Origin of the sequence: Streptomyces sp. NPDC088246 (genome assembly GCF_044741025.1) — a bacterium.
GTDB lineage: Bacteria > Actinomycetota > Actinomycetes > Streptomycetales > Streptomycetaceae > Streptomyces.
Genome location: NZ_JBIURV010000014.1, coordinates 113,054 through 170,561 on the forward strand (window position 1 = coordinate 113,054; position 57,508 = coordinate 170,561).

The following is a 57,508-nucleotide window of genomic DNA, read 5'->3' on the forward strand; positions in this document are numbered from 1 at the left end:
TGGGCAACCGGGTACAGCACGCGCTGCGCGCCTTCACTCCCGACGATGCGAAGGCGCTGCGGTCGACGGTGAGGACGTTTCCGAACTCGCCCTACGACCTTGAGGAGTTGCTGACCCGACTGGGCATCGGCGAGGCCGTGATCACGGTGCTGAGCGAGAAGGGCGCGCCGACTCCGGTCGCCGCGACCCGGCTGCGGGCGCCGCAGTCGCTGATGGGGCCGTATCCCGCCGCCGAGTTGGAAGCGGCGGTGAAGGGCTCGTCGCTGTACGGGCGTTACGCGCAGGCGGTGGACCGGGAATCGGCGTACGAGAAGCTGAGCGCCGAACAGGAGGCGAAGCAGCGGGCCGAGGCGGAGGCTGCGGACAGGGCGGCGGTGGAGGAGGCGGTGAGGGGCGGGGAACGGGCCGGGGGCAGGGCTTCCTCGGGCGGGGCCGGGAAGGCGCCCAAGGAGGATGCATCGCTGGTCGAGCAGGTGGTGGCGAGCGGGATGTTCCGGTCGCTGGCACGGTCCGTCGGGACGCAGCTGGGGCGGGAGATCTCGCGGTCGCTCTTCGGTACGGCCCGCCGCAGGCGGTAGCTCTCGGCGGCGGGCGGCGCTGTTGTTCGTCGGCTACTTGTCGGCTGCGCGTTTGGCCGCCCTGTCCGCCTGCTTGGCCTGCTGCTTGAACGCGCGGACCTCGGCGAGTGATTCCGGGCCGGTGATGTCGGCGACCGACCTGCGCGAACCCGCCTCGCCGTACGGACCGGCCGCCTCCCGCCAGCCCGCCGGCCGGACCCCGAACTGCTTGCCCAGCAGCGCCAGGAAGATCTGCGCCTTCTGGGTGCCGAACCCCGGCAGGGCGTTCAGCCGCTTCCGCAGCTCGGCCCCGCTGGAGACATCGCTCCACACCGCGCTCGCGTCGCCGTCGTACTCCGCCACCAGGTACTGGCACAACTGCTGTACCCGCTTGGCCATGGAGCCCGGATAGCGGTGCAGGGCCGGTTTGGCGGTGAAGAGTTCGGCGAAGGCCTCCGGGGCGTACGCGGCGATCTCATGGGCGTCCAGGTCGTCTCCGCCCATCCGCCCGGCCAGGGTGTACGGGCCGGAGAAGGCCCATTCCATCGGCACCTGCTGGTCCAGCAGCATGCCGACCAGAGCGGCGAGCGGGCTGCGCGCGAGGAGCTCGTCCGCCTCCGGCTGCTGGGCGATCCGCAGGGCGTCCTGGTTCTTGTTGCTCTCGGTCATGTCTTCGATCATCCCGACGGCGGCGCCGCCCGGCCACCCCACTGCCTGCCGATGCAGCCGTTTGCCCGGCGCCGAGGAAGTGTTCGGTGACGCGCCGGTGCAGCCGGGCTCGATCCTCGGTGCCGGCGACGCTGCCCAGCATGTTCTGGACGAGAGAGAACAGCAGCTCACGGTGGCCGACGAACACCTCGGTGGCGTCGTCGGCCGGGTGACCGTGTTCGGTCCCGGGCGATGGTTCGGTCATGAGTGGGGCCTCCTGTCGCGCTCACGGTCACAGAGCGGCCGGCGGACCCGGAGTGTGACATCCGGGGCGGCCGCGGGGCCGACGGGCTTCGCGGGACCGTACGAACGGACCGGATGCCCGAAGGGGCAGCGCCGGCTGCCCCTGACCGGCGGGGTGCGGGCTGGACGAGGCAGTGACACGTCGTGAAGGTGGAGTGGTGGGGCCATCACGAGGCGCCTTCGACCGGGGCGCGGCCAGGGGAGATGACGATGCACGCACAGGAACGGGACCAGGACCACGACCACGAGCGGGATCACGGGCACGGGCAGGAACACGACGAGGCCCTGCACGCGTCGAGGGCGACCGGGGGCCGGGAGACGGCGGACACCTCGCACCTCTACCGTGCGGCGGTCGCCGGGCGGGCCGATGTGGTCGGAGCCGGCGGCATGAGCGTGCTCCAACGGGCGGTCGGCAACAGTGCCGTGGGGTCGATGCTCCAGAGGCGGGAGGAGGAGCGCTCCCCCGTGCACGACGTGGTCTCGTCCGGCGGAGGGCAGCCCCTGGACACCGATACCCGCACCGATCTGGAGGGGCGGATGGGCGCGGACTTCTCCGACGTACGCATCCACACCGGTTCCGCCGCGCACGAGTCGGCGAAGGGCGTGGGCGCCCATGCGTACACGGTCGGCAACAACGTGGTCTTCCAGCGGGACGCGTACGATCCGTCCTCGCCGCAGGGCCGCACCACGCTGGCCCATGAGCTCACCCATGTGATCCAGCAGCGCAACGGCCCGGTGGAGGGTGCGGAGGCGCCGGGCGGTATCCGGGTGAGCGATCCGTCCGACCGGTTCGAGCGGGAGGCCGTGGCGAACGCCGACCGGGTGCTGTCGGCCCCGGCCCCGGCCCCGGCCCCGGCGGCTGTGACAGGGGCGGCCGGTCATGACTCGTCCCCCGCGGCGACGCCTGCTGTGCAAAGGGCGGCGACGGAGGACGAGGACGAGCAACCTGCCGATGTGCAGGGCTCCTTCGTCCAACGGACGGAGGAGGGCGCCGAGGAGGAGGAAGAGGCTCCGCCTGCTTGACGGGCCCGCGGACCGGCCGGCCCGATCCGCACGGCCCGTCCGCGCTGTCAGCCCGCGGTGTCAGCCCGCGGTGTCCGTCCGCATCGTGCCGCCGAGGAACAGCGACTCCGCACACCGCGGAGGCGTCGGCGCGTTCACCGGCTTGCCCACCTTCCGGCAGTCGACGGTCATCGTGACCTTGCCGCCCGCGGGCACCAGGATCGGCGTGACGAAGTGGTAGTCGGAGTCCCGGAAGTTCTCCAGTGCCAGCCGGAGCACGGGCGCGTCCCGGCCGGAGGAGACCACCAGCGTTCCCGCGTCGCCCTGCGGGTTCTGGACCACGATGTCCGTCAGCTGGAAAGTGTGTCCGCTGGGCACCTGAAGGGCCGTCGAGGTGTTCGACCCGCCGCCCACCGAGTCCCTGACCTGTACCTGCGCACTGGTCGGGGCCGCGGCGGCCGCGCCGTCGGATGAGCCGGGGCTCGGTGAGGGGCTGGGCTTCGGCGAGCCCCCGTTCGCACCGGAGGAGTCGCCACCACCCGATCCCGTTCCGGCCGTCGAGCCGTTGTCCGGGGCCTTGCTCTTGTCGGCCGCGGCGGCGGACCGGACCGCTTCCGGCGTGATCGCCTCCCGGGCCGCCGACTTCACGGCCGGCCGCAGCAGCGCGTACCAGAGCCCGACCAGCGCGATCAGCAGGACAGCCGCAGTGATGAGCGCCCTGGGAAGCCAGCGCGGCAGGATCGGCTCCTGCTGGTACGAGCCGTCCAGGACCACCGGTGCGACCGGGTCCTGACCCTCCGCCACCACCGGCGTCGCGACCACCTGGAAGGGGTGCGTGACCGGCGTACCGCGCCACACGCGCTTGGCCGGCCGGATCCGCAGCTTCCCGAATTCCGCCCGGCCGGGCGCGATCTGCAGGGCGTCCGCCGCGAACGTGACCCGGGCCCGCTCCGTACCGGACCGGGCGCCCAGTCGTACGGTCGTCGGGGTGTTTCCCCGGTTGTCGACGGCGAGTTGGTGCCGGCCGCGCCAGGCGCCGTGCGAGCTGCGCGGTACCAGCTCGGCGGTCGTCTCGGTGAAGGGGAGTACGGTCACCCGCCCTTCGGGCACCACCGTGTCGCCCTGCTCGCTGGTGGGCACCACCCGAATCCCGAAGGGCGTCTCCCCTGCGAGTACGGTCGAGTCGCGGGGCGGACGCAGTACGAGGGAGACCGTCTGCGAGTCGCCCGGATACAGGGACAGGGTCGCCGGCTCCACCGTCGACCAGGCGGCACACGCGCCGACCACCTCGAAGCGGTATTCCTCGACAGTGCTGCCGGAGTTGAGGATCCGCAGAGGGAGGGCCGTCTCCTCGCCCGGTGCGGCAGTGACGGACGAATCGTCGAGGCTTGCCGTGAGACTCATAGGGCGCACCGTAGGGTCGGTACCGAACGCCGACATCGACCGTGAAGGAACACTTCCGGGCAGATTCTGTGCCCGGATCGGCTTTTCTGTTTCCCTGTAGGTATACGCGGGAATCGTCTGACCGCCTCAAGACGAGTGAGGCACACGTAAGCAGCCGTGATGGTTGTGTTAGGTGTGATGCCAGGCGGCTGCCGCTCAGGGGGAGCTTTGCCATGGAGCGCATCACTGTCGCATTACGGGCCCAGGATCCGATCTCGCAGGCGGGCGTGGCCAGTCAGTTACGAGCCCGGCCCGAGGTCAGCGTGACGGAGTGGGGAGAGGGAGACGCCTCACCTCGGATCGTGGTCGTCGTCGTGGACGCAGTCGACGAGGAGGTGCTGACGATGCTGCGTCACATTCAGCGCACCAGCACCTCACGCGCCGTCCTCGTCACCACGGACATCGACGAGCAGAAGCTGGTGAGCGCCGCGGAGTGCGGTGTCGCCGGTGTGGTCAGGCGCTCCGAGGCGACCCCGGAGCATCTGGTGCAGGTCATCAGGACGGTGGCGCGGGGCGAGGGCCATCTGCCTTCCGACCTGCTGGGAAGGCTGCTTGAGGAGGTGGGTCGCCTGCAGGGACAGGTGCTCGGTCCGCGCGGCCTGCACTTCACCGGTCTCGCGGCGCGCGAGGTGGATGTGCTGCGCCTGGTCGCGGAGGGGTACGACACCGCGGACATCGCGACGAAGCTGGCCTATTCCGAGCGCACGATCAAGAACGTGCTGCATTCGGTGATGACCAGGCTGCAGCTGCGGAACCGGTCGCACGCGGTGGCGTACGCGATGCGGCAGGGGCTCATCTGAGCCGTCCTGTACGGACGTGAACCGTCCGGCACGGACGCATACGGCAGCTCTGACAGCTACGGCAGGTCCGGCAGGTCCGGCAGGCAGGGTCCGGCAGCTGCGACAGCTGCGAAAGCTACGGCAGTTCGGTGGTTCCCTCGGATGCCCGAAAGGGCAGCGGGGGCTTCCCGAGGGTGTGACTCCTGTACCGCTGCGGGCCGGCTGCGCGCACGGGACCGTGGCCTCCGGTATGCCGATCGGCCGAGGGTGGGGAGACTTCCGTGCGCTGGTTCCAGCCGCTTCAGCGGGCGCCGCGGTCGCGGACGGGGCCGATGGCCCGGCCCCGGTCCTCCGCCTCGCGCAGGACCCTCGCCGTGCTCCGTGTCCCGGCGCTGGCCCTTCTCCTCGTGGCCACCGGCATCGCCCCCGGCTCGGCCGTCACCTCCGGGGCGCCGGCAGTGACGGTACCCGAGCCCTGGGTCACCCCTGCCGAGTTCACCGACGCGGTCGACCCCGGCGGCTCCACGGGCGTGGCCAAACAGGTGCGTACGCCCGCGATTCCGCCGAAACCGGATGTGATCCTGCTGGTGGACGGCACCGCCAGCATGGCCGACCCGATCAAGAGCGTGCAGGACAACCTGCCCAAGATCACCGACAAGATCCTCGCCGAGCAGCCCGACTCCCGGTTCGCCGTGGCCACGTTCGGCGATCAGGAGGGCGACGTCAATGCCGGTTTCAGTGTGCTCCAGGGGCTGACGGACGACCTCGAAGCGGTGCAGGCGGGCGTCGACAAACTGGACACCGCGCTGGGCGGCAAGAGCCGCGGCCCTTCCGAGGACTGGATCAACGGGCTGTGGCAGATCGCGAACGGGGCCGGTGGCCAGACCGTCTTCCGCGACGGGGCGAGTCCGGTCATCGTGCTGGTCGGCGATGCGTCCAGCCACGCCCCCAGCAACGGTCACAGCATCGACGACACGATCTTCGATCTCCAGGACCGGAGCGTTCGTGTGATCGGTGTCGATGTAGCGAGCAGAATCGGCGACGGCCTGAACGGCAACGGCGATGCCGGCGACCCCGAATATGTCGAGGACCCGCCCACCACGCCCGGCCAGGCCACCCGCATCATCAACGCCACCAACGGCCGTCTGCTGGAGGGGATCGACGGGGACAAGGTCGCGGAGGCGATAGCCGAAGGCTTCAACAACCTCCCCACCACGGTCGGTTACCGGCTCGACAACTGCGACCCGTCCCTGACCGTCGCCCTCGACCCCCCTACCCGAAACGTGACCAGCGGCGACACCGCATCGTTCGCGGAGAACATCGACGTCGCCGCGGACGCGCCGCAAGGCACCACCCTGACCTGCACCGTCCAGTTCCTGCTGGGCACCCAGGTTCCTGGCACGGACGCCATCGGACCCGCGGCGGCCGCCGACCCGGAGTTCCAGGAGCAGATCAGCATCGCGGTGAACGACATCGACGCGCCCGTCGTCACCGTGGACGATCTGACCGTCCGGGCCAAGGACAAGAAGGGCGCGCGCGTGACGTACGACGCGACTGCCCGGGACGCCACCGACGGCGCGCTGCCGGTGACCTGCACCCCGCTCTCCGGCTCGCTCTTCCCGGTCGGCAGCACCACGGTGACCTGCACGGCCACCGACTCGGCGGGCAATACAGGCACGGACACGGCACAGATCGAGGTCCTTGAGGCCCCGGTGCCGCCCTCGGCGGATGTGGCGATGAAGGTCGACGTCAGCCCGGACCGTACGTACACCGGCCGGCCGGCCCGTGCCCGTTTCACTGTCACCAATGCCGGACCGGACGCGGCGACGGGCGTCGTCATCGGCTCGGCCTGGCCGAAACCGTCCGAGGCGAAGGACCGCAGCCTGCCCGCACTGACCCGCTGTACGGCGGCCGACCCGTGCACCATCCCTGCTGGTGGCCGCATCGAAGTGACCCAGACGGCGACGTACCGCGCGGCGGTCACCGGGGACGTACGGGCCACCGTGCGCGGCACGCTGCCGGACCGTCGGAAGGCCGACAACCAGGACACCGACCGGCTGCGCGTCCTGAAGCCCTCTATGACCGTCACACCGCAGGTTGCCAAGCCGGGCCAGCCGGTGCTGGCCCGCGGCAAGGACTACCCGCCGGGCGCGACCGTACGTTTCACGTGGAACACCGGGATCACCCCCGAGGGGTCGGTCACCACGGTGGGCCGCGACGGCACCTTCGAGGTGCAGATCCTGGTCCTGCGCAAGGACAAGCTCGGCCCGCGCAAACTGCGGGCCGACTCGCGCGACCTCGACCGACTGCAGAAACCGGTCCTGGTGGTCCAGCGGAATCTCCAGCCACCGGACTTCGCGGGCCGCGCATGAGCGCCGACGACCGTACGGGAGTGATCGGGTGATTCACGAGGTCGACGACGTACTGCGGGCCCTGATCAGGGCGGAGGTGCTCGAAGGCGGTCAGATCGCGGTGGTCTTCGACGCTCCGACCCGTGAGTGGGCGGCGAAGGTCAACGCACCCATGGTCAACCTCTACCTCTACGACATCCGCGAGGACATGCGAAGGCGTGAGCGGGGTCTGCACAACGAGTACGACGAGCGCGGCACGATCATCGCGCGCCGCCGCCCGCCCCGCTTCTTCAAGTTGTCGTACCTGATCACGGCATGGACGAAGCGTCCGGAGGACGAGCACCGGCTTCTCTCGTCGCTGCTCGGCTGCCTGCTGTGTTATGAGGCGCTGCCTCCGGAGCGGCTGACGGGCACCTTGGCGGAGATCGGGGCGGCCGTACCGATGTCGATCGCGCTGCCGCCGCCGGAGGACCGTTCGTTCGCCGACGTATGGAGCGCGCTGGGCGGCGAGTTGAAACCCTCGCTGGACCTGGTCATCAGCGTGCCGGTGACGGCGTCGCCGAGCTATGTGGCCGGCCCGCCGGTGGGGGACGAGGGGTTGCAGGCCCGCTTCGGGGACGTACCCGAGGAGGCCGAGCCGTTGTCGGAACCGATGCCGGGCCGAGGAGGGCTTCCGGTGTACGGAGGCCGTCCGGGCCGCCCTGGTCGACCGGGCAGTCCTGGCAGTCCGGGCGGTCCGGGCGGGGGCGTCCCGCGTACCCCTGACACGGAACGGCGGCGAGGCCTGTCCCTCCGTATCACCGAGAACCGCAAGGCCGCTGCGGCGGACGCAACGCGGGGCAGCGGAGCCGACCACGCGGCGGACGCAACGCGGGGCAGCGGAGCCGACTACACGGAGGACGGCGCCGAATGACAACCGCGGGCGACCCGAACCTGCGCCATCTCCTTGCCCGCGCGGTAGCGGTGGAGCAGCGCATCCGACGAGCGGTCGAGGCCCGGCAGCTCACCGACCCGGACCCGGACGACGCCTTCCGCGGTCTCTACCTCACGGACGAGAACATCGCCCGTCTGCTGGACGCGGACGAGGCCCGAGCCTTCCCGTCCTCCATCCCGGACCACGTCGAGACACCGGCCGAACCATCCCGACTGACCTCCCTGGCCGGTGAGTTCGGCCTCACCACCCTCGACATCGAGATCCTCCTCATCACGCTCGTACCGGATCTCGACGACCGCTTCGAGGCGTTCTACGGCTACCTGAACGACGACGTCACCCGCCGCCGCCCGTCCATCGGGCTGGCACTGGGTCTCTGTGGCCTGTCCCCCGCCGGCCAGGTGGCGCGCGGCCGGCTGGCGGCCCTTGCGCCACTGCGTGAAGGCCGCCTCCTCCTGGTCGAGGACCTGGACCGGCCGTTCCTGAGCCGTGCGCTCCGCGTCCCCGACCGGGTCACCGCGCACCTCCTGGGCGACGACACCCCCGACCCGCGTCTGGCCGATCTCCTCGCCCCCTGGCACGCCGTACCAGGCGTCGGCGACCCGGCCCCGCTGGCCGCGGCCCTCGCCCGAGGTGTTTCGCTCGCTTACCTCCGCGAGGACCAGGGCGGTGCGGGCACGGCCCTCGCGGCCTCCGCGCTGACCCTCGCGGGCCACCGGGTCCTGGGCCTGGATCTGGCGCGACTGGCCGAGGACCCGTCCCCTGCGGAGGCGGTCCGCTCCCTGGTCCGCGAGGCCCGACTGACCGGCGCCGGCCTGGTCTGTGCCCCGCTCGACGCGGTCTCCCGCGAACACCCGGAACTCCTCCGACTGCTCACCGGCACCCCGGTCCCCACGATCCTGGTGGGCCGGGCCCCCTGGGACGCCGCCTGGTCCGCCGCCCCGCCCCTCCTCCTGCACGCCCCACGCGTGGAGCCCTCGACCAGAGCCGCCCTCTGGACCGACGCGTACGAGGCCCCCGTCCCCGAAACCATCGACGTGGACCGCCTGCTCTCGCCGTTCCTCCTCACCCCGGAACAGATCACCCGCGCTGCCCGGGGCGCCGCCCAGACCACTCACCTGGACGGCGGCACCCTCACCCCCGACCACGTACGCCAGGGCGCCCGCGCCCAGAACGCGGCAGGCCTCGACCGCCTGGCCCGCCGCATCGAGCCCACCGTCACCTGGAAGGACCTGGTCCTCCCCCCGGACACCCACGCCCAACTCCGCGAACTGACCGCCCGCGCGCGCCATCGCGACCGGGTCCTGGGGGAGTGGGGCATGCGCCCCGGCGGCGGCAGGGGCCGAGGCGTATCGGCCCTCTTCGCGGGCGACTCCGGCACCGGAAAGACGATGTCCGCGGAGGTCATAGCCGCAGATCTGGGCCTGGACCTCTACACGGTCGATCTGGCGACGGTGATCGACAAATACGTGGGCGAGACGGAGAAGAACCTGGAACGGATCTTCTCCGAGGCCGCAGGAGTGAACGGAGTCCTCCTCTTCGACGAGGCGGACGCGATCTTCGGCAAACGCTCGGACGTGAAGGACGCCCACGACCGCTACGCGAACGTCGAGAGCGCGTACCTGCTCCAGCGCATGGAGTCCTTCGACGGCCTGGCCATCCTCGCCACCAACCTCCGGGCCAACCTGGACGACGCGTTCACCCGCCGCCTGGACCTCGTCATCGACTTCCCGGTCCCGGACCCCGAACAGCGCCTCCTGCTGTGGGAACGCTGCCTGGGCCCCGCACTCCCCCGGGGCAGGGACCTGGACCTCGCCTTCTGCGCGCAGAACTTCGAGCTGGCGGGCGGCAACATCCGCTCGATCGCGGTGACAGCCGCGTACCTGGCCGCGGACACGGGCGAGCCGGTGGCGATGCCGACACTGATCCACGCGATCCAGCGCGAGTACCAGAAGCTGGGCCGCCTGACGCTGGCGTCGGAGTTCGGGCCGTATCTGGGACTGCTGGCGTGAGGTGCGGGCGCCTTTCAGACCTTGATGATCAGACCTTGATGATCCGTACCCGGTCACCGCAGAGCAGCCCCAGATCCTCGGGGTCCGAGGTGAGGATGACCGCAGGCTTCGGCATCAGCAGGGCAGTCGCCCCCACGACGGCGTCGATGGCGTACTTGTGACCGTGCAGCCCGGCGTCGGCCAGCAGCTTCATGGCCGAGCGCCCGATCTCCTCGCTCACGGGCTCAACCGTCAGCCTGGACACCACCCAGTTGAACCGAGCGGTGTTCACCTTCCGGTGGTGGGCCTCGACGAGGGTGAGGACGCTGACGATCACCCTCATGTCCTCCTGCTCCGCTCCACGGAGCAGCGCCATGACCTGCCGGTCATCCGCTACGACCTTGGACAGCCCCTCACTGTCCAGGACGAGCGTTCCGGTCCGAGCCATCATGCGGCGTTCTGCGCATCATCGGCGTCGCCCCGTAGAAGTGCTCGGGCGGCATCGACCTCCACGTCGCTCAACGCACCGTGTTCGGCTTCGTGCCCTTCGGTCAGCTCGGCAAGGTTGTCCCGTTCGATCTGCCGCTGAACGGCGGCGTCCACGTAGGCGGAGAAACCCCGCTTCCCCACACGCGCACGGACGGCCGCGATATTGCCTGAGTGCAGGCTGACGGAGACGTTGGCGGTGGGGCCCTCGCCCACCCCGTAAGCAGTGTCGTCGCTCATGACACCAATCTAATACATGAACTAGGAGAAGACTTCGCTTCGTGGCAACAGGGCAGTGGCAGCAGGGCTGTGGACACTTTGCACGGTCCCTCGCATGGGCCCTTGCGCGGACCCGGAGTTGCCGCCACCGTGGGCGGGGTCGGGCCGGTGACCGACCGGTCCGCTCCGTACGGTGACGGGAGTCAGCGTGACCTCATTGCCCCTGCCCCACGGACTGCACGGCGACGGCTCGCACAAGGTGATCGCGGTACACGGCTGGTTCGCCGACCGTTCGGCGTACGACCCGGTGCTGCCGGATCTCGACCTCGGTTCGTTCCAGTACGCCGTGGTGGATCTACGAGGATACGGCGAGGCCAGGGACGTGAGCGGCACGTACACGACGGCCGAGGGCGCCGCGGACGTGCTCGCGCTGGCCGACCGGCTCGGCTGGGAGCGGTTCTCGCTGATCGGCCACTCGATGGGCGGCTGCGTCGCTCAGCGGACGCTGGCCATCGCACCGCAACGGGTGCGCAGAATCGTCGGAGTGTCGCCCGTGCCCGCGTCCGGCCTGCCACTCCCGCCCGACCAGTGGGAACTCTTCTCCGGGGCGGCGCACACCCCTCAGAACCGTCGGACCATCCTCGACATCACGACCGGAGGACGACGCCCGGCAGTCTGGCTGGACCGTATGGTGCGTCGCTCGCTCGAACGCAGCGATGCCAAGGCGTTCCGTGCCTGGCTGGACTCCTGGGCGGGCGAGGACTTCCACGACCGGATCGAAGGGTCGCCCGTGCCGGCTCTGGCCGTGGTGGGCGCGCTGGACCCGGCACTGTCGGCAGAGTTGCAGCACGCCACGTGGATGCGCTGGTTTCGGCGGGCCGAACTGGTGGAGCTGCCGTCGTGCGGCCACTACGCGATGGACGAGGCCCCGCTCGACCTGATCCGTGTGGTGGAGGACTTTCTGCGGGCCGATGCGGAGGACAGCGGGGCGAAGGCATGAGCGGGCCCGCCCCCGAAGCACCGGACCAAGCGGCTGTACCGGACGTCTTCGACCCCAGGCAGTACGCGCAGGGCATCCCCCACGACCGCTACCGTCACCTGCGCGATCACCACCCCGTGGCGTGGCAGGAGGAGCCGGAGGTGCTCGGCTGGCCGGCGGGCCCCGGCTTCTGGGCGGTCACCAGGCACGAGGACGCAGTCCGGGTCCTGAAGGACTCCTCGACGTACTCCTCGTACCTGGGCGCCACCCAGATCCGCGACCCGGACCCCGCCGACCTGCCGTTCATCCGCCGCATGATGCTCAACCAGGACCCACCGCACCACCGGCGACTGCGCGTACTCGTAAGCCGTGCCTTCACACCGAAGCGCGTGGACCGCTTCGAGACGGTCGTCCGCCACCGGGCCCGGACTCTCCTTACCCGCGCAGTGGCCGAGGCACGGGCCACCGACGGCACCTGCGACCTCGTCACCCAGGTCACCGACGACTACGCCCTGCTCAACCTCACCGACCTGCTGGGCGTACCGGACAGCGACCGTGGACTCCTCCTGCACTGGACCCGACGCATCATCGGCTACCAGGACCCCGACGAAGCCGGAACTCCGGTCCTGGGCCAGGACGGCAAGCCGGTCAACCCGCGATCCCCGGCGTCACTGCGCGACATGTTCGACTACGCGCACGCACTGGCGGCGCACAAGCGTCGACGCCCCGGCGACGACGTGATGACAGCCCTGGCCGCGGACCCCGAACTCACCGCGCCCGAACTGGAGATGTTCTTCTTCCTGCTGGTGGTGGCAGGAAACGACACGGTACGCAGCGCAGCCCCAGGCGGCCTGCACCTACTGGCCCAGCACCCCGACGCGTACCGCCGGTTGCGCAACGGCGAGGTGGAACTCATCACCGCCATCGACGAACTGCTCCGCCGCCACCCACCGGTCCTGACCTTCCGCCGCACCGCCGCCCGGGACACGGACCTGTCGGGCACACGGATCCGCACCGGCGACAAGGTGGTCGTCTTCCACGCCTCGGCCAATCACGACGAACGCGTCTTCCCCGACCCGTTCGCCCTGGACCTCTCCCGCTCCCCGAACCCCCACATCTCCTTCGGCGACGGCCCCCACGTCTGCCTGGGCGCCCACTTCGCCCGCTTGCAACTACGGGCCCTGTACGACGAGGCCTGCCACACCCTGCCGCCCGGCCCACTCCATCCGGTGGCCCCACCGAGCCACTTGGTATCGAACTTCATCAATGGTCTGAAGTCGCTACCTGTGCGGCTGGCCAGTGGCTGACAACTGCTCGGCCGTCAGGTGAAGTCGACAGGGACGTCGGCGGACCGGCATCCTCGCCCACCTGCGACTTGGTGGACGCCGGTAAAACTCAGAGGCCGGTGGCGGTGTTCCGGAGCGCGTCCCAGTCCTGCCGATGCGCAGCTCGCCCCGTTGGCGCTTCGAGGGCGCGGACGGACACCGGAGTGTCCGGAGAGCTGATCTCCGCGCCTTGTGAGTGACGCCAGTGCATGGGCGGAGGCAGCTTGTCGATGTCTTCCCGGTACGACGCGATGATCTTGAGTTGGCCCTTGATCTCGGTCGCATACAGCAGTCCGCCGTACGACTGAGCTGTTCTTGCCCTGTCGCCGCCGATGTATCCGGCGTAAAGAGTTCCCCAGGTGGGGTCGCTGTATTCGGCGACCAGGAACAATGTGCGGCGCGCCAGGTTTACGTTCGCGGCCAGCTGAGCCAATTGTTCGGAAGGCATTCCCATGGGCCTGCCGAATCCAGGTGACAGCTGCGCGCCCGGGACTGCATGCCAAAATTTCATGCTCGCTTCTCGGCGCTCGTTCACCACCTCGTCCGGTTCCGAATAGACAGCCGTATTTCCGGCGTAATCGATATCCAGGTAGGAGTCGAAGAATTTCACGACGTCTTCCATGTTGGTCACTGACTTGCACTCCTTCTTATGAAGAGGTGATCATCGGACTGAATCAGGCGTGAATCTTTCTCGGTCGGGACATCTGAGACTGTAGACGTAAGTGTGAACGCGTACAAGACACCCATGACGCGTCTCACCGGGGGGTTCAACAGTATGCTCGTAAGCTTCTTCAGCTGGGCTTCTGATTCCGGGTCGCCGGCCGTGTACCACTCCTGATTCTGAATGTTCCTCATGAAGGTGTCTTTGAGTAGTTCTCCGAATGTCACGGTCACTTTGAGGTCCATGGACACTTGCCCTCGTGCCAGATTATGCTTCTCGGCGAATGCCAGGATTTCGGTCGCTATTTCCGACTCTGCGTCGCCCATGACCGTTTTGTTGTAGTGATCGCTGGCGGTCACCAGGTTGAGCGCATCTCGATAGCCCGAGCCGCCGAACCAGTCGGCAATCACATGAGAGCGGTTGAGGTTCTGGTTGGCTATGAACCCTGGAGAGTCCTGTGTCACGCCTCGCGGGTCGCCGGGTTCCTTGAGCCGCAGGTTCACCCCCTCCACCTGCAGTTCCATACCGTTCTTCAAATCCTGGGTGATCGTGAACGTCTTTCCCGCGGCCGTCCGCACTGTGGTCACCCTCTTGTCGGGGGTGCTTCTCGCCTCGTCCAGGACGATGGAGACGGGGCGGAAGTCGGTATGTTCGCGTTCGTCCGGAGACGGCGGGAAAGGTTCATAAAGCCCGTAGGTTTCCCGACTCGGAAGGAACTTCATCGATCTGAGGATCGTGCGAGTTTCGGGAATGTCGCGAGCTGCCTGTCGACCTTGTTTCTTCAGCTCTTTCAGGGCTGCATCTCCAAGCAGCTTGACAACGTTCTTTCGTATGCCGCTTTTCACTCCGAATACGTGACCTTCGAATGCGGCCGCGTTTATGTCGCGATTGTTGCCTTCATAGAATTTCTTTTTCACATCATGTGCAGTGCTGTCTTGTTTCAGATAGTCCGCCGCCTTGGTTTCGGTCTGATCGAGGACGTCCCTTCCCCATAGCTGGCCCGACTCGATCTTCGGTCGCTTGATTTGATGGTCCCACCAATGGGCGTGGACCTTTTTGATGAAACCGGGGCCGAAGTTGTCAAGCTGATCCTTTATGTTGTCGATATCACTGTATGATCCCAGCGGGTGATTGCTCGCCTTCATGGCCAGGGAGAATCCGACGCCCTTCTTTGTTGCGTCGAATCCCTTTATCCAGGGGAACTTTCCCCGTAGTGTGAGCAATTCTGTGGTTACCGCGTTCACTGGTGAGTCATTTTTTTCGTGCTTGGATATGATGGCTCTTGCCTGGCGCATTGCCTCAGGGAGCTCTTGTTGTTTCTTCTTTTGTGTCGCCTTGTCGTCGCCCGGCTCCTTCGTGTTCTTGTCCTTGCCTTTGAGCTTCGCCCAGAGCTTCTTGCCCGCCTTGACGATGAAGCCCACGATTTTGTCGATCGCTCGGTTCACCGGGCGGGCCACCGCGTGGAAGACGCTCTTGACCTTGTTGGCCAGGCCGCCGATGCCCAGCAGTGAGGCGAGGAAGCCGATGAGGAGGGGCACGCTGGCGGCGAGGGCAGCCTCGACCATCTTGGGGACGCCTGCGGTGCCGCCGTTGGCGATGGCTATGACTGCGTCCAGGACGGCGTTGACGAATTCAACGATCTGGGCGCCTTGGTTCACGATGAACGTGACGATGTCGATGATTCCCTTGACCGCGCGGACGAACGCGGAGGCGGGGTTGAGGAGGGAGATGATCCAGGTGATCCCGGCGACGATGACGGTGGGGATCAGGTAGCTGGTCAGTTTCTCCAGGATGGTGGCCTTGAGGTCGCCGGCCTCCGCGGTGATTTCCTTGACGGCGCCCGCCGGGCCCTCGCGGGCGAGGGTCTGGGCGACCGGGACGGACTGTTCGACCGCGGTCATCGCCTGGTCGGGGATGCCCTTGCGGGTGATGCGGGCGCGGATGTTGGCCCAGGTCAGGCCGAGGAGGGAGGCGATGAGCTGGATGATGCCCTTGAGGTCGAACTTCTGGGGGAGTTCGAGGCCGGCCTTGACCGCGGTGCCGAGCAGCCAGGACACGACGCCGGTCTTGAGGTGGTCGGCGATGTTGGTGATGAAGAGGTTGAGGCCCGCGCCTACCGCCTTGACCAGGTTGCCCAGGAAGCCGATCGGGTCCTTGATGATCTTCATGATCGCGGAGGCGGCCTTGGCGAGGATGCCGAGGAGGAGGTTCTTCAGTTCGTTGATCGTCTTGATCGCGCCGACGATCGCGTCCTTCGCCTTGTCGATCAGGCCCTTGTTGGCCTCCTGGAGCTTCTTGATCTCCTCGTCGATCTTGTTGAGGGCCGCCGTGTACTTCGTCGCGAGGTCCTGGACGAGCTGTTCGGACTTCTCGTTGACGGTGGCTTCCAGGTCGTCGAACTTTCCTGCGAAGTCCTTTGCCGCGTCCTCGCCGAACTGGCGCAGGTCGGCGGGGAGCCGGTCCACCTCCGCCTTCAGCTCCGCACGGCCCTTGGCGATGCGGGCCTTGGCCTTGCCGAGTTCCGCGCCGATGATGTCGGCGACCGAGGAGATGACCGTCTGCATCTGGGCGACGTAGAGCTTGCGGGCCTCCTGGTAGAGGCTGTCGGCCTCTTTCGGCAGGCCGGCGAACTTGTCCTTGACCCAGCGGGCCTTGCCCGTCCAGCCCGAGTACCGCTTGTCCTTGTAGGCCTTCATCCGGCGCTTGTGGTCGGCAGTGAACGCGTCCCGCGCGGCTTTCTCTCCCGCCGTGAACGCGGTGTCGACCTTCTTGTCCAGGCCGGAGAGGGTCTCCTCAACGTCCTTCTTCGTGCCGTCGTAGACCTTCTGCAGTTTCGCCGTGACCTCGGCGCGTTTCTTCTCGTCCTTCGACTTCGTCTCGCCCTTGCCGCCGTCGACCTGCTTCCCGGCAGAGGCACGGGTCGCGGTCAGGGCGTTCATGGCCTGGGCGCCGGAGGCTGCGGCACCTGCTTTCGCGGTGGACAGTTGCTGGGCCTCGGCCGCCTTGCCCTTGGCGGGGGCCTTCGCGGAGTCCGCTTCCGCCGTCTTCTTCGCAGAGAGGGCCTCGTTGAACTCCGGCTCGTTGCCCTTGGCGAGCTGGTCCTCGGTGACCTCGGCGTCCGCCATCGCCTGGTCGTTCTGGGCCGGGCCCTCGGAGAAGTCCGTCACGGAGGCGGGTTGTGGGGCGGGGATCGCGTCCGCTGCGGACGGGGCGCCCGGGTTGGCGGGCGGCTGGTCCGGGGTCATCGGGGTGACCGGTTTGTCCTTGGCCGCCGCCGTGTCCGGCGGGGCCTTGGTTGCCGTGTCGATGTCCTTGGCGGACTTCTCCTTGCCGTCCGAGACCTTGCCGTCGACCTCTGACTTGATCTTGTCCGCCTTGCCGGACTTGGAGAACTTGTCGGCGTCGTCGAGGTTCTTCGGCGCCTGCGCGTCGATCGCCTTGTTCACCGCGTCGATGAACGCCTGCTTGTTGAACTCGCCCGGCTTCGCCGCGTTCATCTTCTCCGCGTTCGCCGCCTTGCCCTGCGCCTCCTTGTCGTCCGGCGGCGCGGCCGCCGCGTCCTGTGCTGATTTGGACTCGGTGGCTGCGGGGGCATGGACCGCGATCCTCGTGCGCTTCGCCGCCACATCCGCCTTGACCTTGCGGAAGCCGGGAGCCTGGGCGGGGGAGGGTTTCACGGGGGCGGTGTAGCGCTGGGCCACCAGGCGGGAGACCGCGCTGTTGCCCGCCGCGCGTTGCAGGCGTTGCAAGCTGCGGGGGTCGGGGGTGGGGCGGTCCCCGGGCGGGCGGCTGTGGGCGGGGCGGTGGGGCGGGGGTGTCTGCGAACGTGACACTTCGGGCGTGGCTGTCACGTTGTCGGGACGGGGGGTACCTCCACGGACGGACGCAGAGGCAGGGTCCTTCTCCGGAACCGCCTTCATCCGCCCTCCCGGCCCACCACTTCCCCGGACAGTCGGCACTCGACGCACATGGCCCTGCCGCCGTCCCAGGGTGCGGGGGCGGTGCATCGCGTACGCAGCGCGTGGGGACGGGGCCGGGGGCAGCGCGCGCTGACACGTACAGCGCGGGAACGTTGCCTGATCGGGCAGCGGCCGGTGCACGGCAGGGCGGCCGTGCGTCCGTTCCCGGTGATCGCTGCTGTCGCGAGAATTGCGGGCGTTCCCCGGCCAAGGAGAGACTCATATGCCGTCGTACCTGTCCCCGGGCGTCTACGTCGAAGAGATCGAGTCCGGATCCCGGCCGATCGAAGGGGTGGGCACCTCGGTCGCCGCCTTCGTCGGCTTCGCGCGGAAGGGCCCGTTCGACGAGCCGACGCTGATCACGAACTGGAGCCAGTTCGCCGGCACCTTCGGTGACTTCGTCGACGGTACGTATCTCGCCTCAGCCGTCTACGGGTTCTTCTCCAACGGCGGCGGTGTCTGTTACGTGGTGCGCATCGGTGACGGTACCGAGCCCCCGGCCGAGGACGAGGGCAACGAGGCCGCCGGACAGCTGCCCGCCGGATCGGAGACGCAGCTCGGGCCGTACGCGGTGAAGCCCCGCCCCGGTGTGGCCGGTGAGATCACCGTCGAAGTGACCGAGGTGGAGGGGGACGATCCGCCTTCCGATGTCTTCCAGCTGATCGTGACGCGGGACGGGCAGGTCGCGGAGACGTATCCGGGCGTCACGACCAAACGCAGCAAGGAGAACGTCGCCACCCGGGTCAACGCCAAGTCGGAGCTCATCGAGATACGGGAGTCCGGGCGTGGCGCCGCTCCCGCCAAACCCGAGCCGCAGACCGTGACCCTGGCCCCCGCAGCGCCCGTGTCACCCGGTGCCGGGGCGCTGGCCCCCGAGGTGTACGTCGGCGATCCCGACCGCCGTACCGGCCTCGGCGGGCTGGAAGCTGTCGAAGAGGTCACCACGATCGCCGTGCCGGACCTGATGAGCGCGTACGAACGCGGGCTGCTGGACCTGGAGTCGGTCATCGCCGTGCAGCAGGGGCTCATCAGCCACTGCGAGCTGATGGGTGACCGCGTCGCCATTCTCGACCCGCCGCCCGGACTCAGCCCGCAGCAGATCCGGGCCTGGCGCACGGACGGCGCCAATTTCGACTCGAAGTACGCCACGCTCTACTACCCCTGGATCCGGGTTGCCGACCCCTCGTCGGGGCGCGCGCAACTGGTCCCGCCGAGCGGCCACATCGCCGGGGTCTGGGCCCGCAACGACGAGTCGCGCGGTGTGCACAAGGCCCCCGCCAACGAGGTCGTACGAGGGGCGATCGCCCTGCAGACCCAGCTGACCAAGGGCGAACACGATCTGCTCAACCCGATCGGGCTGAACTGCATCCGGTCCTTCCCCGGACGCGGCATCCGGGTCTGGGGCGCGCGCACGCTGGCATCGGACCCGGCCTGGCGCTATCTGAACGTGCGGCGTCTCTTCAACTACCTGGAGGAGTCGATCCTCGCCGGTACGCAGTGGGTCGTATTCGAGCCGAACGACGACGCACTGTGGGCCCGTATCCGGCGCACGGTCTCGGCGTTCCTGGTCAACGAGTGGCGCAAGGGGGCGCTGTTCGGGCTCACTCCGGAAGAGGCGTTCTACGTCAAGTGCGACCGTGAGACCAACCCGCCGGAGAGCATCGCCGCAGGTCAGGTCATCTGTGAGATCGGGGTGGCACCGGTCAGGCCGGCCGAGTTCGTCGTCTTCCGCCTCTCCCAGATGACCGGGGGCACCGGCGGCGTCGACGAATGACGCCGCCGGAGCCGGGCCGAGCAGCGCGGCCGTCCTGAGGTCCCCAAGCGGTAAAAGCGGTAAAGGAGCCTGTTGTGCCACTTCCCGATCTCGACAGCACCGTCGGGGCCTCCTTCGGCCTCGAATTCGACAGCGTCGTCATCAAGCAGATCACCGAGGTCAGTGGTCTGAAAATGGAGCAGGACGTCATCGAGCTGAAGCAGAACACCGCCGACGGCCGCTACGCCATCAAGAAGCTCCCGGGCCGGCCGAAGGCCGGTGAGGTGACCGTGACCCGGGGCCTCACCGAGGACAACAGCTTCGAACGGTGGATCAAGGACTCCCGGTTCGGCCGGATGACCGCGGCCCGCCGCAACGGCGCGGTCATCGTGTATGACCACGAGGGCATCGCCATCAAGCGCTACAAACTCATCAACGCCTGGCCGAAGTCGCTGGAGATCGGCACCCTCAAGGCCGGTGACACCTCGGTCCTGACGGAGAAGCTCGCGATCACTTACGAGAGCATGGAACTCGACTGATGCGACGTACGGCACCGGCATCGGATCCGGCCGAGGCTCCCGAACGGACGGACGCGCATCTCCCGGCCGGCGGGAGCGGGCGGTCCGGTCAACGGGAGCCACTGCGAACCGAGTTCACCTTCGAGCTGCCGCGCGGGTACGTCGACGAGACGGGCGCCGTGCACCACACGGGCGTCATGCGGCTCGCGACCGCGCGCGACGAACTCGTGCCGCTGCGGGACGACCGGGTGCGCGAGAACCCCGCGTACCTCTCCGTCGTGCTCATCGCCCGGGTCGTCACCCGGATCGGCACGATCGACGACATCCACCCCGGCATCATCGAGGACCTCTTCGCCTCCGACCTGGCCTTCCTCCAGGACTTCTACCGGCGGATCAACGCCGAGGGCCACACCCGGGCCGCTGTCAGCTGCCCGGCCTGCAAGGAGGAGTTCGCGGTGAATCTCGCCGGTGGCCGCCTGGGGGAATCGTGACGTACGCGGCCGACCTGCTCTACGAGGAGGTCGCGTACCTCGCCTACCACTTCCACTGGCCGCTCGATGAGCTGCTGGACCTGGAACACCCGGAGCGACTGAGGTTCGTCGCACAGATCGCTCGCCTCAACGGGCAGTAGCGAAGAGCGCAGGGAGGGCGGGAGAATCCATGGGCCTGATGTCCTGGCTGCGCGGTGGCGGGCATACGGAGACGGGTGCGGGGACGGCCGCGGGCGCGGAGACCGGCAGCGCTGGTGCCGCTCCGGCGGCCGTGCCGCGCGAGCGGGTCGATCTGGCTGAACTGCCGCCCATCCAGCGGACCCTGGGCGCTCAGGATCTGGTCATCGATCCTTCCGGGTTCCAGGGATCGCTCTCCACCCGGCAGGACACCTCACTCAGTACGCCTCTCGGGCATCTGGTCAGCCCGGACGCGCCCACCGGGCTCGTGCACGGGATCACCACCCCGGCGTCCGTGGGCCGGCCTCCATCGGTGCAGCGGTCCGTGGAGCGTCCGGTGGAACTGCCGGTTCGCGCCAGGTCCGTACCCCTGTCCGTACCCCTGTCCGTACCTGTGCAGTGCGCTGCGGTGGGTGGTGCGCCCGCTATGACGTCGGCCGGGGAGTCCGCCGTGGCGGAGTTGCCGGTACGCCAACTGGTGGGCGAGCAGCCCTTTGCACCGGCCTCGGCTCCGGAACCGGCACCCGAATCGGCCGCGCCCGAGCCCGCGACCCCGCTCCCGCCCGTTCAGCGTTCGGTGACGCCGCCGGTCGTGGACCGGCCCCGGCGTGCGCCCGGTCTCGGCGCGCCCATGTCCGCGCTGCCGCCCACGGCACAGCGACAGGGTGCCCACGCCGGTTCGGGGGCGGAGGGGGCGGCCGGAGTGGTTCCGGTTGCCCGGAGCGTGGCGTACGACGGTGCCGGTGAGGTCCCGGAGGCCCCTGAGGTGCCAGCGGCCCCGGAGCCGGTCTCCGAGTCCGACGGGCCCACTGCTCCGCTGCTCGGTGACGATCCGCTGCTCCCCGCCCCGTCGGAGTCCGCACCCGCGCCTGCTGCCGCCGCCTCGTTCGCCCTGTCGGAGTCCGCACGCGCGCCTGTTGCCGCCTCCTCGTCCGCCCTGTCGGAGTCCGCACGCGCGCCTGTTGCCGCCGCCTCGTTCGCCCTGTCGGAGTCCGCACGCGCGCCTGTTGCCGCCTCCTCGTTCGCCCTGTCGGAGTCCGCACCCGCGCCTGCTCCCGTCTCCTCGTCCACCCCGGCGGTGCAGCGGACTCCCGCCGTGCCCACGCAGGCTCCCCTGTCACCGCCCCCGGCCGCCGCTCCGGTCGCGCCCCTGCTCGCCGACCGGCCCTTGACGCTTCAGTCCGGACAGAGCGGTGGGGCGGGCGTCGTACAGCGTTCCGCCGCGGACGGGGCGGCGGCATCTCCGTCGGGTGGTGCGGGTCCGGTGCCGGGTCCCGGGCTGCCGTCCCTGCCCGATGCCGTTCCGGTGCGTTGGACGTCTGCCGGGGCGGGTGCGCCTTCGGTGGTGCCGGCCGCGTCTCTGCCGGCGGCGCTGCAACGTACCGCCATGACTCCGGGGGAAGCGACGGGTGCGCCCTCTCGGCCGCTTCCCGCCCTACAACGTCAGGCAGTCGGCGGGCCGCCGGTGCCTCGCTCGCTGCCGAGTACCGGCAGCCGTACCGCAGCCTCCACGCCCGCCGCCCCCTCGTTCCCCACGGCCGGTTCGGTCGCCGTGGCCGCGGGGGTGGCTCAGCGGATGGCCGACGGCAGTGTCGTCTTCGGCTCGCCGCCACCTCCGTACTCATCACCCGTTGTACAGCGCGAGACGGAGACCACGGAACCACCGCCTCCGGAGCCTCCCCAGGAGCCCGAACCGGAACCCGAACCGGAACCTGGGCCCATGGCCGAGGACCACGGCGCACCGAGCGCGGCTGCCTCCGCCCCCGGCGCGCCACCCGGTCGGAGCGGTGGTCACGGCGGCGCCGCAGCCCCCGTCGTCACCGACGAGCTGGTACGCGCCCTGTACACACCGCTCAGCAGGCTCTTCAAAGCGGATCTGCGGCTGGAACGCGAACGAGCGGGTTTTCTCATCAACACCCGGCACTGATGAACGGCAGCGACAACACAGCGAATTGAGAGGTACGTGCCATGGCCACCGCCCAGGACAACGATCCCGCCGTCAGCGTCTGCTTCGTCGTCACGATCGACGACATCGAGCTCGGGTCGTTCAACACATGTGACGGGCTGGGCTGTGAAGTGGTGCTCGAAACGCGTGAGGAGGGCGGCAACAACGGGCATCTGTGGCAGCTGCCGACCCGCCTGAAGTACTCGAACGTAAAGCTGTCCAGGCCGCTGACCAAGGAGACCGAGAAGGTGGCCCGCTGGTTCGCCACCATGACGACCGGGTTCAGCCGCAAGACGGCGCACATCGAGGCGCGAACCGGGGACGGGCAGAAGGTGGCCCAGTGGGGGCTGCTGGAAGTCGTGCCCGTCCGCTGGACCGGCCCCTCCTTCACCCCGGAATCGCCCAAGGTCGCGATGGAGACGATCGAGATCGCCCATCACGGCTATGTGATGGAGGGCTGACCGTCGTGAGTGGCGCAGGTCCCATCGCGTTCAGCGCTGCCGGTACGTCCGGGGCGTCGGCGGCGAGGGCGGGCAAGGGAGGTTCGGCCCGGCCCAAGCTGGAGCACGCCTATCTGGAACTGCGGACGCCGCCGACCGGCGGTGGCCTCACGCCCGGTGGTCCGTGCGGTCGGATCGACTTCCAGTTCAACCCCAAGGAGCTGAGCCTCACCAAGGCCGCCTCCTGGAAGCGGAGTCCGGCCAAGGGGGCCAGGAGCTCGGGTCCGCCGGAATATCAGGGCTCGCAGCCCAGCAAGCTCACCGTGGAGATGTTCTTCGACGCCAGCGACACCCAGGACACCCGCGTGGTGACCTCGGTCGAGCAGCTCTTCGCGTGCTGTGTGCCGACGAGCGAGACCCGTCAGCAGCAGCGTTCGTCGCCGCCGTGGGTGGTCTTCCACTGGGGCGGGCTGACCGGTTTCCCCGGCTATGTCAGTCAAGTGCAGGCGAAGTACACCCTGTTCACCACATCGGGCGTGCCGATCCGGGCCGTCTGCCAGGTCACGATGGAGGAGATCAGCGGCGACACCCCGGGGCAGAACCCGACCTCGGGCGCCCTCGCGGCCCGCCGGGTCCACCGGCTGGACGCCGGCGACTCGCTGCCGTCGCTCGCCCAGCGCGAGTACGGCGATCCGGCCGCCTGGCGAGTGATCGCGGAGGCGAACGGGATCGACGACCCGATGCGACTGGCCCCCGGGCAACAGCTGTTGCTCCCCGCGCTCGACGAGCTGAACCGGCTCGAAGAGGAACGGGACGGGGGACGGTCCTGATGGCGCAGCCGGGCGTCGCGACGGCGCTGGTGGTGGAGTTCGGCGGCCGGCCGCTGCCGCCCAAGTTCGTGAACACACTGGTCGAGGGGTACGTCGACGACAGCCGGACGCTCCCCGACCTGTTTCTCCTGCGCTTTCGCGATCCGGACCGGGTACTGCTGGAGCAGACCGGGCTGAAGATCGGCAGCGAGGCCCGGCTGCTGGCCCGCGCGGGCGGGGACACGGCACCGAAGCCGCTGCTGAAAGGGGTGGTCACCGCCCTGGAGGTGGAGCTCGACGAGACCGGCACCTTCACCGTCGTACGCGGGCTCGACGAGTCGCACCGGCTGTTCCGGGGACGCCGGGTGGCCAGCTACCAGAACATGACGCTCGCCGACATCTGCGCCCAGGTGGCCCAGCGCGCCGGGCTGAAGCCCGGGACGGTGGACGTGGCCGGCCCCGTACTCGAACACATCGCCCAGCCCAACGTCACGGACTGGGAGTTCGTGCGCGACCTCGCGGAGGAGGCGGGCGCACAGGCGTACGTACTCGACGGACAGCTGCACATCACCAGACCCGCGGAGGCCGGCGGCGCACCCGACGGTTCGGCACGGGCCGACCGCAATCCGCTGGTCCTGGAGATGGGCAGCAATCTGCTGCGCTGCCGGGCCGGGGTGTCCTCCGCGGAGCAGGTCTCCGAGGTCGAGGTGCGCGGCTGGGACATCAAGACCAAGCAGCCGCTCGTCGGGCGGGCGCCCGCGGGGAAGTCGGCGACGCTGGAGCTGGGGGTGAGCGCGGCCGAGGTGTCCGCGCCCTTCGGCGACGCGCGTTTCGTGGTCACGGACACGGCGTACGGGGCACAGGCGCAGGTGGACCAGGCGGCGAAGGCCCTGGCGGAGCGGATCGCCGGATCGTTCGCGGAGCTGGAGGCGGTGATCCGGGGGAACCCGGAGGTGCGGGCGGGCAGTGCGGTGGCGCTCAACGCGGTGGGGGCGCCTTTCGAGGGGCGGTACACGGTCACCTCGTCGCGGCATGTCTTCGACCCGGTGCGCGGGTACGAGACATGGCTGACGGTCTCCGGGCAGCAGGAGCGTTCGCTGTTCGGGCTGACCGGTGGAGGGCCGGGGGCCGGCGGGTCCGGAGCGGGGGCAGGCGGCGGGTCGCGCTGCGTGGGGCTGGTCAGCGGGACGGTCACGGACACCCATGATCCGGAGGGCTCGGGCCGGGTCAAGGTGCGGTTTCCATGGCTGTCGGACGAGTACGCGAGCGACTGGGCGCGTACGGCGCAGTCGGGCGGGACGAGCGGCGGCGAAGCGTTCATCCCCGAGATCGGGGACGAGGTCCTGGTGGGATTCGAGCACGGTCATCTGGACCGTCCGTACGTCCTCGCCGGTCTGTACAACGGGAAGGACCGGCCGTCGCAGGGCAGCGGCGGCGGGTCGGGCGGGAGTGCCGGTGGCGCGTCCGGGCCGGGTGCCTCCGGGGCGGGTGCCTCCGGACCGGGCGCCGGAGCCGGGCCGTCCACGGGCCCGCCGCCCGCCGCTTCACCCGCAGCAACGCCCGCCGCGCCCCCCGCCCCAGGAGGTGAGCTGGTCGACCCGACCACCGGGGCGGTCAACCGGCGTTCGATCGCCTCCAAGAGCGGAAACCAGCTGGAACTCCTGGACGGCGCCAACGGACCGCAGGGCGTACGCCTGCTCACCGGCGACGGAAAACTGAAGATCGATCTCGACCGCAGGGGCACCGTGATCGTGATCAACAGTGACGGCAGCGTGAACATCGAGGCCAAGCAGAAGGTGTCCATCAAGGCGGCGCGCGGGGTCGCGCTGGACGGCGGGCAGGGAACGCTCGAACTGAGCGGCGACAGCGTCACGTTGACGTCCCGCAGCGGAGTGCGGGTCGACGGCGGAAACGGCGAGGTCAAGCTCTCCACCGGCGGCACGGTGGATGTCCGCGGCGCCCAGGTCGCGGTCAACGGAACACAGCGGACCGACATCAAGGGCGGCGGCTCCCTGGCCATCAACGCACCCCTGGTGAAGATCAATTGACGGCGCGGACGCGCTGAGCGAGAGGAACGGACTTTCATGTCAGCAGCCGCGGCGGCAGCCGCACGGGTCGGCGACCCCACCGGACACCCCGGCACGGTCGGGCCGCCCGGTGTCCCGTCCGTGCTCATCGGAGGCCTCCCCGCCGCCACGGTCGGCACCCCGCACCTGTGCGCGATGCCGCCGCCCGCGGTGCATCCGCCGTCCGCGATCGCGCCGCCCGGCAGTGCCACGGTGCTGATCGGCGGGCAGCCCGCCGCACGCGTCGGGGACCTGGCGGCCTGCGGATCGCCCGTCGTGTCCGGTTGCCCGACGGTGCTGATCGGAGGCTGAGCGTCCATGGGCCAGCAGTTCATCGGCGCGGGCTGGGCCTTCCCACCGCGTACGGACGCCACCGGTTCCATCGCCCTGGTGCGTGGCGAGCACGAGCTGGAGGAGTCGATCCGGCTGATCCTGGCCACGTCGCCGGGCGAGCGGCCCATGCGCCCGGAGTTCGGCTGCGCGGTCAACGACTACGTGTTCGCCCCGGCGGACGCGGGCACGGCCGGGCAGCTCGCGTACGAGGTACGTCTGGCGCTGGACCGGTGGGAGCCCCGGATCGAGGTCACCGAGGTCGTCGTCCGGTTCGACGAGGTCGACCACGGGGTCCTGTACATCGACATCGGCTACACCGTACGGGGTGCCAACGATCCCCGGAACCTGGTCTTTCCGTTCTATGTGATCCCGCAGCACGAGGAGGTGGACGGCGCGTGACGCTGCCCAGTCCGCATCTGGACGACCGCCGCTTCCAGGGCCTGGTCGACGAGGCGAAACGGCTCGTCCAGCAGCGCTGCCCCGAGTGGACCGACCACAATGTGTCGGACCCCGGCGTGACCCTCATCGAGGCCTTCGCGACCATGGTCGACCAGCTCGTCTACCGGGTGAACCGGGTTCCGGAGAAGAGCTATCTGACCTTCCTCGACCTGATCGGGGTCCGGCTCCACCCGCCCACGGCCGCCCACACCGATGTGACGTTCAGACTCTCCGCGCCGCAGCCCGAACCGGTACGGGTGAGGGCCGGTACGGAGGTGGCGACCGTCCGTACGGAGACCGAGGAAGCGGTCGTGTTCACGACCGGCCGTGAACTGTCCGTCGTGCCGTGCGAGTTCGCCCATCTCGCCACCTGGCCGACGTCCGGCGACGCCGTCGACCGTACCGAGGAACTCACGCTCGGCCGGGCCGTCCCCTGCTTCGACACCACGCCGGCGCCCGGCGACGCCCTCTATGTGGGCCTGTCGGCCGCCGTTCCGTCGGGAGTCGTCGTGCTGCGGCTGGACTGCGCGGTCGAGGGCGTCGGCGTGGATCCGCTGCGGCCGCCGCTGCTCTGGGAGGCCTGGGACGGCAGTGCCTGGACGGTCTGCGAGGTCGAGAAGGACGACACCGGCGGCTTCAACCGGTCCGGAGAGCTGATCCTGCATCTTCCCGAGGGACATACCCCGGCCGTCGTCGTGCGCCGGACCGGCGGCTGGCTGCGCTGCCGCCTGGTGGAGGCCACCCCCGGGCAGCCCACCTATATGGCGTCTCCGGTGGTGCGCCGGATCACGGCGTTCACGATCGGCGCGACCGTCGGGGCGATCCACGCCGAGACCGTGACCGACGAGGTGCTCGGCCCGGCCGAAGGCGTGCCCGGACAGACCTTCACGGTGAGCCGCCCGCCGGTGGTGCCCGGCGACTTCGTCGTCGAGGTCGCGGATCCGGCGGGGGGCCCGCAGGGCACGGAGTGGACCCGCGTCGACGACTTCGCGCACTCGGGACCCGACGACCGGCACATCACGCTCGACCCCAACTCGGGCCGGGTCGAATTCGGTCCGGCGGTACGGGAACGGGACGGCTCCATCCGCTACTACGGCGCGGTGCCGCCGAAGGGTGCCACCGTACGCGTGCGTTCGTACCGCACCGGCGGTGGACTGCGCGGCAACGTCGCCCGCTCCACGCTGCGGGTGCTGCGCAGCGCCATCCCGTACGTGGCCCGGGTGGAGAACCGGCGCCCCGCGCTCGGCGGAGTCGACGGCGAGACGGTGGACAGCGCACGGGTACGCGGGCCGATGACCCTGCGGACCCTGCACCGGGCCGTCGTACCGCACGACTACGAACTGCTGGCCCGCGAGGTCGCACCCGACGCGTCCAGAGTGCAGTGCATTCCCGCCGGCGGGGACTCGGACGTCGAGGCGGGCGGGGTGCGGCTGCTCGTCGTACCGGCCGGACGCAGCGACGAGCAGGGCCGGATCCAGTTCGACGAGCTCATCCCGCCGCAGCACACCCTCGCTCTGATCGCGGGCCATCTGGACGAACGGCGGCCCATCGGCGCCCGGTTGGTGGTCGAACCGCCCTACTACCAGGGGGTCACCGTGGTCGCCTCGGTCCAGGCCCGCAGAGGTGCCGTGCTGGAACGGGTACGCGAGGAGGCGCTGGCAGCCCTCTACAGCTACTTCAACCCGCTGAGCGGCGGACCCGGCGGCGAGGGCTGGCCGTTCGGCCGGCCGGTCCAGTCGGGCGAGGCGTTCGCCGTGCTGCAACAGGTACCGGGGGTGGATCTGGTGGAGGACGTACGCCTCTTCCCCGCGGACCCCGTGACCGGGCAGCGCGGCGAACCCACCACCAAGATCGCACTGGACCGGCACGCACTGGTCTTCAGTTTCGAGCACCAGCTCCGGGTACGGGAGGCCTGACCGCCATGCGCACAGCCGTGACCGGCCTGCCGACACCGCACCCGCTGATCGAGCAGCTCCCGGCGGTCTATCTGGAGCAGGACTTCCTGCAACGGTTCCTCGCGGCGCTCGACGACGTACTCGCCCCGGTCCTGCTCTCCGTCGACAATCTGCCCGCCCACCTCGACCCCCGCAGCGCGCCGGAGGACTTCCTGGCCTGGCTTGCCCAGTGGGTGGCCGTCGACACCCGCGCGGACCGCCCGGTCGAGCAGCGGCGCGCGGCGGTAAGGGGCGCGGTCGAACGGCACAGCAGGCGCGGTACCAGGCGTGGGCTGGCGGAGGCGGTGTTCCTGGAGACCGGGATCGAGCCGGACATCGTCGAGAGCGGCGGCACGGCGTGGTCGTCGACGCCGCACACACAGTTCCCGGGCGGTCCGCGGCCGTGGGTGACGGTCCGGGTCCGGGCCTCGCAGCCGTACCAGGTCGACCGGGTGCGGCTGGAGGAGCTGATCCGTACGGAGATACCGGCGCATGTGGGCTTCGACCTGGAGGTCTCGTGATCTGTGAGGCGTGCGGGCAGAGCAACGCGCCGGGGGCGCAGTTCTGTACGTCGTGCCAGGCGTTCCTGGAGTGGGAGGGGGCGGACGGGGGTTCCTCGGCGTCCTCCGTCGGCCCTGCTCCAGCGCCTCGGCCATCACCACAGCCCCAGCCGTCAGCCCAACCCCAGCCGCGGCTGCAACCCCAGCGGCAGTCTCAAGCCCAGTCCGTGCCCCCACCCCCCGTCGCCGCGGCCGCCCCGCGTCGCCCCGGTGACGAGCCGGACGAGTCGGTGCCGGGGCCCGAGGCACTGCCCGACGCACCGCCGGGCCCCACGAACACACCTCCGGGTCCACCCACCGCCCCACCCATCCGCTGCCCCAACTGCCGTACGGAGAACGCCCCGGACCGCACCCTGTGCATCCGCTGCGCCCTGCTCCTGGACCCGGGTCCACCGCCCGAGGTCCGGCCCCCCTGGTGGCGTCGGATCCTCCGAAGGCGACCGCGTCAGGCGCCCACCGCCGGTACCCGGCCGCGGCGTCGGCTGTGGCGCCGCCCCGGTCTGGCGCTTCCGATCGTGCTGATCGTGGTGGCGTGCGGTGTCTGGTTCGCCCTGCCGCACGTGTCCGGCTGGTTCGGCTTCGCCAAGGACGAGACCGGGACGCCGGAGGCGGTGCCGCCCACCCGGTTCCGGGCCTCCAGCAGGGCTCCGGGCCACCCTGCGGGTGCGGCGTTCGACGGTTTCACCAATCGTTACTGGGCACCCTCGGCCGCAGGTCCCGACACCGGTGTGGGCCAGTACCTGGAGTGCGACTTCGAGCAGCCGGTACGCGTGCTGAAGCTGGTCGTCTTCTCCGGTACGTCGGCCAAGCAGGACGAGTTCCTCGCTCAGGCCCGCCCGGCCAGGATCACCGTACTGCTCACCTCCGCCGACGGAAGCCGGGTCAGCAAGGAGATCAGGGTCAAGGACCAGCCGGGTCAGCAGACCTTCGACGTTCACGGTTCGCAGATCGTCCGGGCCCGCCTCACGACGGACACCACGTATGGAGCGGGTCCCGGCCGTCGACTGGCCGTCGCCGAGGTCGAGTTCTTCGGCCGAAGGCCCTGACCCCTCGGATTGATCTCGTCGCCGACCGCGTACCCGGGCACGGAGACGATCAGTCCGCGCGCAGGGCCACCAGTGCGCCCGCCTGCGCGAGGCCGCTCTCCTCGACGACCTCGCGCACGCTCTGCGCCTCGCGTACGAGCGCGAAGTGCACCCGCCCGTCGGTGCCCGTCCGGTAGCCGAACACGGCAGGCCGCGGCAGCGAGTTGTACGAGAAGTGCGACGAGAAGTAGTACGCCCCGGTGTCGTGGAGCGCCACCACGTCGCCGGGCTCGACGACCGGGAGCTCGCGCCCGGTCGCGGTCAGGTCCCCCGCGAAACAGCACGGGCCCGCGATGTCGACGATCTCGGTCGGGCCCTGCTTGGGGCGGCCCGCGGCGTCGAACACCCCGACGCGCAGCGGCCAGGCATCGGGCATGAACACCGTACGGGTGGCCACCTGGGCCCCCGCGTGTGTCACCGCGATCCGCCGCCCCCCGGCGGACTTGGTGTATTCCACGACCGTTGCGACTGTTCCGCTCTTGGCCAGCAGGGAACGGCCGAACTCCGTGATCAGGGTGTAGCGCCCGTCGAACAGACCGGGTACGGCGCCGCGGAGCTCGGTGACGTAGTCGGCGTACGTCGGGCGGTCATCCTCGCTGTCGAAGTTGACGGGCAGGCCGCCGCCGATGTCGAGTCCGGTGATCTGCGCGCGGCCCAGCTGTGCGTTGACGCGCTCGGCCAGTTCGTACGCGACGCGGATGCCCTCGGCGATGAGCGGCAGCGGGCAGCCCTGGGAACCGACGTGTGCGTGCAGGCGGTTGAGCCACGGCCGGCGCGCGAAGGCGTCGATCACCGCGTCGACCGCCCCCGGATCGCGCAGTGCGACGCCGAACTTCGAGGTCGCCGTCGCGGTGCTCATCGCATCGATGGCACCCGCCCCCACCTGGGGGTTCACCCGCAGCCCGATCGGCCCGGCGGCCGGTCGCCCGGCCAGCAGACGGTCGACGCGGGCCATCTCCTGGAAGTTGTCCAGGTTGATCGCGATGCCATGGGTGAGGGCGAACTCCAGCTCCTCGACCGTCTTCGCGGGGCTGTCGAAGACCAGCCGGTCGTACGTGAACCCGGCCGCCAGCGCCTGTTCCAGTTCACCGGGCGAGGCCACCTCGCAGCCCATCCCGGCCTCGGCGAGCAGCCGCAGCACGGGCACCAGTCCGCACGCCTTGGCCGCGAACGTGTGCCGTACCGGGGCGGGCCCTTGGAACGCCTCGTTCAGCGCGTCGACGGCGGCGAGCACACCGTCCACGTCGAGCAGGCCGACCACGGGCGAGCGCGGACCGAGCAGTCCGTCCTCGACGGCACGCGTCAGCGCCGCCGCGCGCCGGGTACCGCGCTGCCCGACTGCCGAGCGGGCTGCCGAACCGGAAGTCATGTGAACCACAACAACCCTCCATCTGTCATGTCGGCTGTACGGACAGCTTCGGCGCGGAGGGGAAGGCGCGTCTTCGACCGACACGACGATGCCTGCCCGATTCCTTTGTCGCACCGGACAGCTCAACGATCAACGGCTGCTCGGCCCGTGCGCTCTGCGAGCCGCGATGCGCAGCCCGATGTCCGCGAGGAGCCGCACGGCCGGGTCGGCCAGATCGACGCCGAACAGCTCCCGGGCCCGGCGCAGCCGGTACCGCAGGGTGTTGGGGTGCACATTCAGGCGCCGCGCGGCCGTGCCCGTATCGCCGAACGCGTCGAGGTGGGCGGCGACCGACGCGCCGTACTCCGTACCGTGTGCGTGGTCGTGCTCCACCATCGCGTGCACGGGCCCCGACAGCGACTTCCACAACGGCTCGACCCGGTCGAGCACCTGGAGCACCGACGTGTCGGCGACCACCTCGCCGAACGCCGCCACCGCCGACTCCACCTCCGCGACCGGCAGCCTCGCAGCCCGCTCCCGCAGCACCCGCACCACCAGCTCCGCGGCCTCCCGCGACGCGGGCAGCCCCGACAGGTCCGCCGCCAACGGCCCGGCGCCCGCGAACACCACACTGCGCGGCACCGAGCGGGCCGTCGCCAGCAGGGTGCGCGCCGGATCGGCCTCACCGTCGCTCGCAGGGACCACGACGTACAGCCGCCGCCCGGACCGCGCGGTCACGCACCCCGGCCGGTACGCGGCGGCCTGCAATGCGAGCACATCCAGAACCCGCTGTTCGGCGCCGGTGTCGGCTCGGCCCCCGGACGCGGCGCCGCCCGCCCGGCTGGCGTACGCCTGCGCCACCATCACCGCGTACGGGCGGTCCGCCGCGATCCCGGCGTCGTGCGCGGCCTGTGACGCGTGCGCGGCCCCGTCCAGGAGCGCGTGCACCGCCTCCTCCCGCGCCCCGGCCGCCGCCCGGCCCCATGTCCGGTGATGGGACAGATGCGGTACGGCGGCCCGGGCGGCCGTGCGCAGCGCCGCCGCCGCACCCTCGGCGAGCGGCCGGCCGTCGGCGGCGGCCCAGATGGACCCGAGCACCTCGGACCCGTGGCGCACGGCGATGGCCAGCCGCTCGGCGGACCGGTCGTCGGCGGGCCGGCGCACCACGTCGTCGGTGCTCCACAGCGCCCGGAAGAAGCCGCTCTCGCGCAGTTCGTCGACCCGCCAGCGAGGGACCTCCTGCCCGAGGATCGTCAGCCGGCGCATCGGATCGGGTTCGTGGTCCATCCGCGAGTAGGCCAGCACCCGCGACTGCGGATCCTCGATCGTGATGGCACCGCCGACCAGGTCCGCCACCGTATTGGCCAGCCCGGACAGATCGCCGAGCCGGAGCCCGCCCACTCCGTCGGGGCCTGCCGATTCGGCGGCGGAAAAGGCCGGGGCGCTGTGCACCAGAGCGGTCCGCAACCGACCGAGCACCTCCGTCCACCCATGCCCCTGCCGCCGGGTCAGCAACGCCGTACGCCCCTGACCGGCCGCCTCCACCAGGACTGCCCGCGGCCCGCGACTGCCCCGCCGCATGACCACGGCCGCGGCTCCGGCCCGGTCGGCGTCGCGCAGTACGTCGATCGCCTCGGGCGAGGCGACCTCCACACCGACGGCTAGCAGGATCAGCCCGGATGCCACCCGGGCATTGTCGTCCCGTTCCTCACCGGGATCGTGCAGCACGACATCGGTCACCGGCACGCCGGTACCGCGTGGCGCCACGACGACATCGAGTATTCCGGGGGCGATCAGCCCGAGGATCTGCTCCAGCGAGGGCCCGGTGTCGCGCCGGTCCGGTTCATGCGTCGGCATCCGCCCATCATGGTCGGCGGTTCCCGGTGGGAGCCATGGCGGGCACACCCCCTATGGGTGGAATCCGTCGAATGCGATGTTCAGGTGGCGGGGGCCGCGCAGCACGGCGCGTCGGGCGGGTCGCCGGCCGGCCGTGAGCGGAGGCAGGAGGGGGACGGACACGGGTGGTGCCTCGGGGCACGGTCCTGACGGACTGGCCGGGCTTCCGCGGCGCAGACGGCCACGTGCGGACGCCGGCCTCGGAACGCCTGGAAGCGCGTGGCCTTCGCGAGGGATCACAGCCACCTGTTCTGGAAGAACCATCGCCGGCCGGCCGCGGTCCTGGGCGTCGAAATCTGAATTTTTGTCCTAATAGTCAGGAAACCCTTGACCCGGGAGAAATAGGGAGGACAATCTTCAATACACCAGAAAACCGGAGTGAGCCGCACCGTCGGCGGAGACGTTCGCTGAACTGCGTGACCCTCTCGTTGGCTCTGGCCAGGCCCCCGGCAGATCCTCTCGATCCCGGAACTTTCAGCGACGGTTGAAAGCTCGTGGAACCAAGAAGGACTACCGGGGACTGCATGTCCTGCAGCCACGAACGGAAGGCAGAAGGGCCCCACCACGAGCGGTGGGGCCCTTCTGCATGTCACCGGCATTCTCATCCGGGGGTTCGAGGACGTACCGGAGCGTTCTGACCTGCGGTGCAGTAGCTGCGGGCAGGGCTTCCGAACGGTGCTGTACGTGGGCGAACGCAACCGGAACCGCAACCACGGAGCAGCGGGAGGGAGCCTGCCGTTCTGCCGGCCGTCGGTCAGGCTGCCGGTGGGTCCGCTCGGCGGGGCAGTTCCAGTGTGGCCACGGCTCCGTGGGGGGTGGCGTCGGCCAGAGTGAGGCGGGCGCCGATGACGTGGGCCTGGCCGAGGGCGATGGTGAGGCCGAGGCCGTGTCCGTGGCCCCGTTCCGCGGCTCCGGTGCGGAAGCGCTGGGGTCCGTGGGCGAGGAGTTCCGGGGGGAAGCCGGGGCCGTGGTCGCGGACGGCGATGGTCGTGCCGCCGACCGTGACCTCGACCGGCGTCGCGCCGTGCCGGTGGGCGTTGAGGATCAGGTTGGTGACGATGCGGTCGAGGCGGCGCGGGTCGGTCTCGGCAACCGGGTGGCCAGTCACCGTGACCCGCGTCTCCAGGCCCGTGCGTCGTACGGATTCCGTCACCAGCTCGTCGAGTGGTACCGCTTGGACGTCGGCCTGCTCGACGCCCGCGTCCAGGCGGGAGATCTCCAGGAGGTCGTCCACGAGGGCGCGCAGCACCTGGACGCGGTCGCGGACCAGGCCGGTGGCCTCGCTCTCCGGGAGGAGGGAGGCGGAGGTGACGAGGCCGGCGAGCGGGGTGCGCAGTTCGTGGGCGACGTCGGCGGTGAAGCGCTGTTCGTTGCGCAGCCGGTCCTGCAGAGCGTCCGCCATGAGGTCGACGGCGGAGGAGATTTCGCTGATCTCGTCGTGGCCGCGGCTTCGGGTCCTGGCGTCCAGGTCGCCGCGTTTGATGCGGCGGGCGGTCCCGGCGACCCGGCGCAGCCGCCGGAGCGCCAGTTCGGCGGCGAGGAGGGTGAGGGGGACGACGACGGCGAGCGTGGCGAGGGCCGCGTATCTCATGTGCCGGTCCAGGGCCTGGAGACTGCGCAGCCTGCTGCCCATGTCCACCCAGGTGGCCAGCACGGTGCCGTCGACGTGGCCCGCCGCCCACATCCGCGGCCCCTGAGCCGGCTTCCGGTTGTCGTACCAGGTCACGGGCGCGGGCTCGGAGCCGAGCCGGTCCCGCAATTCATCCGGTACGTCGTCGCCGACCAGATAGCCGGGAACCCCCGACGGGGACGGCCGCGCGGGCTGCGTGCCCCGGAACTCGGCTTCGGCCGACTCCAGCGCGCGCGTCGCGTCGCCGCGGCCGACGTGCATGTCGCGGGCTTCGGTGGTCCGGTGAACGAGGATCCCGATGCCCAGCGCCATGGCACAGGCCGCTGCCGCGACCCCGAAGGCGATCTTCCAGCGGAGGGATCTCGGGTCGATGAGGCGCCGCAGCCCGCGGCTGGGGCCGTCCTCGGGGGCTGTGCCGTCGGTCCGGGCGCCGGCGCCGGTCGTCCGTCGCATCTCAGCGCCGGAACCTGTAGCCGAAACCGCGGACGGTCTCGATGTGACCGGCGCCGATCTTCTTGCGCAGCCGCTGCACCGCCAGGTCGACCACCCGGCTGTCACCGTCCCAGCCGTAGTCCCACACCTTGCGCAGCAACGTCTGCCGTTGCAGGGCGACGCCCGGCGCGGCCACGAATTCAAGCAGCAGACGTAGCTCGGTCGGGGTGAGCGCGAGCGGCCGGCCGTCGACGCGCACCTCCAGGCCCCGGGTGTCGACGCCGAGGTTCCGGAAGGTGAGCAGGCCGTCGTCGGCCGGGCGGCTGCCCGCTGTGGGGGGCCGGGTGAAGGTGGCCCGGCGCAGCAGGGTGCGGATCCGCGCCAGCAGAACGGTGGTGTCGACCGGTTTGACGATGTAGTCGTCGGCGCCCGCCTCCAGGCCTGCCACCACGTCCAGTGCGTCGCCGCGGGCGGACATCATCAGGATGGGTGCCTGGCTCGTCTCACGGATCCTGCGGCACAGTCCGATGCCGTCGAGGTGCGGCAGCATGATGTCGAGCAGCAGCAGGTCGTACTGTCCTTCCCGGAACATCTCAAGGCCCGTCAGGCCGTCGGGCGCCGCCGACACCTGATATCCGTAGCGGTCCAGCACCATCCCGACGGACCTGCGGATCGCTTCATCGTCCTCGACCAGCAGTACGTGGACGGAATCCGGGATGGAGACGGGGGCGGAGGCAGGGGCGGGGCCGGTGGGGCTGCCGTCCCGCTGTCCCGCCGCGTCACGGTCGTGCTGCTGCATCACGTCACCTGAAGGTTGATCGGTACCGAAATGCCCGAGAGTATCCCGCTGTGCAAGGTGGTGACCACCGCCCGCCCCCTCACAGGCGCAGATCGGCCGCGACCGGCAGGTGGTCGCTCCCGGTGGGCGGCAGGATCCGGGACGAGACCGGTGTGACGCCCTTCACCAGGATCTGGTCGATCCGGGCCACCGGGAACGACGCGGGCCAGCTGAAGCCGAAGCCGTCACCGGCCTCCTCCTGGGCCGACCGTAGCTGAGAGGTCACCGGCCGCAGCGCGCGGTCGTCGGTCGTGCTGTTGAAGTCGCCCACCACCACGACCCGGGGCAGCAGTTCGGCTCGTACGGCATCGGCCAGCTTCACGGCCGCCTCGTTGCGCCTCGCCGTGGTGAAGCCCACGCTCGGGAGCACCCGTACCGACGCGAGGTGGGCGGCATAGACGGCGACGGGCCCCTTCGGGGTATCGGCCGTGGCCCGCAGGGCACGGGTCCACGGCATGATCGCGACCGGCTCCACATCCCGCAGCGGGTACTTGCTCCACAGCCCGACCGTGCCCTGCACCGAGTGGTACGGATACGTGTCGGCCAGGGCGCGCTCGTACGCGGGTGCCGTGTGCGAGGTCAGCTCCTCAAGGGCGAGCAACTGAGGGCCCGAAGCGGCTAGTTCACGCGCGGTCCGGGCCGGTTCGGGGTTCTCGTCGTTGACGTTGTGGCTGACCACGGTCAGATCCCCGCCGGCGGACCGCTTGTCCATGAGCAGGCCGCCGAACAGGGAGCACCAGACGACGGCCGGAAGCAGCACCGCGACACCGGCGGTTGCCGACCGCCGCACCGCCGCCAGCGCCAGCATCACGGGCACGCTCACCCCGAGCCAGGGCAGGAACGTCTCAAGGAGACTGCCGGGGTTGCCGAACCCGTTCGGCATCCGGGTGTGCCCGACCATGACCAGCGCGGACAGCACGGCGGCTGCGGCGATCAGCCGCCCGCGCCGCCAAGTGCCCGTGCCGCCCACGCCGGTTCCCGGTCGCGCTCCGGTCTCGCGGCCCGTGCGCTCGACCAGCGCGGTCACGCCCGCACCGGCTTGCCACCGCGAGGGGCGAGAGCAGCGGGAAGGTCCCTCTGCACGGCGTCGACCAGCCGGCCACTGTTCTCCAGGGCGGCCCGGAGGCCCTCGGCGGGCGTGGTGTTGGCGCGCTGTCCAAGCACGACACCGAGCACGAGATGCCGTGCTGTGCCGGACTTCACCTCGACGGCCCACATGAGATTGCCGCCGGCGGCGGTGCCCGAACCCGTCTTGAGCCCGATCACCCCGGGCTTCTCAAGCAGCTGGTTGGAGTTGCTGATCGTGCCGGGCACCCCGGGGACGGTTGTTTCGCGCATGGCGACAACCGCGCGGAGCACCGGGTCCTTCATGACCTGGCGGGCGAGCTTGAGCTGGTCGTCGGCGGTGCTCCTGGTGGTGGCCTCAAGACCGCTGGCCCCGGTGTACGTGGTCCGGGTCATCCCCGGCCCGGCGGCCGCGCGGCTCATTTTCGCCACGAATGCCTCCTGGCTTCCCGCGTCCCAACGGGCCAGCAGCCGGGCGACGTTGTTGCCGGACGGAAGCAGCAACAGCTCCAGGAGCTTGCGCTGGGTGAGCCGCTGCCCCTCGCGGACCGGGGCGCTGGACTCGCTGAGCGAGTGGGCCTCCTGTGCGGCGGCCTCGTCGACCGTGATCTCCGGCCCCTTCTCCCCGTCCTTGAGCGGATGCTCCTGGAGGATCACGTACGCGGTCATCACCTTGGTGACGCTCGCGATCGGTACCGGCTCCTGTCCGCCCTTGCTGCCCAGGCTGCCGACGCCCTCCACCTCGATGCTCGTCTGGCCCTCCTGCGGCCACGGCAGCTCCAGCCGGCCCGCCACGGCCGCCGCCTCGGAGACCGGCGCGGAGCCGTCGCCCCGACCGCCACCGGTGAGCCCCAGCCAGCCGCCGGTCGCGACCACGGCAAGCACCGCGGCCGAAGCCCACACCGCGCCACGACGGGCCCGCCCGGCCCGCTCCTCCCCGCCCGGCGCAGCAGCGCGTATCCGACGAGCATCCACCGACAACCACCTCTCACAGCCCGACGTACACGAGGAACCGCGTACGTGTCCCAGCCTGTGAGAGGACCGCATCCAGCTGATCAGGACCGTGCATCCAGCACCGCGCGGATTTGTGTCGGCCGGGTATCAGGCCCCGCACCGGCAGAAGCCGCCGGCGGTTCCGCAGAACTCGACCGGGACGGAAACCGGCCCGGAGAACGTCGAAGGCCCCTGGAAAGCGCCCTCGCGGTAAGGGCCTGCGACGTATTGCCCGGCTTCCCCTCCTTTGCCCGCGGAGCATGGGCAGATCGATCAGGTGAATGCCGGTCGAGCCTTCGACGCCGCCGTGGGGTCTTGTCGTTGGAACCGGGTCGGCTTGAAACAGCGGAGTCGGGTGCCGGCGGTGCCGAAGCGTCCGGCCCTACCCGATTCCGGTCAAGGCGCGAGCACGAGGTCGTTAAAGCGGACTGACGTACTACAGGTGAATATGTGGAGATTGCGATGTGTCCGGGGCCGGGCACCGGCACTCTGCTGAGTGTCGATCTGAGTGGTGCTGCGGCGGAGGATCCCCCGGGACCGTCCGCGGAGCAGGCCGGTCCGCCGTCTGCGGGAGCGAAACCCGTCCGCAGCCTCGACAGGCTTCCGGCGGATGCGCAACGCGCTCAGCAGAGTCCGGACACAACGGGGCGCCGTCCGGACCCACTGCGGCAGAGCCTTGCGGCCAGGAGGCGCTGCGACCAGCGGGTGGGTGCGAAGCGGAGGGGGACTGTGGTGCGGCAGCCGGGTGAGCACGGATGACGGTTGAACGAGTGGGAGGCACATCTGCCTCGTCGTCGGCCCATACACCTCCGCGTCGCCCAACCGGTGAGGACCGGCACAGGGGTGTGCCGCGCCATGTCGCGTGCGTGATGGACGGGAACGGCCGGTGGGCGGCACGGCGGTCCTTACCGCGTACATCGGGTCACCGGGCAGCGGAAACAACGGTGATCGACGTCATCGAGGCGGCGCGGACGTCGGGAGTGGAGTGGCTGAGCCTGTACGCGTTCTCCACCGAGAACTGGCGACGCCCGAGCAGCGAGATCGACTTCCTGATGCGACTGGTGCGCCGCGTAGTACGCAAACACGCCCCGTTGCTGCACGCGCGCGGCATCCGCTGCCGGTTCCTCGGAGTGGCGGACCCGAGGATCCCCGGGCCGCTGGCCCGGGACTTCGCCGACCTGATGACGCTGACCAACACGAACCGAGGCATGACGCTGACCGTGGCGTTCGACCACGGCGGACGCAGGGACATCGTCGAGGCGGCACGGTCCCTCATCCGCAGCGGGGTACCGGCCGATGCCGTCGACGAGCAGCATTTCGCCGCTCACCTGCCCTTTTCCGACACGCCCGATGTGGACCTCGTCATCCGGACGTCCGGCGAACAGCGGATCTCCAACTTCATGCTCTGGCAGGTGGCCTACGCCGAGTGGATCTTCCCGCCGGTGCTCTGGCCCGACTTCCGTGCGCCGCACTTCTTGGAGTGCCTGCACGCCTACCAGCAACGCAATCGCCGCTTCGGCGGTGTGACGCCGCACGCGAACGGAGAACCTCACCCGTGACGGACACAGGCAGCAGCCGCCCCAGGCGCACGCGTTCCGGAGACACCGATCACCACGGTGACCCCGCGCGGCCGACCCCCGAAGCACAGTCCGGATCCCTGTTCGGCCCCGACTCGCAGTTCCACCGGTTCTTCAACGATCCGCGCTGGGCACTCGCCATGGTCAGGGCCACGGTACTGGAGGCCGCCCACCCGCAGATCGGCGCGGCCCTGATGGACAACTCGACGTTCGTCGCGCACCCGTGGCGACGGCTGCGCAACACCCTCGTGAGCCTGCAGCGCATGTTCGGCGCCGACGATCACGAGCGGCAGAGGGAAGCGGGGCGGCTCAACCGCCTGCACGCGCGGCTGAGCGGCACCGACGCACAGGACCGGCCCTACGACGCGATGGACCCCCAGGTCCGCGCCTGGGTGGTCGCGACCCTCTTCGAGAGCTCCGTCACCATGTGCCGACTGAGCGGGCAGCCGCTCGACCAGACCTCCATGGAACGGCTCTACGCCGAATACCAGGCATTCCTCGCGGCCTTGGGGGATGGGGCCGGCCATCTGCCGCCCACGTTGCAGGAGTTCTGGCAGTACTACGACCACATGGTCCAGGAGGAACTGGAGGACACGGAGGCGCTGCGCATCATCCTCTACAAGCTCTTCGACCATCTCCCGGCGCCGCCCCTGCTGGACGGCCTGCCCACCGTATGGGCGGCGGGCCGCGCGCTCGCAGGCCCGGTCATCGGCACGATCACGGTGGCGTCCCTCCCCGAGCCTTTCCGCCGACGGGCGGGTCTGCCCGAAATTCCTGGCGCCCAGACGCTGATGCAAAGCGTCTACGTGGCCGTCGGCCTGGCGCGCTTCCTGCCCGACAACTGGCTCCGGGCCGAGGGCCTCACCAGCCTGCTCCACCTGTCCTTGGACAGCGACGCCCCTCAAGCCGCGACGCTCACCGCGCTGCGCGGCCGGATGAAGCAGGCCGGCGCCCTGTTCCGGCTGGTCACGCCGTTTGCCGTGCAGCACGGTCCCGCCGAGGGAACCGGGTCGCAGCGGAGCGCTGACGAATTCTTCACCGCGGTGCTGGACCAGACCGGCGACGGCTACCTGGACTGGCCCGATCTCGCCGCCATGGCACGGGAGTTGTCCTCCCGCCTCGATCTGGACGAACCGGAGGAGACCAGGCTCTACCACGCGTATGCCGAGTGGTGGAGGGAACTCCAGGCTGCCCTCGACATCGACGGTGACGGCCGCATCAGCAAGGAGGAGTACGCCGCCGCCGTCCCCTCCCTCGCCGGGCCCGCGCTGATCAGGGTCGCCGAAGTGCTCTTCGACGTCACCGACGCGGACGGCAACCAGTTCATCGACGCGGACGAGTACCGGGCCCTGTTCCGGACCGGGTTCCGGCGCACGGTGGCAGACGCCGACGCGAGGTACTCCCGCAGCGCGTTCGTGAAGGACTTTCTCTCCTTCATGTCGGGCCGCCGGCGCTCGACCGCTTACGACCCACTGCTCGCCGACGCGTAGGACCCCCGGGCTCGGCAGGGGCCGCCGCCGGAAGCGGGTTTCCGTGGCCCCCGCGTGGCCCCCTCACGCCGATGGCACCGGCCCCCGTGTCGGGGGCCGGTGCCATCGTCCAGGTGGTGCGCTCAGGCACCGTCAGCGTGGGACGTCTGGTCCCCGGGTGTCAGCCCCGGCGCGCGTCCGTGACCTTCCCCGTGAGGAGAGGGCCCTCCAGCCAATCGTTCTCCTTGAGGATGTTCACCTGCATCCGCAGGGACTCCTCCGACTCGGTCAGCGCGTCGGCGATCGTGGGCACGGACACTTCGGTGCTCGTCTCGCCCTTGCGGACGGACACCCAGAGGGAGGGGCTGTTCGTGGACAGGGGCCGCTCCGGGTCTGCGGCCTCGCCGAGACTGGAGAGCCACTCCTCGTCGACGTCCTTCGTGGACAGCTCCGTGCCCTCGTGCACCGGCAGGAGGTCGAACCGCGTCTCGATGTTGACGTCGGCGGGCTGAGAGAGCTCCACCTTCCAGGTGAGCTTCTGGCCTTCGGTGACCGAGTCGGCGACCGGGGTCACGCTGACCGTGGGCATGGGGTCGTCGTTCTCGACGAGCACGCCCCCGAAGGCGCCGCCGACCGCCGTGCCGCGCACGGCCTTGGCAGCGACCTCGTGGCTGAGGTCGTAGTTGAAGCGGGAATTGCCCTCGACCGTGATCGGCACGTCCACGGAGCCACCGGCCTTAACCGTTACGGTGCGGACGGTGGACTCGTGGGTCTCCGGGTCGCGGACGGCGAGCTTGATCACGCCGGTGCCCTTGCCGGTGACCTGGACGGGCACGTTGTAGGTGCGGGTGCCGGAGTCGCCCTCCTTGACCGTCAGCTTGCCGATGTCGACACGCGAGAGTGCGACGGGGCGTACCGCCGGGGTGCCGGGGCGCCAGCCCCAGGCGTCCATCAGCCAGAACTCGCCGGAGCTGCTGCGCGGGGTGAGCTCCAGCGACCGCGCCCGCTTCAGGTCGACACCGGCGCTGACGGCGGCCTTCAGCGGGACGCGGACCTCACGCGCCCAGTACGCGGCCGTCGAGTCGGAGCCGGGGAGGCCGTCGACGGTGACCTGACCGAGCCCCACCCGCTTGCCGGAGGCGTCGGTGAGGGCGACGTCGAGCCGGGTGCCCCGGGTGTTCGGCGGCACCATCACCCGCAGGGCGAGCGCGTCGGAGCCCGCCAGCGAGAAGGCGCGCTCCGGCGTCAGCCGGACCGGGGTGCCCGGCGTGGTCCAGCGGGCCGTGACCGCGTTGCGGCCCGGTTCATTGGTGGTGTCCGCCCAGGACGCGAAGTGCGGCGACGCACCGGGGGCGGAGTCCGGCCGGCAGGCCTGGGCGGCGCTCGTCGTGACCTGCTGGCACACGCGCCCGTTCGTCACCGAGAGCGGGTCGTCGGGCCGGATCGCCGGGGTGCGGTTGCCGCCGACGGCGTGGGTCAGCACCCGGGCGGGGCCGGCCGAGGGCGCGCGCCGGTCGGAGCCGTCGAGCAGCGGGCGGACCCGGTCGTCGCCCGCGAGGAAGAGCCGCGCGGCGGCGGCGATATAGGTGGCGCCCGCCGTCTGCTGCTGCTTGGCGCTCAGCCGGGTCTCGGCCCGTGCCGAGCAGACCGGGTCCGGGTTGGCCTTGTCGTCCCAGAAGTCGTCGGCGGCCGGGCCCTCGGCCTGGCCGGGCGTCCACTCCGTGTTGAAGAAGTTGTGGTTGGCGCCGACCATGTACACCGCGCTGTGCAGCGCCGTGCCCTGGCCGATGCCCCGGGTGCCGTCGAGGTAGATCTGGCCCTGGAGGTTGCTCACATCGCCGTCACAGCCCGGCAGGAGGGTCATGGAGGGCACGTCGGGCGTGGGGTTCTGGCCGAAGTTGGTGGGGCCGATCAGGACGGTGCCGCGGATCCGCCAGCCCACCGGCCCCCGGTAGCCGTCCTCGGCGGGCGGCGGCGGGGAGATGCTGTCGAGAGCCGCCCGGTTGACGCCCTCGCCGCCCCGGGAGTGGCCGACCAGGAGCACCTTCGAGAGGTCCGCGGGCTCCGTCGCGCGCACGGCCTCGGGGGCCTTCGCGGGGTTCGCGCCCCACTCCGCCCAGCGGGCGAGGTGCTGGCGCACCAGGGACGAACGGGCCTGCGCCCCGAAGTCGGCCGCGCGGCCGTCCTGCGCGTTGACACCGTTCGCGGAGATGGAGACCGTCACATAGCCCTGGGATGCCAGGAGCTTCTGGTCGTGCAGAAAGCCGCGGTAGCTCGGGATTTCCTTGTTGCCCGGCTTGCACGGCCACTCCATGCCCGCGCTGTTCTTGCCGGGCTCGTAGCAGGTGGCACTGCGGCCGTGGACGAAGAGCGCCAGCGGTCGCTTCCCCGGCGCGTCCGTCGGGCCGACGACCGTGGCGCGCATCTCCACAGGCTCGGCGTAGCCCGGCAGCTTCACCGACTTCAGGGAGTACTCACCGCTGGTGGTGTGGTACTTACCGGCGACACCGGGGTCGACCGGGTTGGCGGGGAACGGGGCCTGGGGCGCCGCCGCGGCCGACAAGCGCCGCTTACCGGGTGCCTGGCCGGCCCCTGCGGCGTCCAGCCGCCGCGAACCGGCGACCGCCTGGAGTTCGCTCACCGGTCCGACCCTCGCCCCGTCGAGGCGGAGCCGGAAGGTGCGTTGGTCGGGGGAGGGCTTCGGAACGCCGAGGGTCCGCTCCCCCGAGCGGAACTCGACCAGGGCGCCACCCATGCCCACGGGCTCGGGCGAGCTCCAGATCAGCTCCCCGCCCTCGACGCGCCACCCTTCCGGTAGCTGCTCCCCGGAGGCGCCCGGCGGCGCGCCGGGTATGGAGTCGGCGGCCGGCTGCGCATGCGCCGGCCCTGGCACACCCGCCGCCAGTGCCACGGCCGCCAAGGCAGCCGTCAGCGTGCGTGAGACCTGTCTCACGATGGTGTCTCCTCGTCGTTGGTCGTGCTTCAGCGCCCCAGGAATCCCAGGAGCACCACCCCGCACCGGGGAGAGGGCGACGTGTCGTCACCGGTTGTCCCACCTCGGGAACCTGACAGGAATCTGACAGGAGCCGAACAGGAGCCGAACAGGAGCCGGACCGGAGTCATGGGGCCGGTCCGCTGATCGAGGGATCCAGGCCCGGAGCGGCGGTCCGGCGCCCGTGCGGCGGGCGTATGCGTGAGGCACGGGTGCACGCTCAGGAGCGCCACCGAAGCAGACGGTCGGAACATCGGCCGGCAGCGGCTCAGAGCCTGTCGGATGACCTCTGACCGGGCAGCCACGCCCTGGCACGCACGCTTCCCGCGTTGCCGAAATGCCCTAGTAGCTCCTTCCCCAAGCTCTCAACTTCGTTCGAGCAGGGGAGGCCCCATCCGAGGACATCCCGGCGCCTTGGAATCGCACGCACCAGACCGCGTCCGCTATCCGATCGAAGGTCACCCGACAGGCTCTCAGGCTGAGCGTGGGGACTCGGTCCGGGGCCCGTGCCATGGCGGTTTTCAAGACCGGTCCACGTATCGCCACTACGAGCCTTTGACCTGGGCATACAGGTCCGGCAAGACGCGCATGCGCACTTCCTGACCGGAGGTTGGCCGACCGCTCCCGTCAGCGACTCCGTCGTCCCGCCCGCCACCACACTCGCGGTAGTCGGTCGAACTGGCCAGTACTACATGGACACATCTGGTTGCGACCTGCGGCGATGCGCAAGGCCGCCACCTCCTGGTCTCTTCCCGTGTGGCCAGGCTGATGTGTCCCCGTAGTACTGGATCCATGCCCGGGGGGCGGGCACGGCCGCTGGGGGGACTGTTGGACCCCCGCTCTGCGCCTGCCGCTAGAGTGCGATGCTTGTTCGATTCGCCGCGGGGTGGAGGGGGAGGGGTTGTGAGCGCACAACTGAGGGACACCGCCGGGGAGTTGGCGGGGATATTGTGGCGGGAACACACCGTGTACCGGGAGCGGTCCGGCGGTGTGGTCATCCGGGGTGAGCATGTACGGCGGTGGATCAGCCTCGCTCCGGCGGGCGGCCGGGACGAGGTCCTCGTACGCGCGGGGCGCATCCTGGACGGCGGCACCACCGCTCCGGCGCGTTCGGAGGCCGTGGTGCCCCTCTCCGCCGGTACAGGCATGCTCGCCGCGACCTGCCGTCGCCTGCTCGCCGAGGCGGCGGCCGATGTGGCGCCGGTCGCGCCGGGACGGGCAGCGCCCGGGCGGTCCAAGCGGTCCGGGAAGGCCGCGCGGCCCAAAGGCAGTGGGAAACACACCAGTTTCGGTTCATGGGTGATCCTTGCCTGCGTCGCCGGTGTGATCGCCCTGTACGTCTACAGCACCGCGATGCACGGCTGACCAGTACTACAGGGACACATCAGCCTGGCCACAAGGGAAGGGGCCAGGTCGTAGAGGCGACCAGGCCGGCCCTTGCGCATCGCCGCAGGACGCGGCAGGCAGGGACAGCAGCCCGATCGTGGCCGGTGAGAACGGCCTGCTTCGCATTCGGGACCGGGCGCTGCTGCCGCACACGCCCGGCTTCTTCGATCTCGTCTCCGTCCCGTTCCCTTACGACCCGTCCGCGACCGCCCCGACATGGGAACGCTTCCTGCGGCAGCGTCGTACGGGTGCCTGCGAATGAGACCGGAACTGAGACCGGGCGCTCGTTCATTTACCGGCCTCCGGGCCGTACCACTGCATAGCTTGACCGGTGACGGCGGCGATGCATTCGAAGTCGTGGTCGCGGTGCAGGAGGGTCAGACCCTGGAGTTCTGCGGTGGCGGCAACGACGAGGTCCACAGCCCCCGCACTGCGGTGCTGACCGCGCTGGGTGAGCAGCCCCTGAACCTGCCAGGCGCGGTCGTACGAACGGTCATCGACGGGCGCCCAGCCGAACAGCAGCCGCATGTCGTCGATGCCGCGTGTACGGTCTGCGGCGGAGCGGGCGCTGCGGAAGAACTCCAGCTCGGTGATCGGGCAGGTTGCGATGAGTCCTGCCGTGGCGGCCTGGTCCCATCCGTACTGTTCGGCGTCGCCATGAAGGAATCGGGCGAGCGCGCTGGTGTCGATCAGGAACTGGGCCGCGCTCATCGCCGGTAGTCCCTCTTGTCCGTGAAGAGGTCCAGATCGAAGCCCCCTTCGTCCGCTGCCGCGCGCAGTCGGGTGAGAGCCAGGGCCCGTCGGCGGTTCTCGAGCACCTCGCGCAGAGCGGTGTTGACCGTCTCCTTCTTGGTGCTGGTCCCCAGCGCCTGAGCCACGGCGGTCAGTAGTTCGTCGTCGAGGTCGATCACTGTTCGGCTCATCCGGGCACCTCCTGAGATATCAACTATCGCAACTGATGTCGCGGGTCTTGATGTCGCGATCCTTGGGGGCGCATCGGCGCCCGCAACCTGGCTGACGCCGGTCCACCGACGGGTACGGCCCCGCACGCGCGGCGGTCATGGCCCATTGGGAGGCGGCGCGCACTCATTCGGGCGCATCACCCGCGCCGTCACTCCCTCTCACTCTCCCCTGTGGTTTGAGTGATCTTCCGCACGTCGTCATTCGTCCTTCCGGGACTGGTCCGCACGGCCCCTTTCCCGCGCCACCCCGCACGGTGACGGCGTCCCCAGACACGATCACCAGGAGTTGTAGTGACATCACCACGACGGGGTGCCGGGCTTGCCGCCGCGGCTGCCCTGCTGGGCTCGCTGTTTCTCGGCGCTCCGGCCGCCCAGGCGGCACCCGCCGCAACGGTCGCCGATGACTCGCACCGGCCACAGGTCTGCCGGGGCCTGGTACCGGATCCCATTCCGTACGCCCTGCGCTCTGACTACTTCTGCGACGACTGGCGGCTCGGCCCGAAGAAGCTGCCGACCCGTGGGCTGGTGGCGAACACCCTCGACCGCTACCAGCGCCTCGGCCGCCTCACCGCGACCCAGTTCCTGAACCGGTGGTGGGACCCGGCTGCCGACACCGGCCAGGGCGACTGGCGCTACCCGGACGCCGACGGTTACGTGAAGGACCCCCAGGGGCAGCCGATCGCCGCCGAACTCTTGCTCCACGCGGGTCAGAAGGTCGACCGCTTCGGTAATGAGGCAGGCCGCTACCTGGCACCCGCCGGCACCAAGTACGGGAAGCGGAGCATCCCGCCGTCCAGCCTCAACACCGCCGATCCGCGCCACCCGTACAACTACTACCTGTACCGGGTGACCAGGGACGTCACGGTGTGTGCGGGACCGATCGCCCCGGCGTTCGAGCAGCCCGGCCTGGGCGTCCAGTACGTGACGTCCAGCTCGTACTGCCCGAACATTCCGCGCACCTCCGTGCTGGACCTGGTGCGCAACGGGACCTTGGTGCGGCTCGCGACCTCTTAGCTTCCCGGCTGCGACGGCTGCCGCATGCCTCGTACAGATCGCCCCGGATGGGAGACTGGTTCCGTGGACCGTCACCAACTGTGCGAGGCGCTGCGGGCAGCCGGAGTTCCCGATGCCCACTACGAGATCCCCGGCTGCCCGGGCGGCCACCCTCCGCTTGAGGGCTACTACCTGGCTCAGCGCGAGGGCGAGTGGATCGTGGGAGTCCACGAGCGCGGCAGACGCGAGGTACTGGAGACCTTCGCCGACGAAAGCCGGGCCTGTGCATGGCTCTACGAACGCCTCACCGACGAGAGTTCGCCGCCTGCCCGGCCCACAGCGACGGAGATGGACGAACTGCTGCACGACAGTGAGGGCATCGAACGGCGAGCACAGGAGCAGCTCGAACAGGCGCTCGCGGAGCGCCGGCGCGGGACCCGCCACGACCCACCGACCGATGTCCACTGAGCGGTGCCGACCCGAGGGGCGCCCATGTCTCCCCCGGCTCTTGCGGTCGCATCGGCATCGACCTCCTTCCCGAACGACAACGTCGGGTTAAACATCAAGTTGAGACCAGGAACGTCGAAGGGCCCCACCGCAAGCGGTGGGGCCCTTCGACGTATTGCCCGGTGAGAGCAATGGCGGAGAATACGGGATTCGAACTCGTGAGGGGTTGCCCCCCAACACGCTTTCCAACATTTCAAGGTGCACCCGGCCCATATTTCGGATGCTATCCGCAGTAATCCGAATTATGATGGCGGCCCGGTGCGTCTGATCTCGTGCCACTCCGGTTATTCCGCACCGAACTCCGTGGAGCTTCCGCTCGCTCAGAGTGTGGCCAACGACCTGGGAGTGCCCGTGACGGCGCCGACCAATAAAGTGGGAACCTCTGCTGAGAAGGGTTTGGGGCAGACACCGGAGATTGGCGATGGTGGGTATTGGCGTACGTACCTGCCGATGGCCAAGTAATGGGAACGAACAGTGGAGGTACAGTGATTAGGCGAGTCGGGTTCTATAGAGAGTTCAATTCTCAGAACCCGGATGGATCGGCTCCGTCCATTCATGACGACGTTCGGTCTCATGCGTTGTTCGATGAGGCGCAGACCCTGGAATACATGTCGTCATGTCGCGAGATTTACACCACGATGGGGGCGGACCTCGATGTGATTTCGGATGATGAGGAATTTGTTGCTGGGGCTGGATCGCTCATCACTGATGGCACATGGGTATGGCCTCTCGAACTCCAGTATTATATCCGCCGATATCATGTGGAATTGCCGGAAGATTTTCTGGCGGCTGTCCGTGCCGCGAATTACACGCCTCCCAAAGTTTCGAGCGCGCGCCACGTGGAGATCGTGGACGATCTTTTCGGCCCCTCCGCTTTTGGTGAGGGGGCGAACCGCGAGGAAGGCCGGGGAGGGTTCTTCTCCTGGTACCTGTCGGATCTGACTTCGCAGAGCTGGGGCCGACTGCTGGGAGCGCTGGAATCCGCTGGGCTGAACACCCGCCATCTGCTCACCGAGGACATATTCCTCGCCCGTGCCGGTAAGGGCGGTTCGGACTCCCTGCCCGTACGTGACGTGCCCGGTATGGCCGAGGTGCTGGCCGGCCCTGGTGACGGCGAGTTCGAACTCCACCTGTGGCTCGCTCTGGACACCTACACGATCGTTCGGGTGCGTCGGCTCGACGACACCACGACGGTGGTGGTCTACGACATCGCACACCTGCAGGAGCCGGAGCGCGAGGAGGTGGTGGCCGCGCTGGTGCGGGCCTTGGACGAATTCCGTGACGACTGCCAGGGTTTCGTCCTCGACCGTACGGGGCGCAGCTCCCGCGACGCCTGGGACTCGCTCATCCTTGAGCGCGCCTGGCCGTCCGAGCCCTTCCCGGACAGCGTCGCGGTCGATGCCGGCCTGGGTGCGCTGCCGTCGGGTTCCGGCGCCGTGACACGCGCCGAGTACGGACACCTGGCGGTGTTCAACAGGAATCGCGTGGACGGTGCACAGGCGTAGACGGGTACGGAGGCTTCGCCGCAGCCGCATTGCCGCTGTCGGGCGGCGAGGCCAAGGTGTTGTACGAGTCGGAGGGTACGTGGAGACCGGCATGCGGCAACCCCTCGGCAATACGTCGAAGGGTTGCCCCCAACACGCTTTCCAAATGTTCGTCTGGGGGCTCGGCGCCTCTCGGTTGCGTCCTGACCTGAAGCGGAGTGGGCCACCGGGCAGGTGGTGGACGCTGCTGGACGGGGGTGAATGAGACCAGAACTGAGACCAGGGCGCCGGGTCATACCTTCCTGACGACGATCGTGTCCGGGACTAGCCTCTCCAGGTCGTCCACGTCCGAGGTAAAGACGGTGACCTGCCCCTTCTGCTGGCGTGCGATGACAGCGAGCACGGCATCGATTGCGTACTTGTGACCGTGCAGCTTGGCATCGGCCAGGAGGCGTCGGGCCTGGCGGGCCTCGTCCTTTCCGATGTCGGCGACCTTGAGCCGGGAGAGTACCCAGTCCCAACGCTGCTCGGTGGTTCTGCCGTCGTACGCCTCGACCAGCGTCATGGGAGACGTCACCACCTCGGCCTCGCCCCGGGCCGCGAGATCGAGCCAGGCGATCATCTTCCGATCGCCGCGCACGGCCAGGGACAGGGCTTCGCAGTCGAGTACGAAGACGCGCAGGGGCCGCTGCCTCTGCTCAGCGCCCCGCTTCTTCACGCCGCCTCTCCGGCGTTGTGCTGTCCTGTGGCGCGGCGCCGCTCGTGTTCGGCGTCGAGATCCTCCAACTCGTCGAGGGCTGCCGCACGCTCGTCCTCGGTGACGGGGCCGTGTTCTGCCTGCAGCCAGTCGACCAGTTCCCCAAGGCGGTCTCGGTCCCGTTTGAAGCGCAGCGCCTCGGCGACGTACGCCGACAGGCCCCGCTCTGCCGCCTCCGCACGGATCTCGTCCAGGAGATCCTCGGGAATCGTCACCGTTACCTTCTTCGTCGCCATACAAGAGACCATACTCTTGGTGTCACACTCCTTACCAGTGCGTCGCATGGTCGACGACTCGGATCACGCGGCGGTGGCGGGGCGTGGGCTGCTGTGGAAGACCTGGCTGGCGTGCCAGGAGCGGTGCATCGCTGCGACGGGGTGGGCGCCCGGTTGAGGTCCGATGAGCGGGCGACCGGCGAGCGCTATGACATGCTCGCGGGCGGCTGGGCTGTGGCCGACGAAGCGTTGTGAGACCAGGATGCGGTGACCGTCACCGATGCCGAGGACTCCCTTGTCGAAGAGCTTGTGGTGCAGCGAGCACAGGCACACTCCGTTGTCGACGTCGTCCGGGCCGTCGAACGCCCACCAGCGCACGTGCGCGGCCTCCAGTCCGACCGGCACCGCGCCGATCCTGCCGTCGTAGCCGCAGAAGGCGCACCGGTACGGCACAGTGAGGGCAAACCGCGAACATGAGCTTCCATCCCGTCCGCCTTCGACCCACACATCGTGGAGCGGGCGTGGTTCAGGGCGTCAAGGTGGAGCGCGCCACTGTACGAACGACCTTGACGCCCTGGGCCGCGTCTGCTCGGCTCTGCCTGGGTCGAATTTCCGGAGGACTCCGAAGAGTCTCGTTGGACTGCAGATGAGACCAGGAACGTCGAAGGGCCCCACCGCGAACGGTGGGGCCCTTCGACGTATTGCCCGGTGAGAGCAATGGCGGAGGATACGAGATTCGAACTCGTGAGGGGTTGCCCCCAACACGCTTTCCAAGCGTGCGCCCTAGGCCACTAGGCGAATCCTCCGCGGCAAACAATACAAGACGTTGAGGAGTGCTCGCGAACCCGTTCCCCTCCGACTCCCCTCCGGCTCCCCTCCGACTCGTCCGGGGCGGTTCCGGAAGGTGGGGCAGTGGACTGGCAGGGGTGGGGATCGGCTAAGGTGGGCGTCAGCCCCTCACGTGGCGCTATCTGACTGAACTCCCCCAGGGCCGGAAGGCAGCAAGGGTAGGTTGGCTCTGGCGGGTGCGTGAGGGGCCCTTGTGTTTTCAGGGGGTGTGCGGCGCTTCGCCGGTCCGGGGCCGGTTGTCGGTCCGCCCGGATAACCTCGTAGGTGTGTCGTCCCTTGCGCTGTACCGCCGCTATCGCCCCGAGTCGTTCGCCGAGGTCATCGGGCAGGAGCATGTCACTGACCCGCTGCAGCAGGCCCTGCGGAACAACCGGGTCAATCACGCGTACCTGTTCAGCGGTCCGCGCGGCTGCGGCAAGACGACCAGCGCGCGCATCCTCGCCCGCTGTCTGAACTGTGAGCAGGGGCCGACGCCCACGCCGTGCGGAGAGTGCCAGTCCTGCCGGGACCTCGCGCGCAACGGGCCGGGATCGATTGATGTCATCGAGATCGACGCCGCATCGCACGGTGGCGTGGACGACGCCCGTGATCTGCGGGAGAAGGCGTTCTTCGGGCCCGCGTCGAGTCGTTACAAGATCTACATCATCGATGAGGCGCACATGGTCACATCGGCGGGGTTCAACGCCCTGCTGAAGGTGGTCGAGGAGCCGCCGGAGCACCTCAAGTTCATCTTCGCGACCACCGAGCCCGAGAAGGTCATCGGCACGATCCGGTCGCGTACGCATCACTACCCGTTCCGCCTCGTGCCGCCGGGGACGCTGCGCGAATATCTCGCCGAGGTCTGCGGCAAGGAGAACAGCTACGTCGAGGACGGCGTGCTGCCGCTGGTCGTGCGGGCCGGGGCCGGGTCCGTGCGTGACTCGATGTCGGTGATGGACCAGCTGCTGGCAGGTGCGGGCGACGACGGTGTGACATACGCCATGGCGACCTCGCTGCTCGGTTATACGGACGGCTCACTGCTCGACTCGATCGTGGACGCCTTCGCGGCGGGGGACGGGGCCGCGGCCTTCGAGGTCGTGGACCGGGTGATCGAGGGCGGTAACGACCCACGCCGTTTTGTCGCCGATCTCCTGGAGCGGCTGCGTGACCTGGTGATCCTCGCCGCCGTGCCGGACGCCGGGGAGAAGGGCCTGATCGACGCACCCGCCGATGTCGTCGAGCGGATGCAGGCCCAGGCGTCCGTCTTCGGTGCCGCCGAGCTGAGCCGCGCCGCCGACCTGGTCAACGAGGGGCTTACGGAGATGCGCGGGGCGACCTCGCCGCGCCTCCAGGTCGAGCTGATCTGCGCCCGGGTGCTGCTGCCCGCGGCCTTCGACGACGAGCGTTCGCTGCAGGCCCGGCTCGACCGGCTGGAGCGCGGTGCGTCCTTCGCGACCGCCGGTTCGGGGCCCGCCATGGGGTACGTACCCGGGCCGGAGGCTCTGGCCCATGCCCCCGCCCCCGTCGCCCCGGCCGTGCAGCCCGGCGCCGGACCCGCTGCCGCGCGTGCGGCGGTACGGGGGGAGGAGCCCGCCCCCGCGGTGCCGCCCGCATCCGCCGCAGCGCCCCCGGCACCCGCGCAGTCCATGGCCCCCGTCGCTCCGGCCGCTCCGCAGCCGGCGGCCGAGGCCCCGGCTCCCGCGGGCGGTCAGCGCCCCGGTGCCTGGCCCACCGCCGCCGCACCGGAATCGGGCCGCCGTCCTGGTGGCTGGCCGACCGCTTCCGCTCCCGGCCATTCGCCCGTCCCGCAGGCAGCCCCGGCCACTGCCCCGGCCCAGGCCGCTCCCGCGGCACCGGTGCCCGCCGCCGCCGGACCGGGCCCGGGAATGACACAGGGCGCCGGCCAGGTACGGAACATGTGGCCGGACATCCTGGAGGCCGTGAAGAACCGCCGCCGGTTCACCTGGATCCTGCTCAGCCAGAACGCCCAGGTCACCGGCTTCGACGGCACCACCCTGCAGATCGGCTTCCTGAACGCGGGCGCGCGCGACAACTTCACGAGCAGCGGCAGCGAGGATGTGCTGAAGCAGGCCCTCGCCGAGCGGTTCAACGCACAGTGGAAGATCGAGGCGATCGTCGACCCGTCGGGCGGTGCGGGCGCACCCCCGCAGACCGGTGGCGGCCGCCCCTCCGCCGCCGCGCCCGCGCCGCAGCGTCCGGCCCCAGCGCCCCAGCAGAGTTACGAACCCCGCCCCGCCCCCGCCCCGCACCAGCAGCCGAGCGCCGCACCTGCCGCGGAGCCCGTACCGCAGTCGTACTCCGCGCCCGAACCCCCGCGATCGGTCGCTCCCGAGGACGACACCCCGGAGGCGGACGACCCGGACCTCGTCGACTCGGCGCTCTCCGGGCACGACCTGATCGTCCGCGAGCTGGGCGCCACGGTCGTCGAGGAGTTCACCAACGAGTAGCGCGGGCCGGACGGGGTCGCGGTACACCTCAGGGACTGTCCACGAAGCGGCGTCCGTCAAGGCCGCCGCGCCCCGGCGGCTAGGCTGCACCCCGTGAAGGTCCTCGTCATCGGCGGCGGCGCCCGCGAACACGCCCTGTGCCGCTCTCTCTCCCTCGACCCCGACGTCACCGCTCTGTACTGCGCTCCCGGCAACGCCGGCATCGCGGAGGTGGCCGAACTGCACCCGGTCGACGCACTCGACGGCGACGCCGTCGCGCGCCTCGCCACTGACCTGGGCGCCGAGCTGGTGGTCGTCGGCCCGGAGGCACCGCTCGTCGCCGGCGTCGCCGACGCCGTGCGTGCCGCGGGCATCCCCTGCTTCGGCCCGTCCGGTGAGGCGGCCCGGCTGGAGGGCTCCAAGGCGTTCGCCAAGGACGTGATGGCCGGGGCAGGTGTCCCGACCGCCCGCAGTTACGTCTGCACCACCCCCGCCGAGATCGACGCCGCCCTCGACGCGTTCGGTGCCCCGTACGTCGTCAAGGACGACGGTCTCGCCGCGGGCAAGGGCGTCGTCGTCACCGACGATGTCGAGGCGGCCCGCGCCCACGCCCTGGCCTGCGACCGCGTGGTCATCGAGGAGTTTCTCGACGGCCCCGAGGTCAGCCTCTTCGCGATCACGGACGGCACCACCGTGCTGCCGCTCCAGCCCGCGCAGGACTTCAAGCGCGCCCTGGACAACGACGAGGGCCCGAACACCGGCGGCATGGGCGCGTACTCCCCGCTCCCGTGGGCCGACCCCAAGCTGGTCGACGAGGTCATGCAGTCGGTGCTCCAGCCGACCGTCGACGAGCTCCGCCGCCGCGGCACCCCGTTCTCCGGGCTGCTGTACGCGGGCCTCGCGATCACCTCGCGCGGAGTCAGGGTGATCGAGTTCAACGCCCGTTTCGGTGACCCCGAGACCCAGGTGGTCCTGGCCCGTCTGAAGACTCCGCTGGCCGGGGTGCTGCTGGGCTCCGCCAACGGCACCCTGGACGAGCTGCCCCCGCTCAAGTGGCGCGACGAGGCCGCCGTCACCGTGGTCATCGCCTCGCACAACTACCCGGGTACGCCGCGCACGGGTGACCCGATCCACGGCCTCGACGATGTGGCGGCACAGGATGCCCCGCATGCGTACGTCCTGCATGCCGGGACCAGGCGAGACGGCGACGAGATCGTCAGCGCGGGCGGGCGGGTGCTGTCCGTGACCGCCACAGGCAAGGACCTCGCCGGCGCCCGTGAGCGTGCCTACACGGCGGCGGCCCGGATCCGGCTCGACGGATCGCAGTTCCGCACGGACATCGCCCAGAAGGCCGCGGAGGCCTGACACCGGAACGGAACGGACTGGACGCGAGTCCTCCGGACCGTACGGGTCCGCCTTGGTCCGGGGCGCGGGGCCGGGTACGTCACCCGATCTGCCCGCCCCCGCCCCCGCCCCCGGATGCGGCTCAAGTCCGCCCCCGAACCCCCGTCGACACCCACTGACGCGCCGCTGCCCCAAGGACGGCGGCGTGTCAGCACCTTTACCCAAAGCCATTCCATCGAGTGACGGCTGAGCTATCCGGATGACGCCCGCCGAGGCCCCAACTAAGGTGCGGCGCAAGCATTCCGGCACTTGGCTCACTGGCATTGCGATGTCGGTGACGGGTGCCACAGTGGGGGAGTGAACAACACCGCCGCGGGGACAGAGGGGGTGACGTCCGGCCGTGTCCGGTACCGGTACAAGTGAGGAGCTGGGTGCGCAGAGTGCGCGCGCCCGTGCTCTCGCTCTGCTGCGCATCCGCAGCAGAGCGACCGCCGCAGCCATCCTGCCGGCGGCGGTGGCCGTCGTGCTGCTCGTCGCGGGCGCACAGGGCCGTGCCGTCGGCAGCGGCTGGGACACGGCGCGCTGGGCCGTGACGGCCTGCGCGGTCGTCGTGCTCGTGCTCGCCGCAGTGGTCGCGGTCGCGATCGTACGGGCGAGGCCGGCGGTCAGCCCGACCGTTCCGCTCCCGGAGGACGCCGCCCCCGATCTCTACCGCCTGGTCAGGGACCTCGCCGACCGGCTCGGGGTTCCCGCGCCCTCGGCGATGGCACTCACGCCCGACTGCGACAGCTGGCTGGAGGACCGCACACACCCCTCGACGCGGCCGGCGGCAGGCCCCGGAGCGGATCCGGGAAGGCGTTCTGCGGTCCGGACCCGCCGTCGGGTCCAGGCGGCGCCCGTGCTGGTCATCGGTTCGCCGTTCCTGTGGTGGATGCGGGTCGCGGAGCTACGGGCGGTGCTCGCCCCGGTCGTCGCGGGCACAGGTCCCTCCGCGCATCCCGACATAGCCGCAGCACGTCGTTTCGTACGGGGGCTGGACGGAGCGGTTGCCGACGCGGCCGCGCCCGTTTCCGGGCCGCTGTCCCGGGTGCGCAGAGTGCCGCGGGCCTTCGTCGGCCGGGTCGCCCTGCTTCTGCTGCGCAGCTGTCGCACCCATGCCGCGGAGATGGAGCGGGGTGTCGCCGCTGCCGCGTCGGTTCGTGCACAGGGTGTGGATTACGGGCTGCGGATCGTCGCCCAGGAGCAGGTCGGCCTCGCCTACGCGGGCTGGGACCGGCTGCTCACCCGCGTCGCGCTGCCCGCCTGGCAGATGGGCCGCTGGCCGTCCCGGCTGGACGCGGGTGTCGTGTCCGCCCTCACCGAGCTCTCCCGTCGCGACCGGCTTGCCGACGGATTCACCTCGCGGCTGGGTGAGCGTCCTGCCTGTGACCTCCTGGAGGAGCCGGGCGCGGCCGACGAGGCGGCATCGCTGCTGGCGGCACGGCTCTTCCACGGCGGCCCGGCGGAGACCGGTCCCGACTGGTCGCCGGTCGACTGGCAGCAGTATCCGGAAGAGGTGGTCGACCGGAAGTGGCGCACCGAGGCCGCACGCCTGCACCGTGTCCTCGACTCGATGGGAACGGTGCCCGCGTCGCCCGAGGGCGGCTCCTCGGACGATCCCGACTGTGCGGTATTTCCCATGGACGCCACAGTGCCCACGCTGGCCCGTGTCGTCGAGCATCTGGCAGGCCGCTGCGGGAGCGGCGAGGAGCTCGCGGCCGGGATCAGCGCCGCGGTGGCCCGTGAGGAGGCGGCGGCCCAACAGCCCCCGGCCGGCGGCACATCGTGCCCGGTGGGTGCCCGGAGCGTCGCTCACTCGGGCACGGACGTCCTGGACTTCTGGGGCCCCGACCTCCTTCCGCTCTTCCCGCTCCAGCCACCCCGTACGGGTACGGAACTGCTCGCCGACCATGTCGCGGCGATGGTCTGCTGCGCCGCGGTCGACACGGCGGGTGCGGCGCCCGGACTCGACTGGCTCGACGGTCCCGCGCTGTTGGTCGGCGGCGAGCGTCGGGCGGATCTGGGCAGTCCCGTCCTCAGCCTGGTCGAGGACGGGGATGCGGGGCCGCTGCGTTCCTGGCTCGCCTCGGTCGGCGTACGCACCGACAAACCCGTCCGTCTCG

Annotated in this window: 49 protein-coding genes, 1 tRNA gene, 1 other RNA gene and 1 pseudogene (2 of these 52 cut by a window edge); 33 read left to right on the forward strand and 19 right to left on the reverse strand. The window is 70.2% G+C overall.

Annotation, left to right across the window (positions count from 1 at the left end; genetic code table 11):
* Positions 1-578 carry the end of a helicase HerA-like domain-containing protein gene (locus tag ACIPEK_RS20795; RefSeq protein WP_401998032.1) on the forward strand. Its footprint begins 1,117 nt before the window's first position, so only the last 578 of its 1,695 coding nucleotides appear in the window; its start codon lies beyond the left edge, outside the window; the stop codon is at positions 576-578.
* A gap of 33 nt (positions 579-611) precedes the next feature.
* Here ACIPEK_RS20795 and ACIPEK_RS20800 read toward each other — a convergent pair whose 3' ends face one another.
* Positions 612-1,238: an HhH-GPD-type base excision DNA repair protein gene (locus ACIPEK_RS20800; protein ID WP_401998035.1), complete on the reverse strand. Its 627-nt coding sequence runs from the start codon at positions 1,236-1,238 to the stop codon at positions 612-614.
* Between ACIPEK_RS20800 and ACIPEK_RS20805 the strand changes: the two genes are divergently transcribed.
* Positions 1,225-1,656, forward strand: coding sequence for a hypothetical protein (locus tag ACIPEK_RS20805; protein ID WP_401998038.1), 432 nt, complete (start codon positions 1,225-1,227; stop codon positions 1,654-1,656). The two genes, ACIPEK_RS20800 and ACIPEK_RS20805, sit on opposite strands and share 14 nt — an antisense overlap.
* A gap of 62 nt (positions 1,657-1,718) precedes the next feature.
* The gene (locus ACIPEK_RS20810) at positions 1,719-2,531 is read left to right on the forward strand and encodes a DUF4157 domain-containing protein (RefSeq protein WP_401998041.1); all 813 of its coding nucleotides are present in this window, start codon (positions 1,719-1,721) and stop codon (positions 2,529-2,531) included.
* Positions 2,532-2,591: 60 nt separating this feature from the next.
* Here ACIPEK_RS20810 and ACIPEK_RS20815 read toward each other — a convergent pair whose 3' ends face one another.
* Complete coding sequence (locus ACIPEK_RS20815; RefSeq protein WP_401998044.1) at positions 2,592-3,914, reverse strand: hypothetical protein; 1,323 nt, start codon at positions 3,912-3,914, stop codon at positions 2,592-2,594.
* A gap of 212 nt (positions 3,915-4,126) precedes the next feature.
* Here ACIPEK_RS20815 and ACIPEK_RS20820 point away from each other — a divergent pair, with 212 nt between their 5' ends.
* From ACIPEK_RS20820 to ACIPEK_RS20835, 4 genes are all read left to right on the forward strand, one after another.
* Positions 4,127-4,753 carry a response regulator transcription factor gene (locus ACIPEK_RS20820; RefSeq protein WP_383072922.1) on the forward strand — a complete coding sequence of 209 codons (627 nt, stop codon included), beginning with the start codon at positions 4,127-4,129 and terminating at the stop codon, positions 4,751-4,753.
* Between the two features lie 311 nt (positions 4,754-5,064).
* Positions 5,065-7,104, forward strand: a complete 2,040-nt coding sequence (locus ACIPEK_RS20825) for an HYR domain-containing protein (RefSeq protein WP_401998047.1) — start codon at positions 5,065-5,067, stop codon at positions 7,102-7,104.
* A 28-nt stretch (positions 7,105-7,132) separates the two neighbouring features.
* Positions 7,133-7,996, forward strand: coding sequence for a DUF4255 domain-containing protein (locus ACIPEK_RS20830; RefSeq protein ID WP_401998050.1), 864 nt, complete (start codon positions 7,133-7,135; stop codon positions 7,994-7,996).
* Positions 7,993-10,026: an ATP-binding protein gene (locus ACIPEK_RS20835; RefSeq protein ID WP_401998053.1), complete on the forward strand. Its 2,034-nt coding sequence runs from the start codon at positions 7,993-7,995 to the stop codon at positions 10,024-10,026. The genes ACIPEK_RS20830 and ACIPEK_RS20835 overlap by 4 nt, the downstream gene beginning before the upstream one ends.
* A 28-nt stretch (positions 10,027-10,054) precedes the next feature.
* On the opposite strand, the gene ACIPEK_RS20840 is transcribed toward ACIPEK_RS20835, so the two are convergent.
* Together ACIPEK_RS20840 and ACIPEK_RS20845 are read right to left on the reverse strand one after the other, a co-directional pair.
* A complete protein-coding gene (locus ACIPEK_RS20840) occupies positions 10,055-10,453 on the reverse strand; it encodes a DNA-binding protein (RefSeq protein WP_401998224.1) in 399 nt (132 codons plus the stop codon).
* Positions 10,453-10,731 (reverse strand): hypothetical protein, encoded by a 279-nt coding sequence (locus ACIPEK_RS20845; protein WP_401998056.1) that lies wholly within the window; start codon positions 10,729-10,731, stop codon positions 10,453-10,455. The genes ACIPEK_RS20840 and ACIPEK_RS20845 overlap by 1 nt, the downstream gene beginning before the upstream one ends.
* Before the next feature lie 187 nt (positions 10,732-10,918).
* Here ACIPEK_RS20845 and ACIPEK_RS20850 point away from each other — a divergent pair, with 187 nt between their 5' ends.
* A complete protein-coding gene (locus tag ACIPEK_RS20850; RefSeq protein WP_401998059.1) occupies positions 10,919-11,710 on the forward strand; it encodes an alpha/beta fold hydrolase in 792 nt (263 codons plus the stop codon).
* Positions 11,707-12,996: a cytochrome P450 gene (locus ACIPEK_RS20855; protein WP_401998062.1), complete on the forward strand. Its 1,290-nt coding sequence runs from the start codon at positions 11,707-11,709 to the stop codon at positions 12,994-12,996. Before ACIPEK_RS20850 ends, ACIPEK_RS20855 begins: the two co-directional genes overlap by 4 nt.
* An 88-nt stretch (positions 12,997-13,084) precedes the next feature.
* Here ACIPEK_RS20855 and ACIPEK_RS20860 read toward each other — a convergent pair whose 3' ends face one another.
* Together ACIPEK_RS20860 and ACIPEK_RS20865 are read right to left on the reverse strand one after the other, a co-directional pair.
* Positions 13,085-13,645 carry a hypothetical protein gene (locus tag ACIPEK_RS20860; RefSeq protein ID WP_401998065.1) on the reverse strand — a complete coding sequence of 187 codons (561 nt, stop codon included), beginning with the start codon at positions 13,643-13,645 and terminating at the stop codon, positions 13,085-13,087.
* Positions 13,642-17,424, reverse strand: a complete 3,783-nt coding sequence (locus tag ACIPEK_RS20865; protein WP_401998067.1) for a hypothetical protein — start codon at positions 17,422-17,424, stop codon at positions 13,642-13,644. Before ACIPEK_RS20865 ends, ACIPEK_RS20860 begins: the two co-directional genes overlap by 4 nt.
* Positions 17,425-17,857: 433 nt before the next feature.
* Here ACIPEK_RS20865 and ACIPEK_RS20870 point away from each other — a divergent pair, with 433 nt between their 5' ends.
* The 13 genes from ACIPEK_RS20870 to ACIPEK_RS20930 all read left to right on the forward strand — a co-directional run bounded on the left by ACIPEK_RS20870 (position 17,858) and on the right by ACIPEK_RS20930 (position 30,144).
* Complete coding sequence (locus ACIPEK_RS20870; protein WP_401998070.1) at positions 17,858-19,408, forward strand: phage tail sheath family protein; 1,551 nt, start codon at positions 17,858-17,860, stop codon at positions 19,406-19,408.
* A gap of 74 nt (positions 19,409-19,482) precedes the next feature.
* On the forward strand, positions 19,483-19,926 hold the full coding sequence (locus ACIPEK_RS20875) for a phage tail protein (RefSeq protein ID WP_072488539.1): 444 nt from the start codon (positions 19,483-19,485) through the stop codon (positions 19,924-19,926).
* A complete protein-coding gene (locus tag ACIPEK_RS20880) occupies positions 19,926-20,396 on the forward strand; it encodes a hypothetical protein (RefSeq protein ID WP_401998073.1) in 471 nt (156 codons plus the stop codon). Before ACIPEK_RS20875 ends, ACIPEK_RS20880 begins: the two co-directional genes overlap by 1 nt.
* Positions 20,393-20,536, forward strand: coding sequence for a DUF6760 family protein (locus tag ACIPEK_RS20885; protein WP_093896703.1), 144 nt, complete (start codon positions 20,393-20,395; stop codon positions 20,534-20,536). Before ACIPEK_RS20880 ends, ACIPEK_RS20885 begins: the two co-directional genes overlap by 4 nt.
* Positions 20,537-20,565: 29 nt before the next feature.
* Positions 20,566-22,500 carry a hypothetical protein gene (locus ACIPEK_RS20890; protein WP_401998076.1) on the forward strand — a complete coding sequence of 645 codons (1,935 nt, stop codon included), beginning with the start codon at positions 20,566-20,568 and terminating at the stop codon, positions 22,498-22,500.
* 41 nt (positions 22,501-22,541) lie between these two features.
* On the forward strand, positions 22,542-22,979 hold the full coding sequence (locus tag ACIPEK_RS20895) for a phage tail protein (RefSeq protein ID WP_093549687.1): 438 nt from the start codon (positions 22,542-22,544) through the stop codon (positions 22,977-22,979).
* A 5-nt stretch (positions 22,980-22,984) separates the two neighbouring features.
* Complete coding sequence (locus ACIPEK_RS20900; RefSeq protein WP_401998079.1) at positions 22,985-23,788, forward strand: LysM peptidoglycan-binding domain-containing protein; 804 nt, start codon at positions 22,985-22,987, stop codon at positions 23,786-23,788.
* Positions 23,788-25,815 carry a VgrG-related protein gene (locus tag ACIPEK_RS20905; protein WP_401998082.1) on the forward strand — a complete coding sequence of 676 codons (2,028 nt, stop codon included), beginning with the start codon at positions 23,788-23,790 and terminating at the stop codon, positions 25,813-25,815. The genes ACIPEK_RS20900 and ACIPEK_RS20905 overlap by 1 nt, the downstream gene beginning before the upstream one ends.
* Before the next feature lie 36 nt (positions 25,816-25,851).
* Entirely contained in the window at positions 25,852-26,145 is a 294-nt protein-coding gene (locus ACIPEK_RS20910) for a PAAR domain-containing protein (RefSeq protein ID WP_114245645.1), read from the forward strand.
* Between the two features lie 6 nt (positions 26,146-26,151).
* The gene (locus ACIPEK_RS20915) at positions 26,152-26,565 is read left to right on the forward strand and encodes a GPW/gp25 family protein (protein ID WP_383072936.1); all 414 of its coding nucleotides are present in this window, start codon (positions 26,152-26,154) and stop codon (positions 26,563-26,565) included.
* Positions 26,562-28,520: a putative baseplate assembly protein gene (locus ACIPEK_RS20920; RefSeq protein ID WP_401998086.1), complete on the forward strand. Its 1,959-nt coding sequence runs from the start codon at positions 26,562-26,564 to the stop codon at positions 28,518-28,520. The genes ACIPEK_RS20915 and ACIPEK_RS20920 overlap by 4 nt, the downstream gene beginning before the upstream one ends.
* 5 nt (positions 28,521-28,525) lie before the next feature.
* On the forward strand, positions 28,526-29,059 hold the full coding sequence (locus ACIPEK_RS20925; RefSeq protein ID WP_383072938.1) for a phage tail protein: 534 nt from the start codon (positions 28,526-28,528) through the stop codon (positions 29,057-29,059).
* 206 nt (positions 29,060-29,265) lie between these two features.
* Complete coding sequence (locus ACIPEK_RS20930) at positions 29,266-30,144, forward strand: discoidin domain-containing protein (protein ID WP_401998089.1); 879 nt, start codon at positions 29,266-29,268, stop codon at positions 30,142-30,144.
* 49 nt (positions 30,145-30,193) lie between these two features.
* Here ACIPEK_RS20930 and ACIPEK_RS20935 read toward each other — a convergent pair whose 3' ends face one another.
* The 6 genes from ACIPEK_RS20935 to ACIPEK_RS20960 form a co-directional block, all read right to left on the reverse strand.
* Positions 30,194-31,552 carry a diaminopimelate decarboxylase gene (locus tag ACIPEK_RS20935; RefSeq protein WP_401998092.1) on the reverse strand — a complete coding sequence of 453 codons (1,359 nt, stop codon included), beginning with the start codon at positions 31,550-31,552 and terminating at the stop codon, positions 30,194-30,196.
* 129 nt (positions 31,553-31,681) lie between these two features.
* On the reverse strand, positions 31,682-33,388 hold the full coding sequence (locus ACIPEK_RS20940; RefSeq protein ID WP_401998095.1) for a PucR family transcriptional regulator: 1,707 nt from the start codon (positions 33,386-33,388) through the stop codon (positions 31,682-31,684).
* A gap of 793 nt (positions 33,389-34,181) precedes the next feature.
* On the reverse strand, positions 34,182-35,510 hold the full coding sequence (locus tag ACIPEK_RS20945; RefSeq protein WP_401998097.1) for a sensor histidine kinase: 1,329 nt from the start codon (positions 35,508-35,510) through the stop codon (positions 34,182-34,184).
* A 1-nt stretch (position 35,511) separates the two neighbouring features.
* The gene (gene cseB, locus ACIPEK_RS20950) at positions 35,512-36,288 is read right to left on the reverse strand and encodes a two-component system response regulator CseB (protein WP_401998100.1); all 777 of its coding nucleotides are present in this window, start codon (positions 36,286-36,288) and stop codon (positions 35,512-35,514) included.
* A 79-nt stretch (positions 36,289-36,367) separates the two neighbouring features.
* Positions 36,368-37,297 carry an endonuclease/exonuclease/phosphatase family protein gene (locus ACIPEK_RS20955; protein WP_401998227.1) on the reverse strand — a complete coding sequence of 310 codons (930 nt, stop codon included), beginning with the start codon at positions 37,295-37,297 and terminating at the stop codon, positions 36,368-36,370.
* A 53-nt stretch (positions 37,298-37,350) separates the two neighbouring features.
* A complete protein-coding gene (locus ACIPEK_RS20960) occupies positions 37,351-38,367 on the reverse strand; it encodes a D-alanyl-D-alanine carboxypeptidase family protein (protein WP_401998103.1) in 1,017 nt (338 codons plus the stop codon).
* A 773-nt stretch (positions 38,368-39,140) separates the two neighbouring features.
* Here ACIPEK_RS20960 and uppS point away from each other — a divergent pair.
* Positions 39,141-39,944, forward strand: a complete 804-nt coding sequence (uppS, locus tag ACIPEK_RS20965; protein ID WP_401998106.1) for a polyprenyl diphosphate synthase — start codon at positions 39,141-39,143, stop codon at positions 39,942-39,944.
* A gap of 98 nt (positions 39,945-40,042) precedes the next feature.
* On the forward strand, positions 40,043-41,452 hold the full coding sequence (locus ACIPEK_RS20970; protein WP_401998229.1) for an oxygenase MpaB family protein: 1,410 nt from the start codon (positions 40,043-40,045) through the stop codon (positions 41,450-41,452).
* Positions 41,453-41,612: 160 nt separating this feature from the next.
* Here ACIPEK_RS20970 and ACIPEK_RS20975 read toward each other — a convergent pair whose 3' ends face one another.
* Positions 41,613-44,384: an alpha/beta hydrolase family protein gene (locus ACIPEK_RS20975; RefSeq protein WP_401998109.1), complete on the reverse strand. Its 2,772-nt coding sequence runs from the start codon at positions 44,382-44,384 to the stop codon at positions 41,613-41,615.
* Positions 44,385-45,326: 942 nt separating this feature from the next.
* Between ACIPEK_RS20975 and ACIPEK_RS20980 the strand changes: the two genes are divergently transcribed.
* Complete coding sequence (locus tag ACIPEK_RS20980) at positions 45,327-45,788, forward strand: hypothetical protein (RefSeq protein WP_401998112.1); 462 nt, start codon at positions 45,327-45,329, stop codon at positions 45,786-45,788.
* Positions 45,789-45,906: 118 nt separating this feature from the next.
* Positions 45,907-46,071 (forward strand): hypothetical protein, encoded by a 165-nt coding sequence (locus ACIPEK_RS20985; protein ID WP_401998115.1) that lies wholly within the window; start codon positions 45,907-45,909, stop codon positions 46,069-46,071.
* A 26-nt stretch (positions 46,072-46,097) separates the two neighbouring features.
* Here the strand turns inward: ACIPEK_RS20985 and ACIPEK_RS20990 are convergent, their stop codons facing one another.
* Together ACIPEK_RS20990 and ACIPEK_RS20995 are read right to left on the reverse strand one after the other, a co-directional pair.
* Positions 46,098-46,520: a PIN domain nuclease gene (locus ACIPEK_RS20990; protein WP_401998118.1), complete on the reverse strand. Its 423-nt coding sequence runs from the start codon at positions 46,518-46,520 to the stop codon at positions 46,098-46,100.
* Positions 46,517-46,732, reverse strand: coding sequence for a type II toxin-antitoxin system VapB family antitoxin (locus tag ACIPEK_RS20995; protein ID WP_401998121.1), 216 nt, complete (start codon positions 46,730-46,732; stop codon positions 46,517-46,519). The genes ACIPEK_RS20990 and ACIPEK_RS20995 overlap by 4 nt, the downstream gene beginning before the upstream one ends.
* A 330-nt stretch (positions 46,733-47,062) precedes the next feature.
* Between ACIPEK_RS20995 and ACIPEK_RS21000 the strand changes: the two genes are divergently transcribed.
* From ACIPEK_RS21000 to ACIPEK_RS21010, 3 genes are all read left to right on the forward strand, one after another.
* The gene (locus ACIPEK_RS21000; protein WP_401998124.1) at positions 47,063-47,785 is read left to right on the forward strand and encodes a TNT domain-containing protein; all 723 of its coding nucleotides are present in this window, start codon (positions 47,063-47,065) and stop codon (positions 47,783-47,785) included.
* Between the two features lie 63 nt (positions 47,786-47,848).
* Positions 47,849-48,232: a hypothetical protein gene (locus ACIPEK_RS21005; RefSeq protein WP_401998127.1), complete on the forward strand. Its 384-nt coding sequence runs from the start codon at positions 47,849-47,851 to the stop codon at positions 48,230-48,232.
* 617 nt (positions 48,233-48,849) lie between these two features.
* Positions 48,850-49,776, forward strand: coding sequence for a hypothetical protein (locus ACIPEK_RS21010; protein ID WP_401998130.1), 927 nt, complete (start codon positions 48,850-48,852; stop codon positions 49,774-49,776).
* Between the two features lie 271 nt (positions 49,777-50,047).
* On the opposite strand, the gene ACIPEK_RS21015 is transcribed toward ACIPEK_RS21010, so the two are convergent.
* The 4 genes and pseudogenes from ACIPEK_RS21015 to ACIPEK_RS21030 all read right to left on the reverse strand — a co-directional run bounded on the left by ACIPEK_RS21015 (position 50,048) and on the right by ACIPEK_RS21030 (position 51,533).
* The gene (locus tag ACIPEK_RS21015; protein ID WP_401998133.1) at positions 50,048-50,473 is read right to left on the reverse strand and encodes a PIN domain-containing protein; all 426 of its coding nucleotides are present in this window, start codon (positions 50,471-50,473) and stop codon (positions 50,048-50,050) included.
* On the reverse strand, positions 50,470-50,748 hold the full coding sequence (locus ACIPEK_RS21020) for a CopG family transcriptional regulator (protein WP_266689675.1): 279 nt from the start codon (positions 50,746-50,748) through the stop codon (positions 50,470-50,472). Before ACIPEK_RS21020 ends, ACIPEK_RS21015 begins: the two co-directional genes overlap by 4 nt.
* A 63-nt stretch (positions 50,749-50,811) precedes the next feature.
* A pseudogene (locus ACIPEK_RS21025) lies at positions 50,812-51,174 on the reverse strand (HNH endonuclease); the annotation flags it as partial.
* 271 nt (positions 51,175-51,445) lie between these two features.
* Positions 51,446-51,533: transfer RNA gene (locus tag ACIPEK_RS21030), tRNA-Ser, on the reverse strand.
* Positions 51,534-51,675: 142 nt separating this feature from the next.
* Between ACIPEK_RS21030 and ffs the strand changes: the two genes are divergently transcribed.
* From ffs to ACIPEK_RS21050, 4 genes are all read left to right on the forward strand, one after another.
* An RNA gene (gene ffs, locus ACIPEK_RS21035) (signal recognition particle sRNA small type) lies at positions 51,676-51,772 on the forward strand.
* A 70-nt stretch (positions 51,773-51,842) separates the two neighbouring features.
* Positions 51,843-54,023: a DNA polymerase III subunit gamma and tau gene (locus ACIPEK_RS21040; protein WP_401998137.1), complete on the forward strand. Its 2,181-nt coding sequence runs from the start codon at positions 51,843-51,845 to the stop codon at positions 54,021-54,023.
* A gap of 93 nt (positions 54,024-54,116) precedes the next feature.
* On the forward strand, positions 54,117-55,367 hold the full coding sequence (purD, locus tag ACIPEK_RS21045) for a phosphoribosylamine--glycine ligase (RefSeq protein ID WP_383072952.1): 1,251 nt from the start codon (positions 54,117-54,119) through the stop codon (positions 55,365-55,367).
* Between the two features lie 379 nt (positions 55,368-55,746).
* On the forward strand, positions 55,747-57,508 hold the 5' portion of the coding sequence (locus tag ACIPEK_RS21050; RefSeq protein WP_401998140.1) for a hypothetical protein. It continues 5 nt past the right edge of the window; the window shows 1,762 of its 1,767 coding nt (coding positions 1-1,762); it begins with the start codon at positions 55,747-55,749; its stop codon lies beyond the right edge, outside the window.

What these genes read in the sequence shown, in the direction of transcription:
- ACIPEK_RS20835 (WP_401998053.1), top strand. Translation starts at nt 7,993, where the DNA reads ATGACAACCGCGGGCGACCCGAACCTGCGCCATCTCCTTGCCCGCGCG.
- ACIPEK_RS20855 (WP_401998062.1), top strand. Translation starts at nt 11,707, where the DNA reads ATGAGCGGGCCCGCCCCCGAAGCACCGGACCAAGCGGCTGTACCGGAC.
- ACIPEK_RS20945 (WP_401998097.1), bottom strand. Translation starts at nt 35,510, where the DNA reads ATGCGACGGACGACCGGCGCCGGCGCCCGGACCGACGGCACAGCCCCC.
- ACIPEK_RS20895 (WP_093549687.1), top strand. Translation starts at nt 22,542, where the DNA reads ATGGCCACCGCCCAGGACAACGATCCCGCCGTCAGCGTCTGCTTCGTC.
- uppS (WP_401998106.1), top strand. Translation starts at nt 39,141, where the DNA reads ATGACGGTTGAACGAGTGGGAGGCACATCTGCCTCGTCGTCGGCCCAT.
- ACIPEK_RS20905 (WP_401998082.1), top strand. Translation starts at nt 23,788, where the DNA reads ATGGCGCAGCCGGGCGTCGCGACGGCGCTGGTGGTGGAGTTCGGCGGC.
- ACIPEK_RS20940 (WP_401998095.1), bottom strand. Translation starts at nt 33,388, where the DNA reads ATGCCGACGCATGAACCGGACCGGCGCGACACCGGGCCCTCGCTGGAG.
- ACIPEK_RS20840 (WP_401998224.1), bottom strand. Translation starts at nt 10,453, where the DNA reads ATGGCTCGGACCGGAACGCTCGTCCTGGACAGTGAGGGGCTGTCCAAG.
- ACIPEK_RS20880 (WP_401998073.1), top strand. Translation starts at nt 19,926, where the DNA reads ATGCGACGTACGGCACCGGCATCGGATCCGGCCGAGGCTCCCGAACGG.
- ACIPEK_RS20990 (WP_401998118.1), bottom strand. Translation starts at nt 46,520, where the DNA reads ATGAGCGCGGCCCAGTTCCTGATCGACACCAGCGCGCTCGCCCGATTC.
- ACIPEK_RS20825 (WP_401998047.1), top strand. Translation starts at nt 5,065, where the DNA reads ATGGCCCGGCCCCGGTCCTCCGCCTCGCGCAGGACCCTCGCCGTGCTC.
- ACIPEK_RS20890 (WP_401998076.1), top strand. Translation starts at nt 20,566, where the DNA reads ATGGGCCTGATGTCCTGGCTGCGCGGTGGCGGGCATACGGAGACGGGT.
- cseB (WP_401998100.1), bottom strand. Translation starts at nt 36,288, where the DNA reads ATGCAGCAGCACGACCGTGACGCGGCGGGACAGCGGGACGGCAGCCCC.
- ACIPEK_RS20805 (WP_401998038.1), top strand. Translation starts at nt 1,225, where the DNA reads ATGTCTTCGATCATCCCGACGGCGGCGCCGCCCGGCCACCCCACTGCC.
- ACIPEK_RS20810 (WP_401998041.1), top strand. Translation starts at nt 1,719, where the DNA reads ATGCACGCACAGGAACGGGACCAGGACCACGACCACGAGCGGGATCAC.
- ACIPEK_RS20845 (WP_401998056.1), bottom strand. Translation starts at nt 10,731, where the DNA reads ATGAGCGACGACACTGCTTACGGGGTGGGCGAGGGCCCCACCGCCAAC.
- ACIPEK_RS20935 (WP_401998092.1), bottom strand. Translation starts at nt 31,552, where the DNA reads ATGACTTCCGGTTCGGCAGCCCGCTCGGCAGTCGGGCAGCGCGGTACC.
- ACIPEK_RS20800 (WP_401998035.1), bottom strand. Translation starts at nt 1,238, where the DNA reads ATGATCGAAGACATGACCGAGAGCAACAAGAACCAGGACGCCCTGCGG.
- ACIPEK_RS20915 (WP_383072936.1), top strand. Translation starts at nt 26,152, where the DNA reads ATGGGCCAGCAGTTCATCGGCGCGGGCTGGGCCTTCCCACCGCGTACG.
- ACIPEK_RS20995 (WP_401998121.1), bottom strand. Translation starts at nt 46,732, where the DNA reads ATGAGCCGAACAGTGATCGACCTCGACGACGAACTACTGACCGCCGTG.
- ACIPEK_RS21020 (WP_266689675.1), bottom strand. Translation starts at nt 50,748, where the DNA reads ATGGCGACGAAGAAGGTAACGGTGACGATTCCCGAGGATCTCCTGGAC.
- ACIPEK_RS20820 (WP_383072922.1), top strand. Translation starts at nt 4,127, where the DNA reads ATGGAGCGCATCACTGTCGCATTACGGGCCCAGGATCCGATCTCGCAG.
- ACIPEK_RS20870 (WP_401998070.1), top strand. Translation starts at nt 17,858, where the DNA reads ATGCCGTCGTACCTGTCCCCGGGCGTCTACGTCGAAGAGATCGAGTCC.
- ACIPEK_RS20815 (WP_401998044.1), bottom strand. Translation starts at nt 3,914, where the DNA reads ATGAGTCTCACGGCAAGCCTCGACGATTCGTCCGTCACTGCCGCACCG.
- ACIPEK_RS20910 (WP_114245645.1), top strand. Translation starts at nt 25,852, where the DNA reads ATGTCAGCAGCCGCGGCGGCAGCCGCACGGGTCGGCGACCCCACCGGA.
- ACIPEK_RS20925 (WP_383072938.1), top strand. Translation starts at nt 28,526, where the DNA reads ATGCGCACAGCCGTGACCGGCCTGCCGACACCGCACCCGCTGATCGAG.